Source organism: Komagataeibacter europaeus, assembly GCF_002173515.1.
GTDB classification, from domain to species: domain Bacteria; phylum Pseudomonadota; class Alphaproteobacteria; order Acetobacterales; family Acetobacteraceae; genus Komagataeibacter; species Komagataeibacter europaeus.
Window position 1 is genome coordinate 1 of record NZ_CP021467.1, and the last position, 57671, is coordinate 57671.

Here is a 57671-nt window from a genome sequence, read left to right on the forward strand (position 1 = left end):
ATGACGGGCGGACTGGAAGGCTATGACGCGGTTGCGGAAGCCAATGCGCAGAAAAGTGTGCTCGCCATTCACTGGTCGCGCATCTGCGAACGGCTGAAGGCCGAGGTCGGGGAAGTCGAGTACCGCACGTGGCTGCGCCAGATTACGGTCGGCCCGGTGGAGGAGGACGAGATCACCCTCTACCTGCCCACGCGGTTCCTGCGTGACTGGGTGCGCGGGCAATATGGTGACCGGCTTGGCACGCTGTGGAATGCGGAGGTCCCGGCCATCCGCCGTGTCGAACTGCAGGTCGCCCGTCCCGGCAGCGCATCCGCGACACCCCCCGCTGATGGCGCGGCAGCCCCCGCCGCAGTGGCGCGCGAAGAAGCCGCCCCCCGTGCGGCAGCACCTGCCCCGGTGGCTGAGGAACCGCGGCAGGCCGAAGTGCGCAGCGACCTTGCCGCCCCCCTGGATCCGCGTTTCACCTTCGATACCTTTGTCGTGGGCAAGCCCAACGAATTCGCCTATGCCTGCGCCCGCCGGGTTGCGGAGCGGCCCTCCAGTCCCGGTTTCAACCCGCTGTTCCTGTATGGTGGCGTTGGTCTGGGCAAGACGCATCTCATGCACGCGATCGGGGCCGAACTGCTGCGCGAGGGGCGGGTGTCCGTCGCCTACATGTCGGCGGAAAAGTTCATGTACCGCTTCATCGCGGCCATCCGTTCCCAGTCCACCATGGAATTCAAGGAACAGCTTCGGTCCGTCGACGTGCTGATGATCGATGACCTGCAGTTCCTGATTGGCAAGGACAATACGCAGGAAGAATTCTTCCACACCTTCAACGCCCTGGTTGATGCGGGGCGGCAGATCGTGGTTTCGGCCGACAAGTCGCCTTCCGACCTGTCGGGGCTGGAGGACAGGCTGCGCACCCGCCTTGGCTGCGGCATGGTGGCGGATATCCATGCCACCACGTTCGAACTGCGTATTTCCATCCTTGAGGCCAAGGCCAGCGCGTCCGGCGTGGTGGTCCCCGCCAAGGTGCTGGAGTTCCTCGCCCACAAGATCACGTCGAACGTGCGTGAACTTGAGGGCGCGCTGAACCGCCTGATCGCGCATGCCAACCTGTTTGGCCGTCCCGTGACGCTGGAGGCGACGCAGGACGTGCTGCATGACATCCTCAAGGCGCATGACCGTCGCGTCACCATCGAGGAAATCCAGCGCAAGGTGGCCGAACACTGGAATATCCGCCTGACCGACATGTCCTCGGCCCGGCGCGCGCGCGCCGTGGCGCGTCCGCGGCAGGTGGCGATGTACCTGGCCAAGCAGCTGACCAGCCGCTCCCTGCCTGAAATCGGACGCAAGTTCGGCAACCGTGACCATACGACGGTCATGCATGCGGTGACCCGGGTGACGGAACTGATGGAACAGGATCCCGCCTTTGCCGAGGATGTGGAACTGCTGCGGCGCATGCTGGAAAGCTGAACGAAATTAGGATTCAACGACCTCTTTACCAGAGTCGCAAGGGACTGCTAGACTGGTCGCCCCCCGTCTGCACGTATGCCTGACGTGACGGGACGGGATGTGGAGGATATTGTACCGATGAAGTTGAAGGCCGACCGCGTAACGCTGCTCAAGGCACTGGCCCATATCCAGAGCGTTGCCGAGAAGCGCAATACCATCCCCATCCTGGCCAACGTGCTGATCAATGTCGTGGATGGCGCCATGACCCTGACCGCCACCGACATGGAAATCGCGGTGGTGGAAGGCGTGGCGGCTGAAACCCATCGTGATGGCGCGGTTACGGCGCCGGCTGCGGTCCTGTATGAAATCGTGCGCAAGCTGCCCGATGGCGCGCAGGTCGAACTGGACCATGCCGGTGGCGATGCGCCGCTGGGCCTGCGGGCGGGCCGGTTCGCCACCAGCCTGAACGTGCTGGACGTGGATGATTTCCCGTCCATGCTGGCGGGGAACCTGCCGCATGAATTCAGCATTCCGGCACAGGTGCTGCGGGGCCTGATCGACCGCACGCGGTTCGCGATTTCCACCGAGGAGACGCGCTACTACCTCAACGGTATCTTCCTGCATGTGGCCGAAGGCGACGCGGGGCAGGTGCTGCGTGCGGTAGCGACGGACGGGCACCGTCTGGCCCGGGTGGAAACCGAACTGCCGGCCGGCAGCGCCGGCATGCCCGGCGTGATCGTGCCGCGCAAGACGGTGGCCGAACTGCGCAAGCTGCTTGATGAAGGCCCGGAGCAGGTTGACGTCGCCCTGTCCGATACCCGCATCCAGTTTTCCATCGGCAACATCACGCTGACATCCAAGCTGATTGACGGCACGTTCCCCGAATATGAACGCGTGATCCCGCACGGTAATGACAGGATCCTGCGCGTGGGCAAGAAGATCTTTTCCGACGCCGTATCCCGCGTGGCTGCGATCAGCCAGGAACGTTCCCGCCCGGTCAAGCTGAGCATGGCGCACAACCTGCTGACCCTGTCGGCTGCCAGTCAGGACCAGGGCACCGCGACGGAAGAACTCGACGAAAACCACGTCTCCTATGACGCCACCCCTATCGAGATCGGCTTTCAGGCCCGGTACCTGAACGACATTACCGATCAGGTGGAAAAGGAAGTGGAATTCGCCTTTTCCGACAGCTCCGCCCCCACCATCGTGCGGGATGTGGACAGTCCGTCCGCGCTGTATGTCCTGATGCCGATGCGCGTGTGACGGCGCGCGGCCGCCGGGTCGCATGGCCTGCGTGACACGGCTGGTCCTTACGGATTTCCGTAATTACCACCATCTTTCATGGAAACCGGCAAGCCCGGTCACGGTCATTGCCGGGCCGAATGGCAGTGGCAAGACCAATCTGCTGGAAGCGGTCTCGCTGCTGGTGCCCGGGCGTGGCCTGCGGGGCGCGCGCATGGATGAACTGCCCCGTCACGGTGCTTCCCTGTGGGGTGTTGCCGCTGATGTGGCGGCGCAGTGGGGTGATGACGCCCTGTCCATCCAGATCGCCACCGGGGCTGATCCCGTCCGGCCCGAACGGCGCGCGTTTCGCGTGGATGGACAGGCCCAGCGCAACCGCGACGCCGTAGGTGAATATTTTTCCGCCGTATGGCTGACACCGCAGATGGACCGCCTGTTTCAGGAAGGGGCAGGCGGTCGCCGCCGCTTTCTGGACCGGCTGGTGCTGGCGCTTGAACCCGGCCATGCGCGCGAACTGGCGGCCCATGACCGCACCATGATGCAGCGCAGCCGCCTGCTGGCGCAGCGTGGGGCGGACGGGGGCTGGCTGAACGCCCTTGAACGCACCATGGCCCGTCATGCCGTGGCCGCGGTTGCCGCCCGGGTGGATATGGTGGCGCGCCTGAATGCGGATGAACAGGCGGTGGCCGATGGCTTTCCCGCTGCGTGGCTGGAACTGGATTGCCCGATTGCCGGCCGGCTGCGCGAAATGCCGGCGCTGGCGGTGGAAGACTGGCTGGCGGAACAGATCGCGGGGACACGTGCAATCGACTCTCAGCGCGGGGGAAGCCGCCTTGGCGCGCACCGGACCGACCTGCGCATGGCCGACCGGCTGAGCCTGCGCCCGGCCAGCCAGTCCAGCACGGGCCAGCAGAAGGCGCTGCTGCTGGGTATCGTCCTGTCACATGCCCGTATTCTGGCCGCCTGCCGGGGACAGATGCCGATGTTGTTGCTGGATGAGCCGCTGGTGCATCTGGATGATGTGCGGCGTGCGGCCCTGTTTCAGGCCATCGGGCGGATGGACACCGGGGTGTTCCTGACCGGAACGGATAATGAACAGTTCGCCCCGTTGCGCCAGATTGCCGAATTCGTGACGCCCGGCGAGGGCAATCTTGCACCACGTGCATGATTTCGGTGGGGAATGCTGGTTCCGCCGGGTGGTTCAGGCTATAATGCATTCTGTTATTTTGTTGTTATCCGCTGTGGAGCATCTGCCGGCATGTCCGATCAATCCAGTCCCGATCAGAAACACGATGCCGAGGCCGTGGGGGGCGTGACACCCGCTGCGGACTATGATGCGGCATCCATCTCGGTTCTTCGGGGGCTGGACGCGGTACGCAAGCGCCCCGGCATGTATATCGGCGATACCGATGACGGGTCGGGCCTGCACCACATGGCGTTCGAAATCATCGATAACGCCGTGGATGAGGCACAGGCAGGCTTTGCCACCACCTGTATCGTGACCCTCAATGGGGACGGCAGCGTCAGCGTGCGTGACGACGGGCGCGGCATTCCGACCGACATGCACCATGAAGAAGGGGTAAGTGCGGCCGAAGTCGTGCTGACCAAGCTGCATGCGGGTGGCAAGTTCAACCAGAATTCCTACAAGGTATCGGGCGGCCTGCACGGCGTGGGTGCCGCCGTGGTCAACGCGCTGTCGGAATGGATGGAAGTCCGTATCTGGCGTGATGGCAAGGAACACGTGATCCGCTTCCGCGCGGGTGAGCGGGATGAGGCGCTGCGCGTGGTGGGGGAAAGCAGCGACCCGACCGGCACGCAGGTCACGTTCAAGCCCAGCGCCGAGACATTCGCCAAAGTGGAATTTGAATTCCCGATTCTCGAACGCCGCCTGCGTGAACTGGCCTTCCTCAATTCCGGGTTGAGGATCGTCCTGCGTGACGAACGCCATACCCCGGCGCGAGAGGAGAAGTTCCATTACGAAGGTGGCCTATGCGCCTTTGTCGAATGGCTGGACCAGGGCAAGAACGCAATTGTCGAACCGCCGATTACCGGCAGCCTGCAGAATGAAGAAAACGGCATCAAGGTCGAATTCGCCCTGACATGGAACGACAGCTTCCATGAAACCATGCTGTGCTTCACCAACAACATTCCCCAGCGCGACGGCGGTTCGCACCTGGCCGGTTTCCGTCAGGCGCTGACCCGCGTGGTCGGTCGCTATGCCGAAGCCAACGCCAGCAAGAAGGACAGCCACGCCCTGAATGGCGAGGACATGCGCGAAGGCCTGACGGCCGTGCTGTCGGTCAAGGTGCCGGATCCCAAATTCTCGTCACAGACCAAGGACAAGCTGGTCTCCTCCGAAGTGCAGCCGGTGGTGCATGCGGCGGCTGCCGACATGATTTCCCACTGGTTCGAAACCCATCCCAAGGAAGCCCGCCACATCGTGGCGAAGGTGATGGATGCGGCCGCCGCGCGTGAGGCGGCGCGGCGCGCGCGTGAACTGACGCGGCGCAAGGGAGTGCTGGACATCTCCTCCCTGCCGGGCAAGCTGGCCGACTGTCAGGAACGCGATCCGGCAAAGTCCGAACTGTTTATCGTTGAGGGTGACTCGGCAGGCGGTACCGCCAAGCAGGGCCGTGACCGGCGGTTCCAAGCCATCCTGCCGCTGAAGGGCAAGATCCTGAATGTCGAACGCGCGCGGTTCGACCGTATGCTGGGGTCGGCCGAAATCGGGACGCTGATTACCGCACTGGGCACCGGCATTGGCCGGGGCGATGTGGAACATGGCGGCTTTTCCATCGAAAAGCTGCGTTACCACCGCATCGTCATCATGACGGATGCCGACGTGGATGGATCGCATATCCGCACGCTGCTGCTGACCTTCTTCTTCCGGCAGATGCCCGAACTGATTGAAAACGGGTACCTGTATATCGCCCAGCCGCCGCTGTACCGCGCCAAGCGTGGCAATGACGAACGGTACCTGAAGGATGATGCGGCACTGGAATCCTACCTGCTGGACAAGGCGCTGGCCAATGCCACGCTGCGTTATGCCGACGGGCGCGAGGTCGAGGGTGAGGCCATGCGGTCTGACGTGATGTTCATCCGTGACGTGACCCGCGCACTGTCGCGCCTGTCGGCGCGGGTGCCGGTCTGGATTCTGGAACAGGCGGCAATCGCGGGTGCGCTGCGGGCCGACCCGCAGGCGGTGCCGGAACGGATCGTGGACCTGCAGGCGCGGCTGGATGCGGTGTCTGCGCCCACGGAACGCGGGTGGAAGGTTGCCGCCAGTGACAGCGGCCTGGAAATGGCCCGCAGCGTGCGTGGGGTAGGCGAGGTCTACCGCCTTGAGACCCTGGCGCTGCGTAGCGCGGAAGTGCGCTGGCTGGCTGATCGCCATGACCGTCTGGTGGCTGATTTCACGGGCCCGGTGCAACTGGTGATTGACGGGCAGCCCCAGCCCTTTAACGGGCCGGCGTCGCTGTATGAACGGATTCTGGCGCAGGGTCGCAAGGGACTATCCATCAACCGGTTCAAGGGGCTGGGGGAAATGAATGACGAACAGCTGTGGGAAACCACGCTGGACCCGGCCATGCGCACCCTGCTGCAGGTCAAGGTGGGTGATGTGGAAAACGCGGCGCAGGTCTTTTCCACCCTTATGGGGGATGTGGTCGAACCCCGCCGCGACTTCATTGTTGGCAACGCGCTGAAGGTTGCCAACCTCGACGTCTGACCGGTTACGCTGGCACCAGTTCAGCGGCCAGATGGGGGATCTCGGAAATGGAATCGGCGCCGACGGTAGCACCCGCTTCCATTTCGGGGCGACCATAGCCCCAGCGGGCGAAAATGGCGGGGACATGCGCGCCGATGGCCGTGGCCATGTCGTTATGATGGTCGCCGGTCATGATGGCGCGCGTCGGGCTGCCATGCGCCATTTCAATCGTGCCCAGCAGATGGCGCGGGTCGGGCTTGCGCACGCTGAAGCTGTCGCCCCCGCCCACGGCCACGAACCATTTTTCCAGATCAAGGACCTGCAATATGTGGCGCGCGGCGGCGACGGGCTTGTTGGTGCAGACGGCCATCTGCCACCCTGTGGCCCGCAGGTCTTCCAGCATGCCGATGGTGCCGGGAAAGGGACGGGACAGGTCGGTTGAATGGGGCGTGTAATCGGCCATGTAGCGCCTGGTTGCTTCGGCTGCATCAATGCCCGTGGCGGCGGATCCGGCATGGACCAGCAGGCGGCTGACCAGCATCGCCACGCCATCCCCAATCATGGGGCGGACCTGTTCCGTTGCTATGGGCGGCAGGCCGTAATGCGCCAGAAGCCGGTTGGCGCAGGCCGCAAGATCGGGAAGGCTGTCGATCAGCGTGCCGTCCATGTCAAAAACGGCAAGACGGGGCGGGAGAGAGGTCATCATGAACGCCTTTGAGTCTGTGAATGAAGTAGCAATCGGAAATTCTAAGTGATGGTATCGCGCACGCATAAGGGTTTGACAGGGTGCGCAGGGGCGGAGTACCCGCACACTGCCATGAATACCCAGACCGATACCGCAGTATCCGCCCCCGCACGTGCCCTGTCGACCGCTGTCATACTGGCCGCGGGTCGTGGCACGCGCATGAAATCGCAGCGGCCCAAGGTCATGCACCCGCTGGCGGGGCAGCCCATGCTGCGTTACCTTCTGGATAACGCGGCCCGGGTCTTTGACCGTATTGTCGTGGTCGTGGGGCCGGACATGGATGATGTGGCGGCCCTCGCCGCCGCGCATCAGGTCGTGGTGCAGCAGGACCGTCTGGGTACCGGCCATGCCGCACGTCAGGCCGAGGCTCTGTTTGGCGATGGTGATGTTGCGGTCCTGTATGGCGATAACCCTTTGATCACGCCCGATACGATGCGCGCCCTGCTGGAACAGCGTCGCCGCGATGACACCGGCCTTGCCCTGCTGGCGATGGAACCGGCCGATCCGGCGCGTTATGGGCGCGTGGTGGCGCATGACGGGCAGGTTGAACGGATCGTGGAATGGGCGGACGCCACCCCGGCGGAGCGGGCAGTCCGGCTGTGCAATGCCGGCGTGCTGTGTGCCGATGCCGCTGATTTCCGCCACTGGCTGGATGAAATCAATAACGACAACGCGCAGGGTGAGTATTATCTGGGCGATGTGGTGGCCCGCGCCGTGGCCGATGGGCGCAGCGTGCGCGCGGTCGTGGCGCCGGAAGATGAACTGCGCGGCATCAATTCCCGCGCCGAACTGGCTCAGGCGGAAGCCTGCGTGCAGGCCCGGCTGCGTCAGGCGGCGATGGATGGCGGTACGACGCTTGTCGCCCCCGATACCGTCTTCCTGTGTGCCGATACCGTGCTGGAACCCGATACGGTGGTGCATCCCAACGTGGTGTTCGGCCCCGGCGTGCATGTGAAAAGTGGCGCGGAAATCCATGCCTTTTCGCACGTTGAAGGGGCAATCGTCGGCCCGGATGCGCAGATCGGTCCCTATGCCCGCCTGCGTCCCGGCAGCGATGTGGGGGCAAAGGCGCGCGTGGGCAATTTCGTGGAAATCAAGGCCACGACACTGGGGGCAGGGGCCAAGGCCAGTCACCTGACCTATCTGGGCAACGCCACGGTGGGCAGCGGGGCCAATATCGGCGCGGGCACCATAACCTGCAACTATGACGGTGTGTTCAAGCACCGGACCGAAATCGGCGCGGGCAGTTTCATTGGCTCGGATTCGGTGCTGGTCGCCCCCGTGCGGGTGGGCAGCGGTGTCATTACCGCGGCAGGCAGCGTGATTACCCATGACGTGCCCGATGATGCCATGGCCATTGGCCGGGCACGGCAGACCAACAGGGCAGGACATGCCGCATCGTTTCGCGAACGGCTGAAGAACAGGAAGGAACGGGGCTGATGTGTGGCATTGTAGGGGTTGTTGGCAGCAATCAGGCCACGCCGGTTATTCTGGACGCCCTGCGCAGGCTGGAATATCGCGGCTATGATTCCGCGGGTATCGCCACGCTGGAAGAAGGCCATGTCGAACGCCGGCGCGCGGCGGGCAAGCTGGACCACCTGGCCACGCTTCTGGCGCGCATGCCGCTGCCGGGTGTTACCGGCATTGGCCATACGCGCTGGGCCACGCATGGCGCGCCCACCGAAAACAATGCCCACCCCCACGGGACGGAACGCGTATCGGTCGTCCATAACGGCATTATCGAGAATTTCGAGGAATTGCGCCACGAACTGGAGGCGGCAGGGCAGGTCTTCTCGACCGATACGGACAGTGAGACGATCGCGCAACTGGTCGATTACCACCTGCAGCGCGGCCTTTCCCCGCGGGAGGCGGCACATGAATGCCTCAAGCGGCTGGAAGGCGCCTACGCGCTGGCCATGATCTTCGCGGGTCACGATGGCATGGTCATTGGCGCGCGGCATGGCGCGCCGCTGGTGGTGGGCTTTGGTGATAACGAGATGTTCCTCGGTTCCGACAGTCTGGCGCTGGCGCCGCTGACGCGCCGCATCGCCTATCTGGATGACGGGGACTGGACCGTGATTACGCCTGCGGGCGCCGCGTTCTTTGACATGGCGGGCAACCCTGTCGAACGCCCGGTCAGGCTGACCGCGCTGATCGCGGCATCGGTCGGCAAGGACGGCTACCGGCATTATATGGAAAAGGAACTGCACGAACATCCCGTCGTGATCGGGCAGACCCTGCAGCGCCTGATCGATCCGGCCACCCGGCGCGTCGTCATGCCGGACCTGCCGTTTGATCTGGCCGCCGTGCAGCGTGTGGTGCTGACGGCCTGCGGGTCGGCTTTCTATGCTGGCATGATCGGGCGGTACTGGATCGAACAGTATGCGCGCCTGCCGGTCGATATCGATGTGGCGAGCGAGATGCGTTACCGTAACCCGCCGTTGACCAGGGGCGGGCTTGGGCTGCTGATTTCCCAGTCGGGCGAGACGGCGGACACGCTGGCTGCCCTGCGCGGCATGCGTGAGGCGGGGCAGCATATCGTCTCGGTGCTGAATGTTGAACAGAGCACGATGGCACGTGAAAGCGACGCCGTGCTGGGCACCGTGGCGGGGCCGGAAATATCGGTCGCCAGCACGAAGGCCTTTACCGCGCAGCTTTCCGTCCTTGCGTGCCTGACCATTGCCTTGGGCCGTGCGCGTGGACTGATCGGTCCGGCGCAGGAAGAAAGCATGGTGACCAACCTGCTTGACCTGCCCAGCAAGGCGACCGAGGTATTTGAACGCCATGACGAAATCCGCCGCATGGCCACCATCGTGGCGGATGCGCGCGACGTGCTCTACCTCGGTCGTGGGGCGATGTTCCCCGTGGCGCTCGAGGGGGCGCTGAAGCTCAAGGAAATCACCTATATCCACGCCGAAGCCTATGCCGCGGGCGAGATGAAGCATGGTCCGATTTCACTGATCGACAACACGGTGCCGGTGGTGGCCACCGTGCCGTCTGGCCCCCTGTTTGAAAAAACGCTGTCCAACCTGCAGGAAGCCAGAGCCCGTGGCGGTCGCCTGCTGGTGTTCACGGACATGGCGGGGGCGCCGCGCCTGCGTGAAATCGCGGAATGCGTGGTGGCGATTCCGACAGTGGATGAATTCGTGGCCCCGATCCTGCAGACCATCCCGGTGCAGATCCTGGCCTATGAAGTCGCGCTGCTGAAGGGGACGGATGTGGACCAGCCGCGCAACCTCGCCAAATCCGTGACTGTTGAATAGACACGTCAGGCATAACCGGCACAATCACCACCAGATACAGATAACCGTACAGGGGATACGACGCACATGGCAGCACAAACGGCAATCCCCCATGGGGCGGGACCGTCCGTCCTTGTGCGTGGCGCTGGTGTGTCGGGCCTGACGGCGGCGGTCACCCTGGCCGAACGGGGTGCGCGGGTCAGCGTGCATGAATGTGGCGGTCGCGTGGGCTGGGGGGCGTCATGGAAGGCGGGCGGCATGCTGGCGCCCTGGTGCGAGGCTGAATCCGCGACCCCGGATGTCACCGCGCAGTCCCTTGCCTCCCTCGACTGGTGGGACCAGCATGTTCCCGGCGTGGACCGCAATGGCACCCTTGTGCTGGCGCCGCCGCGTGACGTGCGTGAAATCATGCGCTTCGCGCGCAGGACTTCGCATTTTTCCACGATTGGCGAAGGCGAGATCGCGCAACTGGAACCCGACCTTGCCGACCGTTTTTCCCGTGCGCTGTTCTTCGCGGGCGAAGGGCACGTCAACCCGCGCGACGCCCTGCAGGCGCTGGCGGCACGATTGGTTGAACTGGGGGGCAGCCTGCATTTCAACGTGCCGGCTGACGCCAGCACGGCAGGCTATGACTGGGTGGTGGACTGCACCGGCATCGCGGCCCGCGACCAGATGGTGGACATGCGCGGGGTGCGCGGGGAAATGCTGCTGCTGCGCTGTCCCGATGTCACGCTGCATCGTCCGGTGCGCATGCTGCATCCGCGCATTCCCATCTACATCGTGCCGCGTGCGGGCCATGTGTACATGGTGGGGGCGACCATGATCGAAAGCGAGAACGCCGGTCCCATGACCCTGCGTTCAATGGTGGAAATGCTGGGTGCGGTCTATGCCCTGCATCCCGCGTTCGGGGAAGCCGAGATACTGGAAACCGGCACTGGCCTGCGTCCGTCCTATCCAGACAACATGCCGGCCGTCAGGCAGTCGGGGCGGCATATTCATATCAACGGCATGTATCGCCATGGTTTCCTGCTTTCACCCGTTCGCGCGGCCGAGGCGGCCGACATCGTGTTTGGCAGGGGCTGAACCTGCCACAAGGGGAATACGGACATGCAGATTCAGGTGAACGGCGAACACCATGACGTGACGGCAGCAAGCCTGGCGGCGTTGCTTGATGAACTGGGTTATGATGCCACCGCCCGCGTTGCGACGGCGGTGGATGGCTGCTTTGTCGCGGCCAGCCGGCGCGCGACCCACCCCCTGCATGACGGGGCACAGGTGGAAATTCTGGCCCCCATGCAGGGAGGATAACCGCAATGACCCTTTTTTACGGCACTGAACTGGCGTCACGCCTGATGTTGGGCACGGCGCAGTACCCATCCCCCGAAATACTGGCGGATGCCGTGCGCCGGGCCGGGGCGGGGGTGGTCACCGTCTCGCTCCGGCGCGAGGCCGCCGGCACACGCGCGGGACAGGCGTTCTGGGCGCTGATCCGGGAACTCGACGTACCCGTCCTGCCCAACACGGCGGGCTGTCATACCGTGCGTGAAGCGGTGACCACGGCGCAGATGGCGCGTGAGGTATTCGGAACGGACTGGATCAAGCTGGAGGTGATCGGGGAATCCGATACCCTGCAGCCCGACATGTTCGCGCTGGTCGAGGCCGCCCGCATCCTGACGGAAGACGGGTTCAGGGTCTTTCCCTACATGACCGAGGATCTGGTCGGTGCGGAACGCCTGCTGCGCGCGGGGTGCGAGGTACTGATGCCGTGGGGCGCGCCCATCGGGTCGGGCAAGGGACTGAACAACCTGTTCGGCCTGCGGGCATTGCGGGCGCATTTCCCCGATGTGCCCATGGTGGTTGATGCCGGGATTGGCGTGCCATCCCATGCGGCGCAGGCAATGGAACTGGGTTATGACGCGGTGCTGATCAATACGGCGGTGGCCAAGGCAGGCAATCCCGCGGAAATGGCGCGCGCCTTCGCCATGGCGGTGGAAGCAGGCCGCATGGCCTATATCGCCGACCCGATGGAGGAACGTGACATGGCCGTGCCCTCTACCCCCGTGATCGGGCAGGCCGTGCTATGACCACGGCGCTTCCGTCACGTATCTACCCGGTCGTGGACGCGGCGCACTGGGTCGGCAGTCTGGGGCAGGCGGGCGCGCGGCTGATCCAGTTGCGACTCAAGGACATGGCGGACGATGACCTGCGCCGTGCGGTCCGTGAAGGCATCCGGCTGGCCCGTGCGCACGATGTCTGCCTTGTGCTGAACGATTACTGGCGGATGGCGATCGAGGAAGGAGTGGATTTCATCCATCTGGGGCAGGAGGATCTGGATACGGCAGACCTGCCTGCCATCCGCGCGGCGGGGCTGAAACTGGGGGTCAGCACGCATAGTGATGCTGAACTGGACCGTGCGCTGTCGGTCGCCCCCGATTACGTGGCGCTGGGACCTGTCTGGCCCACGAAACTGAAGAAAATGCCCTGGGGGCCGCAGGGTACGGAAAAACTGTCGGTGTGGAAGCGGCGCATTGGCGATATCCCGCTTGTCGCCATCGGGGGGATTACGCTTGCCCGCGCGCCGCAGTGTATCGCGGCGGGGGCGGACTGTGTCTCGGCCGTGTCCGATTTCATCCGCATGCCGGACCCGCAGGCACAGGTCAGGGCATGGCTGGCCGCCACTGACCATGTGGTCAGGGTGTGAAATACTGGAACATAATGTGATGCATCATGTGTTGTTGATGCAACGTTGGTGTGGCATTATTGATACGCAACATGTGAATGTATGAAGGAACGTCTTTTACAGCCAGATGTTGGTCTTATAAGCCAGATTCTGTTGATCTGAAACGCGGTGGACATAATCTGTTCATGGTCAGCCATTAGGATCGGCCTGTAAGCACAATATGGCCGGAAGTCGGGGATTTTGAATGGAGATAGCGGGTCTGGCAGCAATTCTGATGGCGATTGCCGTGCTGCTTGTCGTGGTCAGCGCGGTCCAGCCGCTTGCCCGCCGTCTGGAACTGTCCGAAACCGTCCTGCTGGCCATTGTGGGCATCGTGATCGGGGGGGCGGCCGACCTTGTTCTGCGCAATTCCCATCTGGAAATATTCAATGGCGCGGCACAGACGCTGCTGGATTTCCCGCTTAACAGCGAAGCGTTCCTGCTGATTTTCCTGCCCATACTGGTATTCCAGGGGGCACTGGGCATTGATGTGCGCAGGCTGGCGCATGAAACCGCGACCGTGCTCCTGCTGGCAGTGGTGGCGGTGGCGGTCTCGACCGCGGCCATCGGCTTTGCGCTGTATCCCTTTGCCGGCATGCCGCTGGCGGTGTGCCTGCTGCTTGGTTCCATCGTGGCGACGACCGACCCTTCGGCCGTGGCTGGGATATTCAAGGAAATTGGCGCCGCAAGCCGCCTGACCCGGCTGGTGGAAGGCGAGGCGCTGCTGAATGACGCGGCCGCCATTTCCATTTTCACCATCCTGCTTGGCTCCATTACCTCGCATCACAAGATCATGCTGGGTGGCGCGGTGCTGGAGTTCCTTGTCTCCTTCATCGGCGCGCTGATCATCGGCATCGTGTTTGGCCGCCTGACGCTTATGGTCATTCCGGCGCTGGGGGCGGCACCCGCGGCCGAGGTCACGCTGACGGTGGCGCTGCCATACCTGTCCTATATCGTGTGCGATGAATTCCTGGGCTTTTCCGGCGTGGTGGCCACGGCGGCATCCGGCCTGACGATTTCGATCTACGGCCCCTCCACCTTCCGGCCCCAGACCTGGCGATTCCTGAACGAGCTATGGCAGCAGCTTGTCTTCTGGGCCGGGTCATTGGTGTTCGTGCTGGCGTCCATGCTGGTGCCGCGCCTGTTGGTGGGCATGACCAAATGGGACTGCGTGCTGATCCTGCTGGCCGCCGGCGCCGGGTTGCTGGCGCGTGGGGCGGTGGTGTTCGGCATGCTGCCCGTCCTTGCCGCGACCAAGCTGTCGCCGCCCGTGCCGACCCCGTTCAAGGTCACGATGGTATGGGGCGGGCTGCGTGGCGCCATTACGCTGGCGCTGGCGCTGGCCGTGACGGAAAACGAACATGTTTCGAGCAGCATCGCCCACTTCATCGGCATTATCGCTACGGGGTTCGTGCTGATCACCCTGTTCGTGAACGGGATGTCGCTGCGGTACCTGGTGCTGTTCCTCAAGCTGGACCAGCTTCCGCTGATTGACCAGGCGCTACGTCACCAGATCCTTGCCATCGGACTGGGTGAAGTCCGTGACCAGACGCGCGAAGTCGCGGGAGAACTGGGCTTTTCCACCAATGTCACCAATACGGTGGTGGAAGTGATCGACCGCCGCGTCCATTCGGAAGAACAGGCCAATACCTTTGACACTGCCCTGGGTGACCGGCAGCGCGTCACACTGGCGCTGATTGTCGTCGCCAACCGGGAGCGTTCCATCCTGCTGGACCTGTTCCGCATACAGGGGCTGTCGCGCCGCGTGATGGAAACGCTGCTGCGCTCGGCCGAGGCCATGGTGGATGGCGCACGGCTGGAAGGACGCTTTGGCTATGTCCGCGCCCTGCGCCGCCGGTTGCGCCCATCGCTGCGTTTCCGTGTGGCGCAGGTGATCCATCATCGCTTCAATTTCGACACGCCCCTCATGTACTGCATGATGGAGCGGTTCGAGATGCTGATGATCGGCTATTTCGTTTCCCTGTCACTGACCCGTTTCATGCGCCAGCGCATGGAGCCGACGCTGGGCACGCGTATCAGTGAAATCGTGGGTGAAGTGCTGGGGCGGCAGTGCAAGCTGCTGGATGAGGCACTACAGACCCTGCGCCTGCATTACCACGGCTATTCCGAGGCGCTGGAAAACCGCATGCTGCGTCAGATTGCGCTGCGTCTGGAAGAAGAAAAATACGACACGCTGATGTCCGAATCGCTGTTGAGCGAGGAACTGCACCGTGAATTGCACCGCGATGTGGAACACCGGCGCGAACAGCTGGATTTCAGGCTGAAATTCAATATCCGTGCCGGGATCGAAAGCCGCATCCATAATTTTCCCCTGTTCGAGGGGATGGCCGATGGCGTGCTGCATGATATCGCGATGAAGATGTCCATCCACTTTTCATCCCCCGGTGAGCGGCTGTACCGCAAGGGTCAGAAGGTGCGCACGGTCTATTTCATCAGCGCGGGACTGGCTGAAACCCATTACCCCAAGCATGACGTGCGCTTTGGCGCCGGTGCGGTTCTGGGTGGGGAGGAAGCGTTGAAGGACGAGCGTGTCACCGCGACCAGCCGTTCCCTGCAGTTCGGACATTTCATGACGATGAGCGCGCGTGACTTCCGCAAGCTGGTGGAAGACTATCCCCGCATTGGCGAAAATCTGGAACGTCTGGCACAGGCCCGTAACAAGGGCGAACTGCCCGACGCCCAGCTTCTGCCGCAGGATGGGGAAGATACACCCAACAGTCCACCATCCTACGACGCCATCGACCTTGCCACCGCACCCGTCACCCGGGCCATTCCCGTCCGGCAGGATGGTCAGGTCAGTGACGCCTGACCTGACGGCGCGGCAGTGATCCGCCCGGGCACATGACATGGCGGCTGTCGTGCCGCCCGGGCATTCAGGTTGCCATGTAATAGGTTCACGCCATCAGGGGCCTGTCGTGCTGGTGTGCGCGCCGCCATGCAGGTTGGATGACCGTCGGGTAAGGGGAGACGCCAGCGACGCCCTGATGCCGGGATACGACATTCCACGTCACGGCGTGTAATCCATGCGTGCGTCGCAGGGGACAGGCGTTCCGGATGCTGCCTTTTTCAGGAAGGTAGGATTTCCTGATGCTTGCTGAAAAAAGCTTCGCCAAAAATTTCTTGGTACAATCCGTCTGGTCAATTCATGCCATGAACGTCGCGGCCGCGTCAGAAGGCGCGGAGCAGGCGGTCGAGGTATTCCAGTTCTTCCGGCGGGCGGGTACGGTCGGCGTCGCGGCGGCGCAGTTCCTGTTCAATCTCGCGCGCGCGTTCACGGCTGGCGTTGTCTGGCACATGGGTATCATTGTCCATGCCCGCGTGGGTGCCCCCAGTCTTGCGGCCCAGCGGGTCACGATCACCCTTGCCTTCGGCCTGCTGGTCGGTGTCGTCATCGTCATCCTGTCCGCCGGGTTGGTTGCCACCGCTGCCATGGCTGCCCTTGCCATTGTCCTGTGACAGCATGGGCAGGAATACGGTCATGCCGCCATGCGCGTTCTGGCTGCGCATGGACTGGCGCATCTGCTGGTCGCCCTGCTGCAGGTCGGCCAGAACCTTTTTCTCGGCCGCCGCCGCATCAGGGTCCTTGCCCGCGCCAAGGGCCGCGCGCACGGCCTTCATGTCCGTCTGCGCCTTGTCCAGCGCCGGCATGTCCTTGCCGCTGGCCTGTTTGAATTCGCGCTGCAGTTCATGCAGGGCGCGCGACAGGGCATGCTGCACGGCCCGGTCGGCATGCTGCTGTGCGGTGTGGGCTTCGGGCGTCATGCTTTCTGGCGGTGGCGCGGCGTCGGCCTGTGGCTGAGGCGCGCTGCCCGACGGCGTAATGCCAAGCTGGCGCAGCAGGTCGGCGGTGGACATGGATGACAGGTCGCCGCCATCTTCATCCATATCGGTCTGGCGGCTGGCGGCGTCACGTTCCTGCTGGCGCTGGGTCTGGTCCATGCGCGACTGGGCGTGGTCCAGCAACCGGGACTGGCGGCTGACCAGGTCGCGCAGCGCACGGCGCAGTTCCCTGGCCTGCTGGCGGGCCTGCATCTGCTGGGCCAGCTGCATCATGTCCTGCGGGGTGGCGTTGCGGATGCCGTTGGCCATGTCCTCCATCTGCTGCAGCTTCTGCATGGCATCGGCATCGCGGCCATTGGCGGCGTCATCCTGCAACTGCTGCATCATCTGCGCCATGTTCTGTTCACCGCGCGATGTCATTTCAGGAATGGCGGGAATGGCGGAATGATCGCGCATGGCCTGTTGCGCCAGCGCCTGCATCTTGCGCGAAATCGCGTCCTTCAGCGCCTGCATGCGGTGCTGCAGTTCGGCCTGCTGTTCCGGCCCCTGACCCCTGGGGCCCATCTCACGCATGTGTTCCAGCTGTTCGCGCACGGCGTCCTGCGCTGCCTGCACGCCAAAATCAGCCTGTTCGTTATCTATGTCCCGGCGGTTGTGTTCGATATCCAGCGCAAGGAACCACAGCCGCCCGGTGGCCTGCGTAATGGCGTAATCATCGGTTACGTCATCCGCATCCCCAAGCACGGCGGCAACACTGGTCAGCGCCAGCAACAGGCCGACATGATGGGTCAGCATGGTATCGGCCTGACCCAGCGCCAGCAGTTCGCGCGCCGCCTGTGCGCGGTTTTCACGGTGCAGGGCCACGCGCTTGCGGATATCCAGCACCGCCTTGGCCAACGGGTTGTTGAAAGGCCGCGCGCCCATGCGCAGCCGGATCGGGGCGGAGGTCGCTGTCATGCCGCTGGTGCTGGTGGCGACCAGGCGGGCGGTCACGTCTTCCCCCGCCCACGGGTTTTGTGACAGGTCGGGCGTGGCCACGTCATCCGCCACGCGGGGGTGGCCGTTCAGCGGGATCGGGACGGTCAGGACGTCGCGTGGACTGTCCGGCATGACCAGTTCCGCATGCATTGATGCGATGCCGTATGGCTGGGCCACATGATAGGGCAGGCGGGTGCGCCATTCGCCTTCATGGCTGCCCGGGTCCTTGCCCCATGCGACTTCTGGCGCGGGGTTGGGCGTGACGTGCAGCGTCCATTGTCCCAGCGTGCGTCCGCGACCGCGCAGGCGCAGCGTGCCGCTGGCAAGAAGGGTGGCCTGCGCATTCCAGCTGGCATTGCCCAGGGCGTGAAAATCATGCGGGCCGATGGGGGGCTGCGGTCCGCTGGCACGCATGCGCAGGGCGGGATGGCCATTCAGCCCGTTCAGTGTGATGGCCAGTCGCGCGCCTGCGGGAACGGTCGCACTGGTATGCGTCGCGTCCAGGAAGACCGGCGCGCCGGGCGCATAGCCGGGCATGGTGATCCATGCATTGATCTGCGGGGCGGGGGTATCGGCATCATCCATGCCGGGCAGGAACGCCGCCGTCACCCGGCTTGCGGCATGGTCGCCCGTCCACATCATGCCACCGGCCAGAAGCACGGCAAGGACCGGCGTGGCGGCCCACCCTGTGGCGCCCTTCAGGCGGGGGCGTGGCCACCCGCCCCGCAGGCGGCCCAGCGCCGCCGTGGTGCGATGCAGGTGGACCTGCCACAGATAGGTGATTTCAGGCGTGAGGGCATTGGCGGGCCGGTCATGCAACGTGCGCAGCGGCTGACCGGTCAGGCCGGATGCCTGTTCCACCCGGCGGTCGGTTTCGGATGCGGTGGGGGCATGGATGCCGCGCCACTGCCGCCATGTGGCATAGGCTGTCCCGCCTGCAATACCTGCCAGGAGGAGGGCATGCAGGCTGTCGGGCATATGCTGGGGCAGGCGCACAAGCCCCAGCAGCGCAACGCCCATGGCGGCATCAGCCGTGGGCAGCATGAGCGGCCATAGCTGTTCCACCCACAGCGCACGACGCGCCTGCTGGCGTGCGCGGGCCAGGCGTTGCGGCAGGCTGCCGCCGGGCTGGGTAATGTCCTGCCCGGCTGTCATAGGCCTCCGCCAGCGGGGAGAAGGGTCTTCTCAACCCAGTCGGGAACACGATCGTCAGCCCACAGGTCCTCGACCTGCTGGCGTTCGCGGATGACGGACCAGCGGGCGCCATCCACCATGACCTGCGCTGCAAGTGGGCGGGCGTTGTAGGTGGAACTCATGACCATGCCATACGCCCCGCAATCCAGCAGCGCCAGTCGCGACCCTGCCTCCATGTGCGGCAGGGTGCGGTCATGGCCGAAGGTATCGCCGCTTTCACAGACCGGCCCCACAACATGCACCTGTTCGGTGGCGGCAGCAGCGGTTTTGGCGGAAAGCGGGATGATGCCATGCCATGCGTCATACAGGCTGGGACGCATGAGGTCATTCATCGCGGCATCCAGCACAAGGAACGGCGGCATGCCGTCATATCCCTGCTTGCGCAGGATCACGGTGGACAGCAGCACGCCCGCGGGACCGGCCAGCCAGCGCCCCGGTTCAACGGCCAGCCGCGTGCCCAGGTCGCCCAGTTCGGCATGGATGGCGGCAGCAAGGGCTTCGGGCGCGCCTTCGGTTTCATCACGGTAGGAAATGCCCAGGCCCCCGCCGCAATCCAGTGCCTCGACCGTCAGCCCACGCGCGCGGATGGCCCGTACAAGGTCGGCAAGTCTGGCATAGGCGGTACGGTAGGGCTGCATGCGTACGATCTGGCTGCCGATATGCATTGCCAGCCCGACGGGCCGGATACCCGGTAAAGTGGCGGCGCGGGCATAAAGTTCAACCGCGCGGTCATAGGGAATGCCGAATTTATTGGTGGCGAGTCCGGTGGTGATCTTGGCGTGGGTGCCGGCATCGACATCGGGGTTGATGCGCAGGGCGATGCGGGCCTCCTGCCCTTCGGCTTCCGCCACGGCGGAGAGGAGTTCAAGTTCCTCCGCACTTTCGACATTGATCTGCGCAATGCCCGCCTGCAGGGCGAGGCGCATTTCCTCAAGGCTCTTGCCAACACCGGAAAAGACGATTTTTTCCGCCGGGATGCCCGCCATCATGGCGCGGCGCAGTTCGCCGCCACTGACCACGTCCGCCCCGGCCCCTTCGGCCGCCAGCACGCGCAGCACGGCCAGGTGGTCATTGGCCTTGACGGCGAAGTGAATGGAAACCGGCCGGTCTGTTGCGGCAAGGGCCGTGGCAAGCCTGCGGTAGCGCGCGCGCAGGGTGCCGGCGCTCATGACCCATGTGGGCGTGCCAAGCGCGTCGGCAATGGCGTTGAGGGGTACGTCTTCCAGCACAAGTCCGTCCATGGCATGCATGGACAGCGCCGGACGGACGGCCAGAAGGTCGGCAACGGATGGATCCTGTCCGGGACAGGTAGGGGAAGCATCAGCCATGATGTGCGCACGATACCGCCTTGCCCCGTCGCTTCCAAGGTGCTTGACGCAGGAAAGAACAGGAAGGACAGACCGCTATGAACAACGACCCCCTGGTGCAGGCCGCCATTGACGTGCGCCTGCGGGCTTACGCGCCGTATTCGCGCTTTCCGGTCGGTGCGGCGGTAGAGACGGCGGATGGCCGGATATTTGCCGGATGCAACGTCGAAAACGCGGCCTATCCCGAAGGTACCTGCGCCGAAGCTGGCGCCATCGCCGCCATGGTGGCGCGGGGCGGGCGCCAGATCCATCGCGTCGTGGTCTGCGGGGGGACGGATGCCCCCTGCACGCCATGTGGGGGATGCAGGCAGAAAATCAGGGAATTTGCAGCCCCCGAAACACCTGTCTCCATGATTTCGGCTAGGGGGGCGGTCCTGCTGGTCCGCACGCTGGCGGACCTGCTGCCCGACAGTTTCGGGCCGGACAGCCTGACCTGATCCGTCAGCGATCGGGGCTGGGATAGGTCGTGTAATAGGCCCGGGAGTTGGAAGGCTGGCGTGGGGAGCCAATACGCCCGCATGCCCCCAGCGAGGAGGCGATGACCAGGCCCGCCAGCGTCAGCAGCATGATGGCGCGTCCGCGCGGGGAGGGGTAAATGTTCATTTGCCGCTTTCTCCTGTCCCAAGGGCATCCAGCCAGCGCTGGGCCTGCGCGCGTACGTTCTGCGCCGCCGTGCCGCCGTGGCTTGTGCGCGAGGCGATGGAGGAATCGACATCCAGCACCGTGAAGATGTCGGCGGTGATGCCCGGTTCCTCCGCCTGCATGTCCTCCAGCGTCAGGTCGGCCAGCCCCACGCCCTTTGCCTCCGCCTTGCCGACCAGGCGGCCGGTGACATGGTGGGCGGTGCGGAAGGGCACCTTCAGCACCCGCACCAGCCAGTCTGCAAGGTCGGTGGCGGTGGAAAAACCGGACCCGGCATAGGCGCGCATCTGATCCGCATTGACGCTGAGGTCGCGGATCATGCCATCCATGGCCGCCAGGCTGAGGGCGGCGGCATCGGTCGCGGCGAATACGGGTTCCTTGTCTTCCTGCATGTCCTTGGCATAGGCCAGCGGCAGGCCCTTCATCACCGTCAGCAGTCCCACCAGCGCGCCGGTAATGCGGCCGCCCTTGGCGCGGACCAGTTCGGCTGCATCCGGGTTGCGCTTCTGCGGCATGATGGAGGAGCCGGTGGTGAACGCATCGGACAGGCGGATGAAGGAAAAGGGGGCGGAACACCAGATCACGATCTCTTCCGCCAGCCGCGACAGGTGGACGGCCATGATGGACAGCGCGGAAAGGTATTCCAGTGCGAAATCACGGTCTGATACGGCATCGAGCGAATTGGCGGTGGGGCGGTCGAAGCCCAGCGCCCTTGCCGTCATCTCCCGGTCGATGGGAAAGGACGTGCCCGCAAGTGCGGCCGAGCCCAGCGGCGATTCATTGAGCCTGCGCCGCGCATCGGCCAGCCTGCCCCGGTCACGGGCCAGCATTTCCACATAGGCCATCAGGTGGTGGCCAAATGTCACGGGCTGCGCGGTCTGCAGGTGGGTGAAGCCGGGCATGGGGGTCGCGGCATGTTCCGCCGCCCGCCGCGCCAGCGCACGCATGAGGGAGGCCGCCTGCTGGTCCAGCCCGTCGATCGCATCACGCACCCACAGGCGGAAATCGGTCGCCACCTGGTCATTGCGCGACCGTGCGGTGTGCAGGCGCTTGCCCGCCTCGCCAATCCGGTCGGACAGGCGGGCTTCGATATTCATGTGAATATCTTCAAGTGCGGTGCTGAATTCAAAGGTGCCAGCCGTGATTTCCCGCCCGATCTGGTCCAGCCCTTCGGTAATGGCGCGGGCATCATCTTCGGAAATGATGCCGGTTTTCGCCAGCATGGCGGCATGGGCCTTCGACCCCGCGATGTCCTGCCGCCACAGGGCCCTGTCAAAACCGATCGAGGCATTGATGTCCTGCATGATCGCCGCCGGTCCCCCGGCAAAGCGCCCGCCCCACTGTGCGTTCGCCTTCTGCGCGTCCTGATCCGTCAGCGTTTTTGCGTTCCCCGGCATCCTGTGTTCCAGCTACCCCAAGTGTGAAAAGGATTGTGTCTGATACGTCGTGGCGTAATGCCATCACATGCCGCGCACCCTACCCATCTGCCGCTGCAGATACAATCGTTCCCGTGCCCCCTGTGGCCGCCATATGGCGGGTTGTGGCGGGGGGTCTTTCACTCATGCAGCGGGATCTGTAATATCGGGTGCGAACCCCGCCCATGGCACAGGATGTCCCGCACAATGCAGCATACAGCCCTTGCGCAGGAGCCATTACGGTTGCTGACGCAGGATGATCCGGCTCCCGTCATCCAGTACGGCAGGTCCGCGCTTGATGGCGTCATGCCGCCGCCCGGCCTGCCATTCCTGCTGGTCAGCGACCATGCCGGACGCAGCGTGCCCGCCACGCTGGGGGACATGGGCGTCAGTGCGGCCGATCACGCGCGGCATATCGCCTGTGACCTGGGCATGGCAGAAACCGGGCGGATGCTGGCGCGGACTCTGGACTGCGTGCTGATTGAACAGGCCTATTCCCGCCTGGTGATCGACTGCAACCGCGCGCCGGGGCATCCGACTTCCATTGTGCGCGAAAGCGACGGGACGCGCGTTCCGGCCAATATCGACATCACGGCTGCGGAAGAAGGCAGGCGGGTGGAGGAAATCTTCCTGCCCTACCATGACCGGATCAGCCGGGAGATCTCGACACGGCTGGAGGCCGGGCTGCCCGTCGTGCTGGTATCCCTGCACAGCTTTACCGATTTCATGAATGGCGCGGCGCGGCCATGGCATACGGGCGTGCTGCATAACCGCAACCCCGCTTTCGGCCTGCGGGTACGTGACCTGCTGGCGGCGGAAGACGGGCTGGTGGTCGGCAGCAACGAACCCTATGCCCTGACGGATGTCAGCGACTATACCGTGCCCGTCCATGCCGAAGGGCGCGGCGTGCCCTATCTGGAAATCGAGATACGCCAGGACCTGATCGCAACGGAACAGGGGCAGGCGGAATGGGCCGACCGCCTTGCGCGCGTGCTGCCACAGGCATGGGAAGATTTCAGGCACTAGCGGCCCCGCACGCTCCTGGCAAACACACTGCATCTGATGGATTGAAGACAATGGAACGCAGGCCACGCATTGACGGCCATACCCTGCTGGCCGGGGTGATCGGCTGGCCGGTGGCGCATTCGCGCTCGCCGCTCATGCATAATTTCTGGCTGGAACAGCGCGGGATCAACGGGGCGTACGTGCCGCTGCCTGTGGCACCGGGTTCGTTTGATGTCGCGGTCCGCGGCCTGCAGGCGGCCGGATTCCGTGGCGTGAACGTGACCATCCCGCACAAGGAATCGGCCTATCGGATCGTGGAGGAACATGGCCGTCTGGACCGTTCGGCACGGCGTTCGGGGTCGGTCAACACGCTGGTCTTCGCGCCCGATGGCCGGATTGAGGGCTATTCCACCGATGGCGACGGATTCGTGGCCAATGTGCAGGCGCATGGAATCCCCGTCACAGGTGGTCGCGCCCTGCTGCTGGGCGCAGGTGGGGCCGCGCGCGCCATCGCTGCAAGCCTGCTGGACCGGGGGGTGGATGTGGTGGTGGCCAACCGCACCCGTGCGCGGGCCGATGCGCTGGCCGCGTCACTGGCGGGCATCACGGTCATCGACTGGGCGCAGGCGGGCGACGTGCTGCCGTCGTGCCAGTTTTTGGTCAACACCACGTCCATCGGCATGGATGGGGGGGCGGACGCTGCCTTTCCGCTGGATCTGGCCCGGGCGGATGCGGGGCTGGTCGTATGCGACATTGTCTATGTTCCGCGCCAGACCGCCTTGCTCCGGCAGGCGGCCAGCCATGGGCTGCGCACGGTCGATGGACTGGGCATGCTGATCCACCAGGCTGGTCTGGGATTTGAAAAATGGTTTGGCGCGACGCCGGATATCGGCCCCGGGATCGAGGCCGTTCTGGATGCAGACCTGCATCGCGCGCATGCTGGCTGAACGGGGTCTTTCATGCGCATACTGGGGCTGACCGGCGGGATCGGTATGGGCAAGTCCACGACGGCGGCCCTGCTGAAACGTGCGGGCATACGGCTGTTCGATGCCGACGCCACCGTCGCAGCCCTGCAGGCCCCGCATGGGGCGGCGCTGCCCGGCATCGGGCGGCTGGTGCCCGGTTCGGTGCGCGATGGCGTGCTGGATCGTGCGGTGCTGCGGCAGGCGGCGCTGTCCGATCCGGCCGTCATGCAGGGGCTGGAGGCCATCATCCACCCGCTGGTGCGCCGTGCGCGCGAGCGTTTCGTGCAGCGTGCCCGGCGTGACGGCTGCCGGTGGGTGGTGCTGGATATCCCGCTTCTGTTCGAAACCGGGGCGCAGCGGATATGTGACCGGGTGGCGGTGGTCAGCGCGCCCGCTTCCCTGCAGCGCCAGCGCGTGCTGCGACGCGGCCGGATGACACCGGCCCAGATTGATGCCGTCATCGCCCGGCAGATGCCCGATGCCGTGCGGCGGCGGCGGGCTGATGTGGTTATCGAAACCGGCCTGTCACGTCATGAAACGGTGCGGCAGGTCAGGCGTTTGCTGCATGCAATGCGTGAGGGAAGTCCAGCCGCATGGGCTGCGGCCGGAGGGAAACCTGCATGAAACGCACCATCCTGTTCGATACGGAAACCACCGGGCTGGATCCGCTGAAGGGCGATCGCGTCATTGAAATCGCAGCCCTTGAACTGGTTGGCGACCTGCCTACCGGGCGCAGCTTCCGTGTCCTGATCGACCCTGAACGTGATGTGCCCGAAGAAGCGTCGCGCGTGCATGGCTTTACCCGCGCCGATCTGGAAGGGAAGCCGAAATTCGCGCAGGTCGCGCCCGAATTTCTTGAATTCATCGGCAATGATCCCCTGATCGCGCATAATGCCCGCTTCGATTTCGGCTTCCTGAATGCCGAACTGGCGCGTGCGCGGCTGCCCGAACTGGATATGGGGCGCATGGTCGATACGCTGGATATGGCGCGTGAGCGTTTTCCCGGCATGCCCAACAGCCTTGATGCGCTGTGTCGCCGCTTTTCCATCGACCTGTCGGAACGCACGACCCATAACGCGCTGCTGGATTGCCGGCTGCTGGCCGCGGTCTATCTGGAACTGACCGGGGGCAGGCAGCGCGGGCTGAGCCTGTCGGTGGATGAAGGCGGCGGCGGTATTGCAACCTATACCTATGTACGGCCAGACGGGCATGTCAGTGTGCGTGTCAGGCCCGATGCGGCAGAACTGGAGGCCCATCAGGCCTTTGTCAGCCGCCTGTCCGACCCGTTGTGGCTGCGCTGAATGGGCGGTATGTAACAAAGGGAGTGGCCCCGGTGGTGCATTTGGGCTAGTCTGTATTCATTAGCCGTACCTGATTGTATTGAAACAGGAAGAGAGCATTGTCCACGGACGAGATTGTCGATCCCACGATTGCCCCTTCCGACCAGTTCCGGCGCTTCCTTTTTCATATCGGCATTCCCGTGGCCGGTGTGGTTTCGGTCATTGCCGTCATTGCCGGGGTGGGGTGGCATTCCTACCGGACCGTCCGGACCGGTGCGCTGACCCTGACGCATGACCTGCTGGTCAGCCAGCAGGATTATGTCGCCAAGGAAGTCAGTTCCTTCCTCATGCCCGCCTCCGCCGGGGCGATCGTGGCGCGTGACATGCTCGAGCATGGCGCGCCGGAGGTCGAGCAGAAGATCTTCAACGGCTACAGCAGCACCATGATGCGGAACGTTCCGCAGATCCAGTCCTTCTACATCGCCGACAGCGATGGCAATTTCAGTACGCTGGAACATGGGGAAAAACCGGGTCAGACCGCGCTGACGACCCTGCATGACGTGGGTACGCCCAAGGCGATCTTCACGCATGAACTGCGTGATGACAACGGCAAGCTGCTCAAGCAGTGGCAGACCCCGGCCGGCACGTATGACCCGCGCGGGCATGGCTGGTTTGCCGATACGGTCAAGGCCGGGCAGGAAGTCTGGACCCGTCCGTATATGGTGGAGGTGACCAAGCAGGTCACCATAACGGCTGCGGTTCCGTACAAGGGCAGCGATGACAAGACATATGTCTATGCCATCAACATGTCCCTCAATCATCTCAACAATTTCCTCAATTCGCTGAAAATCGGTGAAAGTGGCACCGCGATCCTGCTTGATCAGGACGAACATGTTGTTGCTGGCCACGGCATGCAGGAAACGCAGGCAAAGGCGCATGGCGATCCGTCCAGGATGACGCTGGACCCGGAAAAATTCCCGGTCATGACCAAGGCGTTCGATGAATACCGCGTTCATGGCTATGGCGCGCGTACCGTCAAGGTGAAGGGACGGCGGTATGTGACCATCACCGCCAACCTGCCGGTGGGCAAGGATAGCTGGGTGCTGCTGATGGTCGCGCCCGAGGACGATTTTTCCCGCTTCGCCATGGCGGACGGGCGGCAGAACCTGCTGTTTTTCATTCTGGTCGTGACGATGGCGCTGGGCTTTGGCCTGCTGCTGTTCCTGCAGGCGCGACGCGGGGACCGCCTGCGTAACCAGATCTCCCAGGCGCGGGCTGTCGCCAATTACGAAAGCCATGCCCTGCAGTCGGTCGCGACCTATCCCGAACTGTTCAACCCGGAAGACAATGCCCTCGTCCTGACCGAGACGCTGGCTGACCAGTCCCATGCCCGCCGGGCGGCCATATGGCGGATCCTGCATGACGGGCATACGCTCATGTGCATCGATTCCTACGACCGGCAGCAGGACGTGCATTCCGGCGGGTTCGAGATGTCGACCACGGACCTCAAGAGCTTTTTTGACGCGGTTTCCCACGGTGACGCGCTGGTCGTCACCGATGCCTCCACCGATGACCGCACGACGGCGTTCTACCGTGTCTACATGCGCGCCTTTGGCAGCAAGTCCCTGTTCTGCAATCCGATTCTGGGTAGTAGCGGCCCGGTTGGCGTCATCACGCTGGAAGACGCGCCACGGGCGGAAATGGTCTATCATTTCGTGGACATGATTACCGGTGTGGCGGCGGCCCGTTTCTCCGCCCAGCATTACACGGCGGTGGCCGCGGCGCGTGAGGAACTGGAATCGGAACCCCCCCAGGGCAGCGAGGGGCCAGAAGATACCAGTCAGGGCTTCCTGCTCGCCCCCGGCGCGCTGTCCATCAACGGACAGCCAGGCACCACGGACCTCAGCCAGATGGAAGGGTTCTACCCTGCCGTCACCATCATGGTCATCAGCCTGTCCGACATGATCATGACGGCCCAGAATGACCCGGCGGCCAATATCAAGCTGATCGATGAAATGGCGATCGCGCTGCAGGATATCGCCCATCAGTGCGGGCTGTATTCCATCCGCATGCTGGGCCACCGCGTCGTATGTGTTGCCGGGTGTTCGCGCACGCCGGACAAGACGGCGGTGTTCCACATGGCGAATGCGGCGCTCATGATGCGTGAAAACGTGCTGGCCATGCTGTCGAAGGCGGATCTGGATCCGGTTTTCCGCATTGGCATTGATGTCGGGCCGGTATTTGGCGGCATGCTGGGCAAGAACCCGCAGGCGTTCAACCTGTGGGGCGATGCCATGGGCATGGCCGAGATGATGGCGCAGGGCGCGCCGGATGTCGGTACGATCCAGGTTTCGGAAAATGTCTATCAACGCCTGCGTCAGTACTTCCTGTTCCGTGAACGCGGCCGGTTCTTCATTCCCGGCATGGGGCTGACGCGCACCTATGTGCTGGCCGGGCGGCGATGACCGATACGCCAACACCCGCCCCTGAGCATGTGGCGCCGCAGGTTGATCCCATGGCCGGTCCCCAGCCGGACAATGGTGGTCGCCTGGTGCACCTTTTGCGGCGTTTTGCGCCGTGGCTTGCCGCCATTGGCCGACTGACGCGGCATCAGGTCCGCTTTGCCCTGCTGGTGATTGGCGCGGGGTGGGGGGCGATACGCGAAAGCATGCGCCCCAATTCATGGCGCAGGCCGGTCATCTATGAATTCCGCGCCACCCTGCGGCAGGTGGTCAGTGGCGGTTTCCTGAGCATCGTGATCACCGCGACGCTAACGGGCCTGATGGTGGTGTCACAGGCTGCGTACTGGCTGGGTTACGCTGGTATGGCGCAGATGACGGGATCGATCCTTGTTTCCGTCCTGGTGCGTGAAATTTCGCCCATCCTGGTCGGTATCATCATCATGGGGCGCAGCGGCATGCTGTCGCTGACCGAAATCGGCATGATGGTACTGGGTGGGGAAGTGCGTGCACTGCAGGCGCGCGGCATTGACCCGTTCCTGGCGCTGGTCATGCCGCGTACGTTCGCCTTTACGCTGGGCGGCTTTACGCTGGGCATGATCTTTGCCGTCGTGTCGCTGCTGATGGGGTTTGTGGTTGCGCATTCCACGGGGGCCATCACGTCCTCGGTCTGGACATTCTTCTTCAATGTCCTTGGTGCGATGACCACATGGGACTACCTGATCATCCCGCTGAAATTCGTGCTGGTCGGTTTCTTTGTCGGGGTGGGGTCATGTGTTTCGGGCCTGACCGTCAGCAGCAATGACACGATGGCCACCATCATGCCGCGTGGTTTCGCGCGCGGGATCATGCTGGTACTGGTGGTCAATATCCTCTTCATGCTGGATTTCTGACATGACAGCCAACGCACCCCTGCTGGAACTGCGTAACGTCGTGCCGTCGTTCGAGGAAACCGGCCTCATGCCCGCGCCCTACAACCTGCGCATCATGCCCGGTGAATGCGCGGTGGTTGATTGCCGTGACTTTGAACGGGCGGCGATGTTTGCCGATCTGTGTTCCGGCATGGTTTCCCTGACGCAGGGCACCATCAAGTTCATGGGGCTGGACTGGGCCGCGCTGCGTGACCGGCAGCTCAATGCGCTGCGGGGACGCATCGGGCGCATTTCGCGCAACAGCAGTTGGCTCAACCTGTTTGGCACGCATCTCAACATCATGCTGCCGCACCTGTACCATACCACGGACCCGTTTGATAACGTGGTCCTGCATGCCACTGAACTGGGGCACCGGTTTGGTTTTCCCGGCCTGCCAACATCCGCCCCCGACCGGCTGTCGGGCGCGGATCTGGCGCGGGCGGCCTGTGTGCGCGCGTTTATGGGGCGGCCGGACCTGCTGGTGCTGGAGGATATATCCGACACGCTGCCAGAGGAGAATATCCTGCCGTTTTTTGAAATGATGACCGCGGCGCGGGATCGTGGCTGTGGCGTGTTATGGTTCGTCCGTTCCGCGGCGGCCTGGCATGAGTATCGCAAGGCGGTGAATATCCACATGCGCCTTCTTGATGAAGGTCTTTTTCCCATGCGGGTGGTGTAATGGTCCAGAAACAACAGTCAGACGGAATCCGGCAGCTTGTGCGTGTCCGTTACGCCGATGAATGGGTGGGGATCCTTGTCCTTGTGGCCCTGGTCATCCTGCTTGGCGCGGTGATCGAGGCAGGCGTGCTGCGTGACTGGCTGACGCCTGCGGGCAGGCTGCGGATCGTGCTGCCGGAAAACGGGGTCAGCGGCCTGTCCGTTGGTGACGATCTGGAGGTCATGGGCATCCATGCGGGCACCGTGCGGCGCGTGCGGATCAATCCGTCGGGAGGCATGTACGCCATTGCCGAAATTGATCCCGACATCGAACCCTATATCCGTCGTGACAGCACGGCCATCATCCGCAAGCGTTTCGTGGTGGCCGGTGCCAGCTACATCGACATTTCACGCGGGACGGCGGACAAGCTGGACTGGAGCTACGCGGTGCTGAGCGCTACCAACGCCCCCAACCCGGCCGATACCATTACCCAGACCTTCAGTGACATCCGTGACCGTGTCATTCCGGTTCTGGACAATGCCCAGCACATGATGGCGACGCTGGACGCCACCATTACGGACATGCATGCGGGCAAGGGCTCCATCGGGCGTCTCATGACCAATGATGACCTGATCCGTCAGGCTGAACAGATGATCACCAGCCTTAACGCCACCGTGGCACAGCTGACACCGATCGAAAAACAGCTTGCGGGCGTCATGGACAAGGCCAGTGCGAGCATGACCAACGTGCAGAAGGCCACGGGTGACCTGAGCGACGCGACACCGGCCATCACCCACAACCTGCAGGACGCGAGCCAGCAGCTGCCGGTGCTTCTGGTGCAGGCGCAGACAACCGCTGGCAGCCTGCAGAAGCTGGTCGATCAGATGCGCGGCCTGTGGATACTGGGCGGTAATGGCAACAAGGCGGCGAAGCATGCCCATGCCCGCCTCCCGGCGCAGAAGGTGCAGCCATGAGCATGAAAAAGGAATACGCGGCCCTTGGCCTTGCCCTTGCGCTGGCGGGATGTGGCGGTGGGGGGCAGGCGGTTACCCAGCCGGGTGACACCACCCTGTCGCAGGACATGGATACCGCGAAGGATGCCGTGGGGCTTGAACGCCTTTCGGTGGCGGAACAGCAGTACCGCGCCGCAGGCCAGCGTGCCATTGCGCGGGACGATGTCACGGCCATAGGCGATGCGGGCTACAACCTTGCGACGGTGCAGCTGGACGAAGGCAAGCCGCAGGATGCGCTGTCCACGGTAACCGCGACGCGTTCAGCCCTGGCGATGCGCGGCCAGACGGGGGATGACGCCGGGCTGGATCTGGTGCAGGCAGGCGCGTTGCACCGGCTGGGCCAGGATACTGCGGCCGCCGCTGCCGCGTCACGCGCTGCAGGCGCGCAGGACACCGATATTGTCGAGAAAGCCCAGCTGATCCGGGGGCTGATTGCCGATGACAGCGGGGATCAGGCCACGCTGGCATCCGTTGATGCCTATTTTGCCAACCTGACCGGAAAGCTGCCGGATGGCTGGACGGCGGATGCGAAGGAAATTGCCGCCCGTAACCTGCTGGTCACGGGTGGCAGCGCGCAGACCGCCATGCAGGATGCGATGCAGGCGGCGACCATTCGCCAGACGCAGGTGGATTACCGTGACATGGCCCGTGCCCTTGGGGTTGCCGCCCGTGCGGCCGACAAGGCAGGAAATACACAGGCGGCGGCCCAGCTTTACGCCCGCGCCAGCCAGAGCGCGCAGCAGGCAGGAGACAAGACTGCCGCCGATCTCTGGGCAAAGCAGGCGGGTACGGCCACGGCCGCGGATCCTTTTGCCCTGCCTGTGGCCGCGACAACGACAAAGAAAAAGTAGGGATCAGTCCCGTTCCCGGCAGGCGCATCCGCTGCGTGTATCGGGGGCATGAGGAAATTCCTTGGCGAAGCTTTTTAAAGCTTCAAGGAATGCCGCCTTTTTTTCGAAAAAGACGGCACCCGAAAGCGTTTGTTATTTTAGAGACTGTTTGAAAAGTTAGCCCGGAAAACATTCAGCAATCATAAAGAAGTTTTTGGTGAAGCTTTTTTCAAAAAGCTGCGAAGAACGCCACCTTTTTGAAAAAAGGTGGCACCCAAAAACTTTTATTATTTTTTATCAATCACTTGTTTTCAAACAGTCTTTTAGTAGCAGATTGCACGGTGGGCCTATCCGGCCCACCGTGTCCTGTCATTGTGCGGGCTGCAGCCGTGTATGCTGGGCCAGAAGCCGGGTGCTGGCGCCATTCAGGCCAATCAGTTGCACGTCCATGCCCTGTGCCTCCATCTTGCCAATCAGTTCTTCCAGCATGCCGACCGCCGTCATGTCCCATATATGGGCATGTGTCAGGTCGATCATGATGTGACGGGCCGTATCATGCAGGTCGAACGCATCGGCAAAGCTGTCGGATGAGGCAAAGAAGACCTGCCCGTTCACGATATAGGTTCGCGTCTGACCATCAGCCGACAGCGTATTGCTGACCGACAGCATGCCGGAGACCTGAAACGCGAAGAACAGTCCGTTCAGCAGTACGCCCACGGCAACACCTGCGGCAAGGTCATGCGTGCCCACGACAACCGCCACCGTCGCCAGCATGATGACGCTGGTGGTGCGCGGATGATGGACAAGGTCACGCAGCGACGACCATGAAAACGTGCTGGCCGAAACCATGATCATGATCGCCACAAGGGCCGCCACCGGCACCTGCGCCACCCATGGGCGCAGCGCCACCATAAGCAGCAGCAGGAAAGCACCCGCCACGAACGTGGACAGCCGCCCCCGTCCGCCATAGCGCAGGTTGCCCACCGTCTGCCCGATCATGCCGCAGCCCGCGATCCCGCCAAACAGGCCGACCGCGATATTGGCGATACCCAGCCCCATGCATTCCTGCCGCTTGCTGCTGTGGGTTTCCGTCAGGTCATCCACCACGCGGGCCGTCATCATGGATTCCAGCACGCCCACACTGGCCATGGCCAGTGCATAGGGCGCGATGATGTTGAATGTATCAAGCGAGAACGGCACGTCGGGCCAGACCAGATGCGGCAGGCTGTCAGGCAGGCGGCCAAGGTCGGCAACCGTATGCAACGGCATGGGGCACAGGATCGACACCACGGTCAGCACCACAATGCAGATCAGCGGCGAGGGGATGGCGGAAAAAAGCCGGGGCAGGGTATAGATGATCACCAGCCCCAGCGCGATCATGGCATAGGTATGCCATGTCACATGCAGCATGTGCGGGACCTGCGCCGAAAAGATCAGGATGGCCAGCGCATTGACGAACCCGGTCCGCACCGGGCGCGAGACATAGCGCATCAGCACATGCAGGCGCAGGATCCCGAACACCACCTGCAACAGTCCGCACAGCAGGGTTGCGGCCAGAAGGTACTGCACCCCATGGCCGCGCACCAGGGCAGCGGCAACCAGCGCGACCGATCCGGCCGCCCCGGATATCATGCCCGGCCTGCCACCGGTAAAGGCAATCACCACGCTTATGACAAAGGACGCATAAAGTCCGACGGCGGGATCGACCCCCGCGACAAAGGAAAATGCAATGACTTCAGGAATCAGCGCAAACGTGCCGACCATACCGGCCAGAGTGTCGCGCCGGATGTTGCCGAACCATTCCTGACGGTAACGGGCGAGTGCAGACATGAAAAAGACGGGGCCTTTCGGGGCAGAAGGGTAATCAGGTATCGGAAATGGTCGTGTCCGCGCGCCGCCACCAGCAGCGCGGGGCGGGACGGGGTCGGGGCAGGACCGCCAGCGGGTCGCCACTGTAACGGACCGTGTTGGTGGGTGTTTCCTCGATTTCGATGCTGGCGCAGGTCAGCGCCCCGCCATCGGCGGCAAGGAAGGCGTTCAGCTTGGCCATGAGCAGGCAGGCGAGCAGTTCGGTCGTGGGGTCGCCGGGTGTAACCAGTATGCGCCGCGCACGCTGTGGCTCGTTCCGGGCAAACCACGCAAGCAGCGGGTCGTCTTCCGCCAGTTGCAGGGCGTGATCGACATGGTTGTCGATAAAACCATGCCAGACGCCCTTCGCCCGCTGAAAGGGCATGACCATGTTGGTGCGGCCATTCAGCACCGTGGGGTTCGTGGCGCGCAGGTGGGCGCGGATATATTCATTGTGGCCATGGGGCAGGGCACAGCGTTCGCTTTCGCCCGCCAGCAGCCGGTGCGCCATGGAAAAGCGCCGGGTGAAAACCAGTTCAAACATGCTGGCGTGCCGCCATGTACTGCGCCCATCCTGCCTTGCGCAACTGGCAGGCGGGGCAGGTGCCGCAGCCATGCCCCCATGCATGCAGGGTGCCGCGCGTTCCCATGTAACAGCTATGGCTTTCGCGATTGATCAGGCGGACAAGTGTCTCCCCGCCCAACTGGTGGGCCAGTTCCCATGTCTGCGCCTTATCGATCCACATAAGCGGCGTGTGCAGCACGTAGTGGGCGTCCATGCCGAGGTTGAGCGTCACCTGCAGGGACTTGATCGTGTCGTCGCGACAATCGGGATAGCCGGAATAATCCGTCTCGCACACGCCGGTCACGATATGGCGGATATTGCGGCGCGCGGCCAGGGCCGCGGCAAATGTCAGGAAAATCAGGTTGCGACCGGGCACGAATGTATTGGGCAGGCCGTTTTCATTCATCGTGATTTCGGCTTCGCGCGTCAGCGCCGTGTCCGATACCGTGCCAAGGGCGGCAAGATCAAGCGTATGATCCGCGCCCAGACGCTGGGCCCACAGGGCGTTTTCCGTAGCCATCCCGTCACGCAGGGTTGCGCGGCATTCCAGTTCAACCGCATGGCGCTGCCCATAATCGAACCCCAGTGTCTCCACCCGGCCAAAACGCGCCAGCGCCCACGCAAGGCAGGTGGCTGAATCCTGACCGCCGGAAAACAGGACCAGGGCGGCTTCGTTTTCAGGATAGGATGGGGGAGGGGGAACGCTCATGTCAGGGTATCCCGATCAGCTTGTGGGTCTGCAATGACAGCCGCCATTGCGGGTGTTGCATGCAATACGTGACCGCATCGGTAGTGTTGCGGACGCGATTAGCATTATCCATCGGCTGGAGCCAGAACTGCTGGAAATCAAGCCCGGCCACCTGATCGGGCAGCAGGTCTGGCTGCGGATAGACCAGCTTGAGTTCATGCCCGCGGGTCTGGACCAGCGCGGCACCCGCCTTCGGGCTGACGCATATCCAGTCGATCCCGTCCGGTGCGGCCACGGTGCCGTTGGTTTCCACCGCGATTTCAAAACCCCGCGCATGCAGTGCCGCAATCAGCGCATCATCCAGCTGCAGCAGGGGTTCGCCGCCGGTCAGGACGACAAAGGCGCCAGTCTTGTCTGCTGCGGGCCACTGCGCGGCAATGGTATCAGCCAGTTGGTCCGCATCTGCAAAACGGCCGCCACCGGGGCCGTCGGTGCCGATGAAATCCGTATCACAGAACCGGCAGGTGGCCCGGTCCCGGTCGCGTTCCAGCCCCGACCACAGGTTACACCCTGCAAACCGGCAGAATACCGCCGTACGGCCTGCCTGCGCGCCCTCACCCTGCAGGGTGGGGAAGATTTCCTTTACGGTATAGGACATGTTCCAGATTTCGTAATGCACGCGGCCGGAAAAGGGCACCACGCGTGGGAACTGCCCCAGCCGGCCCCGCGCCCGGCTGCGTCGGGTTCAGCCCTGTTTGTGTGATGTATGCATGCCCAGCCGGTCAAGCAACTGCCGGTCGCGCACGGCCGCCGGGTTGGGCGTGGTCAGCAGGCGTTCGCCATAGAAAATGGAATTGGCACCGGCAAGGAAACACAGGGTCTGGGCTTCGTCGCTCATGTCCTCGCGTCCTGCGGCCAGGCGCACGCGGCTGGCGGGCATGGTGATGCGGGCGGCGGCAATGGTGCGGACGAATTCGATCGGGTCAACCGCCGCGGCCCTGTCGGCCAGCGGGGTGCCTTCCACGCGCACCAGCATGTTGATCGGCACGCTTTCGGGGTGACGGGGCATGCTGGCCAGTGTCGCGATCATGCCCGCGCGGTCCGTGGCGTCCTCCCCCATGCCGACAATGCCGCCACAGCAGACATTGATCCCGGCGTCACGCACGTTTTCCAGCGTATCCAGCCGGTCCTGGAAGGTACGGGTAGAAATGATGTCGCCATAATATTCAGGCGAGGTATCAATGTTGTGGTTGTAGTAATCCAGCCCGGCATCCCTGAGCCTGTGCGCCTGGCGGTTATCGAGCATGCCCAGCGTGACACAGCTTTCCAGCCCCAGCGCCTTTACGCCTTCGACCATGGCGCACACGGTTTCCAGGTCATGTTCCTTGGGGCTGCGCCACGCCGCCCCCATGCAGAAGCGCGCAGCACCCGCGGCCTTGGCGGCACGGGCTTCCTTCAGCACTTCTTCAACCGCCATAAGGCGGCTGGCCTTCACGCCGCCGTCTTCATGCACCGCGCTCTGCGGGCAGTAGGCGCAGTCTTCGGGACAACCGCCGGTCTTGATCGACAGCAGGGTGGAAATCTGCATTTCAGTGGGATCGAAACGGGCGCGATGCACCGTCTGTGCGCGGTAGATCAGGTCCGGGAAGGGCAGCGCCATAAGGGCCGCGACTTCGTCACGCGTCCAGTCTGTCCTTATGGGGGGCAGGCTGGTGGCCCCGGCGTGCATGGACAGGGTGTCCGGGCTGCTCCCATCGGGCATCGGTCTGGATCCTCTGGTGTCAGGTGGAAAACGTTTCCGGCTGTGCCATACAAAACCGGCGATGACCACACTTTTATTGTTATGGGGCCATCGCCGGAAGCAGGGATCAGCCCAGCACGCGGGCCAGTGTCGTGCCCAGTTCGGCGGGGCTGGGGGCGACATGGATGCCCGCGTCACGCAGGGCCTCGATCTTGGCGCTGGCGGTCTCGTGCCCGCCGGTAATCACGGCGCCCGCGTGGCCCATGCGGCGGCCCGGCGGCGCAGTGGCGCCTGCGATGAAGCCCACCACCGGCTTGCGCGTGCCGCTGGCGCGGATCAGTTCGGCGCCATCGATTTCGGACGTGCCGCCGATTTCACCGATCATGACGATGGAATGGGTGTCCGGGTCCGCGATCATGCGTTCCAGCACATCGGTAAAGTCCATGCCCTTGACCGGATCGCCGCCAATGCCGACGCAGGTGCTCTGCCCCTGTCCGATGGCCGATGTCTGGGCCACCGCTTCATAGGTCAGGGTGCCCGAGCGCGAGACGATGCCCACATGGCCACGACGGTGGATCGGGCCGGGCATGATGCCGATCTTGCATTCATCAGGCGTGATGATGCCGGGGCAGTTGGGGCCGATCAGCAGGCTGTCGGAACGTTCGAGGGCGGCGCGCACGCGCACCATGTCCTGCACCGGGATGCCTTCGGTAATGCACACGATCAGCGGAATGCCGGCGGCGATCGCCTCAAGGATCGCGTCGGCAGCGCCCGCGGGAGGCACATAGATGACCGAGGCCTCGGCCCCCGTGGCCTCACGCGCCTGCATCACGGTGTCGAATACCGGCAGGCCCAGGTGCAGGCTGCCGCCCTTGCCCGGTGTGACGCCGCCGACCATGCGGGTGCCGTAGGCAATGGCCTGTTCGGTGTGGAAGGTGCCCTGCGCGCCGGTAAAGCCCTGCGTGATCACCTTGGTGGACTGGTTGACGAGAATGGACATTCACTCAGGCTCCCGCATTACGGACGGCGGATACGATCTTGCGGGCGGCGTCGCCCAGATCATCGGCGGGGATGATCGTCAGGCCGGATTCAGCCAGCAGCGCCTTGCCGCGTTCGACATTCGTGCCTGCCAGGCGCACCACCAGCGGCACGGTCAGCCCGGTTTCGTGCGAGGCGGCGATGATGGCCTCCGCGATCACGTCGCAGCGCATGATGCCACCGAAGATGTTGACCAGGATGCCACGCACCTTGGGGTCACCGATCAGGATGCGGAAGGCGGCCGCCACCCGTTCCTTGGATGCGCCACCACCGACATCAAGGAAGTTGGCGGGTTCCTCGCCTTCCATCTTGATGATGTCCATCGTCGCCATCGCCAGGCCCGCGCCGTTGACCATGCAGCCGATGTTGCCGTCCAGACCGACATAGGCCAGCCCGTATTCGGCGGCTTCGCGTTCACGCGGGTCTTCCTCGTGCACGTCGCGCAGCTTCGCCAGTTCGGGGTGGCGGAACAGGGCGTTTTCATCGAACGACATCTTGGCGTCCAGCGCCAGCAGGTCGCCCGCCCCGGTCACGACCAGCGGGTTGATTTCCACGATCGCGGCGTCAAGGCCGGTAAAGGCGTTGTAGGCGGAACGCACGACGTTCTGGAACGCTCTGATCTCACGCCCGGTCAGGCCAAGGCGCACGGCAAGATCGCGTGACTGGTAATCACACAGGCCCTTCGCCGGATCGACATATTCCTTGAGGATGCGTTCAGGCGTACGGGCCGCCACCTCCTCGATTTCCATACCGCCATCGGGGGATGCCACAATGACGATCTGGCCCGTGCCGCGATCGACCAGCATGGAAAAATACAGTTCACGCGCAATGTCGCAGCCGGATTCGACATACAGCGTGCGCACAAGGCGCCCCATGGGGCCGGTCTGCTTCGTGACCAGCACTTCACCCAGCATGGCGTCCGCCGCATCGCTGACTTCGGCCGTGCTGCGGGCCAGGCGCACGCCCCCCCTGCCTTCGGGTTTCCCCGCGAAATGCCCGGCGCCGCGCCCACCCGCGTGGATCTGCGCCTTGACCACCGTGACCGGCGCGTTCAGGGCGCGGGCGGCATCAATGGCTTCCGCGGCGGTGGTGGCGGCACGTCCTTCAGGCACGGGCATGCCGTAGGAGCGCAGAAGCGCCTTTGCCTGATATTCGTGAATATTCATTTGGCGACCCAATCTGTCGTTCTTATTGGCGGTGTCGGGCTACGCCCCTAGCACGATATGGCCCCGGAATGACAGGGGTGGGATGGATGCGGGATTGGCGTAAACATGAAACATGTGTCATGTCGTCTCCAGCAGTGGCACGCGCGGCGCGCCGTCATGGAGAAAATGCAGAAGACAGGTAGCGATGAAACACTGGCGCATTGAACAGATGGACTGGGACCGTTTCGATCCGCGACGTGTGGACCCTGACATTGTCCCATTGGTCAAGGCTGCATCGGTCGTTGAACGCAACGGCCTGGATTATGCCTGCTACCTGAAGAATGTTTTCGCCGATGACCCTGATTTCAGCAAGGCGGCGGACAACTGGGCGCAGGAGGAGGTGCAGCACGGCGACGCCCTGGGCCGGTGGGCCATGCTGGTGGACCCGTCATGGGACTATATGGCGGCGTTCGAGCGGTACCGGCAGTCCTACCGGCTGGACCTGGACGTGGATGCCTCCATCCGCGGGTCGCGCACGGGGGAACTGATCGCGCGCTGCATGGTGGAAACGGGTACCTCCTCATTCTATACCGCGCTGGCCGACGCCACGGACGAGCCCGTGCTCAAGGCGATATGCCGGCAGATCGCGGCGGATGAATACCGTCATTTCAAGCTGTTCTATGACCATATGCACCGCTACCTGCGGCGCGAGCACCTGGGGGTATGGCAACGCACGCGCATCGCCCTGGGCCGGGTGACGGAAAGCGAGGATGACGAACTGGCCTCCGCCTTCCATTCCACCAATGAACCGAGCACCGTGCCCTATGATCACAAGCGCTGCATCGCGGCCTACATGTCGCGCGCGCTGCGCTTTTACCAGCCCCGGCATGCCGTGCGGGTGACGGGCATGATCCTCAAGACAATCGGGTGGACACCACACGGGCGGCTGCATGCGCTGATCGCGCGGGGGGTGTACCGCCTCCTCATGATGCGGCAGCGCAAATTCGCGCGCGTCATGGCCGCGGCCTGACCGGCATCAACCCACAGACAGGAATGAAGACAGACAGAATGAAGGCTCGGGACATGAAGACGCGGTATCTTGCCCTTGTGGCGGCAGGCTGCCTTGTGCTGGCGGGGACAGCGCGGGCGGATGCGCCGGCCGCCCCCGACACGGCAGGGACGGATACCCCGCCCGAAGCCCAGATCAGCGACGCCGCCCATGCCGAACGGCTGATCGCGTCACAGGTCGGGCTGGTGAATTTCACATCCCCCGGTTTCCACCGGGGCACGGTGCGGCATATCGTCATGTTCCGCTTCCTGCCCGTCATTACCGACGACCAGCGCGCGGAGGTCGTCCGCCGCTTCATGGCGCTGCGCCAGATATCCCGGCGCAATGATGGCAGCCCTGTCATTGCCTCCATCGAGACGGGCGCGCAGATGAGTGGGGAAGGGCTGGACGAGGGACTGCAGCAGGCCTTCGTCGTCACGTTCAATTCCGAAGGGGACCGCAATTATTATGTCGGCCGTCCCGTCGTGACCGATCCGGCCTATTTCGATCCCGCGCATGAAGCCTTCAGGAAATTCGCGGCACCCTTCATCATCAGCACCCTGGTGTTCGATTATGCCGTGCCTTCCGCGCAACCCCAGCACAAGGCCCCGGTCCAGACCGGCCGCCTGCGTGTTCCCCAGCAGCAGGGCTGACGGGCCGGGTACACCCCACCAATGGAGTAAGATTACATGACAACCGTGACCCTGGGTCATCTGGACAACACCCTGCAGCAGGCATCGGCGGCGGCAGTGGCGCGCGTGCTGGAAGCCTATGAACTTGAAATCGAATATGTCGTGGCCGCCCGCGCCGAAATGGTGGAACACATGCGCCGTGGCGATGTGGACCTGTTCGTGTCCGCGTGGCTGCCCGATGTCGATGCGGCCTTCCTTGCCCCCGACCTCGGCATGGAGGCATTTGGCCAGCTGTACCGCCCGGCCTTTGGCTGGTGCGTCCCCGAGGCGGCGGCAACCGGCATCACGTCTGTGGCCCAGCTGGCGGGTGAGGGCTGTCCCATCGGCCGTGAGATCGTGACCCCGGAATCCATCCTTGACCGCGTGCGCCAGGTTGTCGCGGCCTACAACCTGACGGAAGCGGGCTATACCATCGCCAGCCGTCCCGATGCGGAAGCGTATGACCACGCGGCCCATATCCTTGCCGGTGGCCTGCCCGAAATCATCCCGACATGGCAGCCGTCCTTCCTGCATTACGGGCAGCGCCTGGTGCAGCTGGATGACCCGAAGGGCGCGTTCGGGGCAGAACAGGACGCGCGTATCCTGCTGCGTTCTGCCGTGCGCGCGGACATGGACCAGGACCTGCTGGACGAACTCGATGAACTGACGCTGGGCAACAAGGTGGTCAGCGCGCTGGACCACGCCATGCGCTTTGATGGCATGAGTGCCGATGAAGCGGCCGAGGCATGGCAGCGCGGCAAGCTGCTGCCGCGCTGAGGCCCCGGTCATGAGCCAGCATGAAACCGATGCCCCGCCCACCCATGACGTGCGTGATGCGGGGCTTCAGGCCCAGTACGAGCAGTATCCCTATCCCGCCCGCGACCCGCGGGAGGAAAAAAGCCGCCTGCTGATCGGCAGCCCCAGCCACCTGCGCGAAATCGATTACTGGGTGTTCGGGGCGACCCGCCCGCAATCGCAGCCGTTACGGGTGCTGGTGGCCGGGTGCGGCACGGGTGATGGCGCGATCATGCTGGCCACCCATATGGCGCGCGCGGGACGGGCGGGGGAGGTGCTGTGCCTTGACCGTTCCCCCGTGGCGCTGGAAACGGCGCGGGCGCGGGCACAGGCGCGGGGTCTGGAAAACATGCGCTTCGTGCGCGGTGACCTGACCGGCCTTGCTGCGGTCGCACCCGGGCCGTTCGACTACATCGATTGCTGTGGCGTGCTGCACCATCTGCCTGACCCCGATGCGGGGCTGGCGGCGCTGGCGGGCGTGCTGGCCCCCGGCGGGGGGATGGGCCTTATGGTCTATGCCCCGTATGGCCGCACCGGTGTCTACATGCTGCAGGATGCGCTGGAGCGTCTGGCCCCGGTGACGGATGCGCCAAAACAGCGGCTGGACGTGGCGCGCCGGGTCATGCGGCACCTGCCCGCCACGGCGTGGCTGCGGCAGAACGGCAATTTTGGCGATCACCTGACCGGGGGTGACGCGGGGCTGTATGACCTGCTGCTCAACCCACGTGACCGGGCATATGACATCACCGCCTTTCATGGCCTGCTGGACCGCGCGGGGCTGAATGCCGCATGCCTGATGGAACCGGCCCGGTATGACCCCGGCCTGCTGCTGCCCGACCCGCGGCTGCGGGAACGGATCGCGGCTCTGCCTGAACGCGCGCGTCAGGCCGTGGCGGAAGACGTGGCGGGCAACATGGCCACCCATGTCGCCTATGTGCGCCGGATCAGCGAACCCGTGGTCCGTGCTGATGCCATGGCGGCGGATGCCGTGCCCATCATGCGTGAAATCCCCGGCATCGAGCTTGCCCGCATGATCGGTGGCGATGACCGTCTGCCCTTCGCCTTTGGCACGCTGCAGGTCGCGATTGCCGTGCCGCCGCAGACGCGCGGCATCCTGCCCCTGATCGACGGGGAACGCACGGTGGGCGAAATCGGCGCGATCATGGAAACGCGTGGCCTGTCCGCCAGCCGGTTTGCAAAGGTATGGGAGCAGGTCTTCACCACGCTGGAATCGCTGAACCGGGTGCTACTGCGCGCGCCGCGCTGACCATGGCGGGGCAGGCGTGGGGGGGCGGCCTGCCGGTCGTCATATTCGGCGCGAAACTGAAACCTGACGGCACACCCACGCGCACGCTGCGCCTGCGGGTGGCGGCGGCCCATGCCTTTGGCGTGCGCCGGGGCGCGGTGGTGTATGTGCCCACCGGCGGTCCCTCGCAGCCGTCTGGGCAGCGGGAGGCGGACGTCATGGCCGGCATGCTGCGCACCAGCGGCGTCCCGTCCGATGTCATCATGGTGGAGGACACGGCCCCGGATACGCTGGCCTCCGTCATCCGGTGCACGGGGCTGCTGCGGCGACGGGGATATGCGGGGCCGGTTGCGGTGGCCAGCAGCGCCTACCATCTGCCACGCTGCCTTGTGCTCATGCGCATGATGGGGTGGCGGGTGCTGCGCGTGCCCCCGCCCGCGGCCCCTGCCGCGCAACGGTGGGGCAGGCGCTGGTTTTGGCGCCTGCGTGAAGGGGCGGCGCTGCCGTGGGATGCGCTGCTGCTGGCATGGCACCGCCTGCATGCAGGGCGGGATGGTGATTGACACTGCCTGCCGCAACCCGCATCACGCGGTTGAACCGAAAAAACAACATGAGTGTGGATGGAAGTCATGCCTGTGCAAGCCTTTGTTTTCCCCGGTCAGGGAAGTCAGTCTGTTGGAATGGGACGCGATCTGGCCGAGGCATTCGCCCCTGCGCGGGAAGTGTTCCAGGAAGTGGATGACGCGCTGGACCAGCACCTTTCGCAGCTCATGTTCGAAGGCCCGATGGAAGACCTGACCCGCACCGATAATGCCCAGCCCGCGCTGATGGCGGTCTCGCTTGCCGTGCTGCGCGTGCTGGAACGTGAGGGCGGGCTGGAACTGAAGCGCGACGTGGCGCTGGTGGCCGGGCATTCGCTGGGTGAATATTCGGCCCTTGCAGCGGCTGGCGCATTGGGCGTGGCCCAGACGGCCCGCCTGCTGCGCCTGCGCGGCAACGCCATGCAGAAGGCCGTGCCACCGGGAATGGGGGGCATGGCGGCCCTGATCGGCGTGGGCATGGACATGGAACGCGCCGCCAGCCTGTGCGCGGAAGCCGCGACCTTCACCGATGAAGCCGGCAGGGCGCACACGCAGGTGCTTGAGGTCGCCAACGACAATGGCGGCGGCCAGGTGGTCGTCGCGGGCGAGACGGCGGCGATTGACCGCGTAATCGCTCTGGCCAAGGCGCAGGGCGTCAAGCGCGCGCTCAGGCTGCCGGTTTCCGCCCCGTTCCACTGTTCGATGATGGCCCCGGCCGCTGAGGAAATGCGTGCGGCCCTTGCTGACACGGACATAAAGGCCCCGGTCGTGCCCGTGGTGGCGAATGTGACGGCGGCCAAGGTCACCGACCCGGCCACGATCCGCGACCTGCTGGTGCGTCAGGTGACCGGCACCGTGCGCTGGCGTGAAAGCGTGGACGCCATGGTGGCCATGGGCATCGACAGTTTTGTCGAAATCGGCTCGGGCAAGGTACTGGCCGGGCTGGTGAAGCGGATCAATGGCGACGTGGCCACCCGTTCGGTCGGAACCCCGGCCGATATCGAGGCCTATCTGGCCGCGCGCTGAAAACAGGCGTCTGCCCCACGGTCCGGGCCGTGGGATCATGTTGAGTTGATGGATACCGAAGGGAACGGACAGGTCATGTTCAGGCTGGACGGAAAGGTTGCTCTGGTTACCGGGGCATCGGGTGGAATCGGACGTGAGATCGCGCGTGCGCTGCATGCGCAGGGTGCGGTCGTGGTGCTGTCGGGCACCCGGCAGGGGGTGCTGGAGGACGTTGCGGCGTCCATCGGCGCGGAAGGGGGCGCGGACCGGCTGCATGTCTGTCCCGCCGACCTGTCGGATGCGGCGGCAGCCGACGCGCTGGTCGCCAGCGCCGAGGAAAAGGCCGGTGCGCCACTGGCCATCCTGGTCAACAACGCCGGGCTGACGCGCGACACGCTTGCGATTCGGATGAAGGACGAGGACTGGAACCGCGTGCTGGATGTTGACCTGGCCGCCCCCTTCCGCCTGTGTCGCGCGGCCCTGAAGGGCATGCTGCGCCGCAGGGCGGGGCGGATTGTCAACATTGCCTCCGTCGTGGGGGTGACGGGCAATGCGGGGCAGGCCAATTACGCCGCCGCCAAGGCCGGGATGATCGGCATGGGCAAGTCGCTGGCGCAGGAAGCGGGCAGCCGTGGCGTGACCGTCAACACCGTGGCCCCGGGCTTTGTCCAGACCGCCATGACCGATGTCCTGCCGGACGCGCAGAAGGAAAAACTGGTCGGATCCATCCCCCTGGGCCGCATGGGCCAGGCCAGCGACATCGCCCCGGCCGTGGTTTACCTTGCTTCCGACGAGGCCGGGTGGGTCACCGGGGCCACGATCCATGTCAATGGCGGCATGGCGATGGTCTGACAGATGTGATATTTTGCTGGACAGCAGGCCGGAAGTGACAAAAAAGATAGTCCTGACGGCCGCGCTGTCCCCTTAATTGCGGGGCGAGCAGACAGGAAATGCATTCGCCGCCTTGGCGATTGCATCAAAACCGTGCTAATCGCCCGCAGCTTCGTCCGAAGCGGGCTGGTGTGCAACACTGGTTTGCAGGGACGTTACAGGACGAACACGTTTCGAACCGCCCGTTTCTTTCAGGGGCAGACAGGAAGCAGAGACAGATGAGCGAAATCGCCGATAAGGTTAAGAAGATTGTAGTCGAGCACCTTGGTGTGGACGAAAGCAAGGTCACCCCCGACGCCTCCTTCATCGATGATCTGGGCGCCGACAGCCTGGACACGGTTGAACTGGTCATGGCGTTCGAGGAAGCTTTCAGCGTCGAGATCCCCGAAGACGCAGCCGAGAAGATCACGACCGTGAAGGACGCGATCGACTACATCGAAAAGCAGAAAGCTGCCTGATCGGTCTGTTTCCGATCATATTTACACGAATTCAGTCAGGTATCGTTACTTTCAGGAGCAGGACGGGTTGATGCAGTCTACCGGATTGACGTCTGGACAGCGGCGCGTTGTCGTAACCGGTATGGGCATTGTCAGCCCACTGGGACTGGGTGTGGAGCGTAACTGGTCACGTCTTGTGGCCGGGGAAAACGGCTTTGGCCGCATTTCTTCGTTCGACGCGTCCGACCTGCCGGCACAGGTTGCGGGCGAAGTGCCCGCAGGGCCGACGGAAAGTGGCGGCCTGACCCTTTCGGACTGGATACCCGTCAAGGACCAGAAAAAGATGGATCGCTTCATCCATCTTGGTCTTGTGGCGGCGACCGAAGCGGTCGAGGATTCGGGCTGGAAGCCGGAATCGGAAGAAGACCGCTGCCGTACCGGTGTCATGATCGGTGCGGGTATCGGTGGCCTCCAGACCATTTACGAGGCATCGGTGACGGTGAAGGAAGGACGGGCCCGCCGCCTGTCGCCCTTCTTCATCCCGTCCGCCCTGATCAATCTGGTCTCGGGGCATGTCTCGATCAAATACGGATTCAAGGGACCGAACCATTCGGTTGTCACGGCCTGCGCCACGGGCGTGCACGCCATTGGCGACGCCGCCCGCATGATCATGCTGGGTGACGCGGACGTCATGGTTGCCGGTGGGGCCGAAGCCGCCGTGTGCCCGCTGGGCATCGCGGGGTTCTGTTCCGCCAAGGCCCTGTCCACCCATTTCAACGATACCCCGGAAAAGGCATCCCGTCCGTGGGACCGTGACCGCGACGGTTTCGTGATGGGGGAAGGCGCCGGTATCGTGGTGCTGGAAGAATACGAACACGCCAAGGCGCGTGGGGCCAAGATCTATGCCGAGGTCATCGGTTACGGCATGTCTGGCGACGCACACCACATCACCGCACCCGCCGCCGGGCATGAAGGCGCTTTCCGCGCCATGCAGAACGCCGTGCGCAGCGCGGGTCTGACCCCTGCTGACATCCAGTATGTCAATGCCCATGGCACGTCCACCATGGCGGATGATCTGGAACTGGATGCGGTGGAACGCCTGTTCGGTGATGATGCGCGCAATCTGGCCATGTCATCCACCAAGTCCGCCACCGGCCACCTGCTGGGGGCTGCGGGCGCGGTGGAAGCGATCTATTCCATCCTGGCCATTCGCGACAACGTGGCGCCGCCCACGCTTAATCTGGACAACCCGTCGCGTGAAAGCGTGATCGACCGGATCGCGCATACGGCGCAGGAGCGCAGGATCGATACGATCCTGTCCAACAGTTTCGGGTTTGGCGGGACCAATGCCAGCGTGATCCTGCGCGGCGTATGAGACCGGGGCGCCTGCGGGCGCCCTTTTCATTTCACGGACAGGGATAAGGAGAGCGCGTGCGCAGGGTTCTGGCTGCACTTGGACTGGTTTTTCTGGTGCTGGTCCTGTCTGCTCTGGGTACCGCCTTCATGGGGATGCGGCATTATGAAGCCCCCGGCCCCCTGACCGAACAACGCACGGTCGTAATCCCGCATGGCGGTACGGAACAGGTGCTGCTGACATTGCAGCAGGCAGGCGTCGTGGATAGCGGCCTGCTGACGCGCAAGGTGTTCGAGACCGCGACCGCCCTGACCCGCGTGGATGGGGCGTTTCATGCCGCTGAACTGGTTTTTCCCGCCCATGCCTCCATACAGCAGGTGCTGTTCGTGCTGCGGCATGGCAAACCGGTGGTGCATAAGCTGACCGTGCCCGAAGGCCTGTCCGCCATCCAGATTGCCAACCTGCTTGAACATGCACCCTATATGGATGGCAGTTTTCCGTTCCCTGCCGAGGGATCGGTCATGCCGCTGACCTATGATTACGAATGGGGCATGCCGCGTGCGCAGATGCTGGCCCGCATGCAGCGCGCCATGGATCGCGCGCTGGATCAGGCATGGGAAGGGCGGGAAGTTGATGCCGCCATCATGAATCGCCATGACCTGCTGGTTCTGGCATCCATGATCGAGCGGGAAACGGGAAACCCGGCTGAACGGCCGGTCGTGGCGCGCGTATTCCTGAACCGCCTGCATCAGGGCATGCGGCTGCAGTCCGATCCGACCGTGGTCTATGGCCTTAATCAGGGCGCGGGACCTTTGGGCCATGCCCTGTCCCATGCCGATCTCATGCAGCCTACGACCTATAATACGTATGTGATTGCAGGGCTTCCGCCAGAACCGATCTGTTCACCGGGGGCGGCGGCGCTGGACGCCGCGGCCCACCCGGCACAGGGAAACCAGCTCTATTTCGTGGCGAACGGGCGTGGTGGTCATGATTTTGCGGCTACGCTGGGGGATCATAACCGCAACGTATCCGCGTTCCGTGCAGGGAAGCATGCACAGGCGGCTCCCCCCAGATAGGGGAACCGGCCGTGCATGGGGACGTGATTACTGCGGCGGCAGGCTTTGGCTGCTGACCGACCCGGAAGGCGCCGTGTCGATCGGCTGCTGCGGCGTGGTGGTGTCCGTATTCGTGGTGCCGGTCTTGCCGGTCCTGTCCGGGCGGCCCTGGGCCGCGGTCAGGACTTCGCTCAGGGCGGAACGGAGCGGGTCCGCGCCTGAATTGTTGACCCGCATGGAAATCACGATGTCTTCCGGTCCCACGATCTGGTTGTAATAGGCCCGGTTGGCGGCACTGTTGACCCGCATCTTGGACCCGCCCAGTGCGGCACCCGCGAACAGGCCCTTGGATTTCTGAACACCCCGGATGGACGTGTTATGTTCACCCGCCGTGCCGGTTTCCAGCCCCGACCCGGAGGAGGCGAAGGACGTGCCGACATCAGCGCTCAGCTTCATCTGGCTGTCCAGCAGGGACTGTACGCCATCATCGGTCATGACAAACAGCATGACCTCGACATCCTGCATGCCAAGCTGGAGTCCGAAATTGGCCGAGGACATCCGGTAGAACGCAGGGTCGGACCAGGACCCATGGGCATCGCGGGTCAGGAAGACACAGCCGCCGCCGCCGCCGCCAAAGGCGATCGACATGCGAAAGACGGACGGGCAGACAATGACGCCACGGGATTCAGCAAGGTAACGGGTCACCTTGCTGCCAGCGGTCGCGGTGGAAAACATGTCACGAACGGTCAGGGTGGCGCGGTCCACCAGACTCTGTTCTTCTTCCATGCTGGCAGCCATGGCCGCGTGCAGCGGCATCATCAGGGCCAGGGCGGCAAATGATGTCCTGATGAGATGAAACGTGTGCAAACCCATGCTCCCTTTCCGATTCGTAACGGCAGATCCACCAAAACGGCTCGTGCCTTGGAGTGGTCCGTTTTCATGGCTGAATCATGGTCCATAAGGCAAGGCCATGTGGCATGATACAGCCATATATTGCGGTTATTTAAGGGAGACGCCAACCGCATCCGACAGCGTATCGGCAATGCCGGGGGCCGCGGCAAGAATGCAGACGCCACCTGTCAGGCCACCATCGCGCAGGAAGGGGGACACGCGGGCGCCAGCTTCATCCAGCAGGACAAGGGCTGCCGCCACATCCCACAGGTTGATGCAGATTTCCAGATAACCGTCCTGACGGCCACAGGCGACTTCCGCCAGGGCAATGGCGCCGGACCCACCGGAACGTGGCATGGCGCCAAGGTTCAGGATCGCGTCGATCTTCTGCTGGAATACGCCGGCGGGCACGCGGTTGCTCCATCCCATCTCGATCAGCGAGGATGCGGTATCGGTCACGGGGGAGGCATGGATGCGCTGGCCATTAAGGAAAGCACCATGCCCACGCACCGCCGTATAGGTTTCACCCAGTGCAGGCGCCTCGATAATACCGGCGACAGGTGTGTCGCCATCCATCAGACCAAGCGAGATGCACCAGCGGTTGCGGCCGCGGGCATAGTTGGACGTACCGTCAATCGGGTCCACCACCCAGCGCAGGCTGCCGGTGCGGGTGCGGCCTTCTTCTTCCCCCTGGAAACCGTCCTCGGGGAACAGCGTGCCGATTCGTTCGGAAATGAAGGCTTCCACCGCACCATCGGTTTCCGTTAGCCAGTCCTGCGCGCTTTTCAGCGTCCCCTTGGGGCCACCGGGGGCAGGGCGCATTTTCATGGCCAGGGCGGCTGCATCGCGCACAACCGAACGGGCGGCTTCAAAACGGGTCAGGATGGCCTGTGTCATCGGGTAACCTTCTTTTCAGGGTCAGAAAATCTCATTCCACACGTAGCGCCGTTTTCACCGCGTGTTCCACCTGTGGCATTTCCACCCTGCCTAACCGTTCGGCGGCCTGCATGGCAAACTGAAGTGTCAGCTGTCGCCGCCGCGCCGGGGGCAGGGGTACGTTGGGGGAGGGACGCAGGATCGCACAGTCAATACAAGCTGCGGCCCCTTCCACCCCATGACCCGTCGCGGCCATGATGAGGCCCGTGGTATCGGGCAGGACAGCCTGTGGAAAATCCTGGTTGACAGCAAAATACATCTGGTCGCACCACGGCAGGTACTCCTGCCATTTCTGGTCGGCGCGGAAATCGGGCAGGCCGGACTTGATCTCGATACAGATGAAATGCCCCTTGGGCGTCAGGGCCATGATATCCGCGCGCCTGCGGCCTGGCAGAATGAATTCATGCAGCACCGCCCACCCATGCAGCCTGCACATCTGGCTTGCGCCAGTGCGGACGGCGGACTGGATCTGCGGCGCAGTCGGGCGGGACATGGCGGTGGATAAGGACGATCAGGTCGCCGACGGCACGGATAGCAGGCGGGTTACCAGTTCAAGGTCCGCAGGCTTGTCCACGTCCACGGCGGCACGTCCGTCCGGCAGGGGGATCATGGCCACCCGGGCATGGGACAGGTGCCCGATGCGACGGCACACGTCCGCGCGCGTCAGGCGCCGCAGGATGAAACGCAGCAGGATCCCGGGCCCGAGAATGCGTGCCATCCTGAACGGGTGTTTGCGCTCGGCTTCCAGCTTCTGCCACAGCCGGATCACGCCACAGGCGGCGGGCGTGCGGAACAGGAACATGTTGCAGCCTGAAAACGCCCCATCCGCCAGCCGGATCATGGTGCGCTTCGTGCCCGGCACATCACGCAGGATATCCGCCTCCATCGCGATACCGGCCGCGACGTCACACCCGCTGTCCTGCGCACCCTGCACGAAAGCGCGGACCCAGCCGGGTTCCAGCAGGGCATGGTCGGCAGTGGTGACCAGCAGGGGCGTGCCCAGCGTATCCAGCGCCCGCATGACGCTGGCGCTCGGTCCGGCCGCCGGGGGGATAAAGGTGACATTATCGGGCACGATGCCCGCAAGGACGTCAGGTCGTTCGATGCAGATGGCGATCCTGCCAATGCCTTCGACCGCCTGCAGCGCGGTGACGACCCGGCTGATCATCGGGGTGCCACAGACCGGCAGGATGGCCTTGTGCGAAATGTCCGCCGCCTGCGCCATCGGGTCGGGGCGACCCGGCCTGCTGCCCGCCAGGATCAGGACGTTCAGCCCCATCTGTGCGTTCACGCCGCGGTACGGGTGGTGTTTGCGCCATCGGGGCGGTCACGCGGGGGGGAGCCGGTTTCCTCCATCACCCACGGATACTGCTTGGCCTCGTTCACGTCGTAACCGAGGTTGAACACGGTCGGGCTGCGCGGGCAGCCGCGGGCATCGACGTAATAGCTGCGGAACAGGCGGTCCGCCACGAAGCTGGTAATGCCGTAATTGCCATTTTCGTTATGGAAATGATGCAGCACGTGGCGCTGCTTCATCCGCTGGATCCAGCCCATGCGCGGCTTGTAGTTCAGGTGCTGGATGCAGTGAAAGAATTCATAGATGCACGTTATGGTCAGGCCCGCGCCGAAAGCCGCCGCGGCCCCGGCTATGTTGCCAATGGCGTAGCCGATGGGAATGGTGACGATGGCAATGGTCGGGATGGTGTTGAGCGGGGAGCCGAACAGCACATCCAGCAGGTGAGGGTCCTGATGGTGGTCGAAATGGATGCGTTTCCACAGCGTGGCGCTCCATTTCATGCGATAGAGGAAACGTCCGTGCAGGATGAAACGATGAATGCAGTACCATACCAGCGGATAGACCAGAATGACGGATACGATGCTGATCGCCACCGGCGCCAGGGACGTGAAATTATAGATCATCAACGCGTAGCTGAGCAGCGCCAGTGCGAAATACAGCAGGATGGTGGGATAGGTCAGATAGGCAATCCAGAGCTGCGATAGGTTCATCTTGCCAAGGTCAAAACTGCGACCTGTTCTGATGGAACTGTTTTTGAGGGTATTCGTAATCATCGCTCTTCGATCCTCAATAGCACGGTGATGACGCCGAGGATGAAAATAAGGATCCCGACGAATATCGCCATAAGCGAGGGCAATGTTCCCGCATTTCCCAGTGCGCGCAATAGCCCCTGGAATACGATAAATAGCAGGCCCGCGCCCAGACACCAGATTGGCAGCCAGCTGCGCGTTCCGGCCCGCGGTGGGATATAGACCACCGGCACGGCCAGTAACAGCATTACCGTGAATGTCACGGGTAACATGATACGTCCCAGTATTTCCGTCAGGAAAAAGGACGGAGACTGGCTGGAAGGCAGCACGCCGCGCTGTTCATCCAGCATCGTATTGATGGACTGTGTAAAGCTGACCGTCAACTGAATGATATATCCCGGCGTCAGTGACGCGGGCCAGTTCAGTCTTACGCTCTGGTCAGGGGGGGTATCGAGCAGGTCCACGCGTGAGGGGCTGACGACGCTGAGGACATGTGTCGGCGTGCCATACCAGTGGCCATGGATGTAATGGACATCCGCCAGGGTCGTGATTTTCTGCAGCAGGCTGCGCGGGTCGCGGTGATAGACGGTCACCTTGTCCATCATCGTGCCGCCGCCGCTCAGGTACGTGATGTTGATCAGGTCATTATCCGCCCGGATCCAGTAGTTATGCCTGTTTTTCGCCGCATGTGGCGTGGTGGCGTTCCACCATTGGGCCAGTGCCTGCTCGGTGCGGGGGGTAATCTGGTCATCCACGATTCCGCACAGCAGGCCCAGCGCGACGGTGGTGGGCAGCAGCAGCTTGACCAGCCCGGGCGTGGACAGCCCGGCCGCACGCATGATCGAGATCTCGTTCGATGTCGTCAGCTGCAGCAGGGTCAGCAGCGTGCCGATCAGCACCGCGATGGGCATGGCGTTACCCAGCAGCAGCGGCAGGTGCAGCACGGCATAGTACAGCACCCCGCTCAGGCCCAGCTTGCGGTGCATGATTTCCGTGGCCTGCTCCAGCAGTGCCAGAATCTCCATGAGCGCAACCACGATGGCGGTGGTCGTGAACACCTTGGACAGCAGTTCGCGCGACAGATACCCCAGCAGGACCGTGCCGCAGGCCAGGCGTAACCGCAGTTTCATGTCCCGGTTTCCACAACACGGCGGGGCAGGCCGTCGGCGGACAGTTCGCGCGGGGCAATGGCCGGTCCACGGATCAGGAGGATACGGATCCCGCCCGCCTGGTGGACCAGCATGCTGACACAGATCACGGCGAAGGCGACGGTCGGCAGCCAGATGACCAGCAGCGGAGACATGTGCATGTTTGCGACAAAGCTCATCCCCATCTGCAGCGTGTGGTCAAACCCGACCAGGGTGATCGCGGCGATGGCCAGGCCGGGATTGCCCTTCTGCCGCTTGCGCACGCCCGCCAGCGCGCAGGCCAGGATGGGGATGAACGGAATGGCCGCCGTGCGGGCCAGGCGGAAATGCAGTTCGGCAATCATGTAGGAATGGCTGATGGACGGGTTGCCATGTCGTATACCGTAATACAGTTCCGGGACCGTCAGTTCGCGTTCGGTCTCTCCACGGCCGTTATAGGCTTCATCATCCAGCTTGCCATTGCTTGAGATCATGCGGGTGGTACGGGTGAACTCCGTAACGGAAGGCTGCTTGTCGCCGCTATCTGTCACGATGGTACCATCTATCAGGTCAAGGCGTATCCTTGAGCCATCGGCGGGGTTGTAGAGATAGCCCTTCTGCGCGGAAATGTAGCGTATATGCGCCTTGTCCGACTGGTCGCGTATGAAGACGTGCCACAGGCGGGACCCGGCATGATCGACCGTTTCCGCCGTAAGCACGATGTTGTCCGATATCGCGAACATCTTTGATTGCAGATGTGGCGTCCATCCCGCGTGGCTGGCGAAATAGAAGGCCGAGCGGTAATCATAACGTGCATAGGGCTGGATGAACCCGTAAAGCGAAAAGGCCAGCAGCCCGAATACCGCGCCCGTCAGGACAAAGGGCTGGCAGATGCGGAAGATCGAGACCCCGCTTGCGGTCAGTGCGTCGATTTCGTGATTGGCGCTCATGCGCCGGATGACGGTGAAGACGCTTACGCACATGGCTGCCGGTAGCGCCAGCCCCAGGTAGTGGGGAACAAGGTCGCTGAGCAGCGCGACAAAGGTTTTCATCGAACTGCCATTGGCCGCCAGCATGTCGAACAGCACCAGTAGCCGTTCCAGCAGCAGGGCGGCCATGACCACGCCCAGCGCAATGGAAAACGGCGGCACGACCTGACGCAGCAGGTAGCGGTCCATTGTGCTGGGAGCGAGTTTTCCCAGTATCCGGTGCGGCAAGGACATGCGACTCATGCAGGCGTGCTTACACCGGAAAAACACCCTGATGGAGAGGGAAGTTCAAAAATAGTTTCCTGGCTGGCGCCTGTCGTCGCATCCGCCAAGAAAAAGTGACGCGTGACACCCAGCCTGTAGCCCGTGGCATGCGGGGTGACTGTAATATGGTTCCAGCCAGCGGCGCGCAGCGGATCACATGATCGTGCGGAAGCCGACGCAATGCCCACGACCGGCACGGGTGCCAGGGGACCGGGAAGGGAAGACAGGGTCGAGGTATGGATATGTCCGTGCAGGACCATCTCGGCCCCTTCCTGTGCGATGCAGGTGGCGAAATCCTGTATATCCGTCAGGGCTTTGCGGCGTATGGCCAGACCGGTGACAGGGGGATGATGGATCATGACAATGCGACACAGTCCCTGACGCGCGGTTTCGCGCAGGATATCACGCAGGCGCGCGGCCTGTCGTGCGCCAACCGTCCCGGTCGCCAGGAACCACGGTGTCGGTACGGCTGAACTGACGCCAATCAGCGCCACATTGCCCACCCTGCGGACGAAGGGAAAGGGCAGCGCGCCCATCCATGGCTGCCATAACCCCACGGTCTGATGCCATCTGTCATGAACAAGGGTGTCATGATTCCCCGGTATGACTGTACAGGGCGCGGGCATCTGTTCCAGCCAGCGCAGCGCCTGCCGGCATTCCCCCGGCAGGCCCATGTTGGTCAGATCCCCGGTAACGGCAATCATGTCGACCCCACTGGCCGCGACATCCGTCATGACATGGGCCAGGATTTCAGGACGATGCAGGAAGCGGCGGCGGCCTTTCCACGAAAAATAGCTGAACATGCGCTTGTTCAGCCGTTCGCCAAGGCGCGGGGGCACCATTTCGGTAGGCAGGTGCGGGTCTGACAGATGCGCGATGGTGATCGTGTTCAAGCTGACCTCTTTCCTTGCCTCATGCCTGCCGGTAACGGTCGGGACATGTGTTCTGGCGGCCCACGCGGGAGGGCACTCCCTCTTTTCGTGCCTTGCAATAGAAGGCAGATGGTTGCTTATGGCCTGTAAGTCAAATTTCAGACAGGGATGGAATAATCAGTGACCGGACGTTTTGCGCTTGTTTACAACCCGCGCAGCCGGCGGAACATGGGCGACAGGAGTGCATATGCCCAGACAGCCCGTGCCCTGCTGGGAAAAAACTTCGTTGATCCGGCTGACCGTTCCCGTCTGGATGCCAATATCGCGGAATTCGCATCCCGTGGTACGGACTGTATCGTCATAGATGGGGGGGATGGCACCGTCAGCGACGTGCTGACCGCCATCCACCGGCATTATGCCCCCGACAGGCTGCCTGCGCTCGCCATCCTGCCATCTGGCAACACCAACCTGATCGCGGGGGATGTTGGCTTCGGGCTGCGCGGCATTCGGGCGCTGGAGCACCTGCAGCAGCTTGATGCATCCGGGCAGTTGCGGCGCAACGTGCGCAGGCGATGTGGCCTGGTGGTGGAATGGCCCGAACCCGATGGGCCGCCACCGGTCGTGGGCATGTTTCATGGGGCCGCCGCGTTTACACGCGGTATCGAACTGGCCCACCAGCCTGCGATCCTGAATAATTATTCGCATGAAATGGCTGTTGTCGTCTCCTTCCTGTCTTCGGTGGCGCATCTGTTCTCGCGGCGTTCCCGGCAGGACTGGATGCGTGGGGAACAGATGGATATGAAGGCGGGCAAGACCATCGAGCGGCAGGGCAACTGTTTCCTGTTCCTGTCCACGACGCTTCAGCACCTGCCCCATGGCATATGGCCGTTCTGGACTGCGTGCGGGGTGCGTAATGATGTCATCAACTTCCTGCATGTGGCGGGACAGCCTTCCCGCCTTGCCGCCGCGGCATGGGCGCTGCTGCGGGGGCGGCATCCGGCATGGCTGCAGCATAACCCGGATTATTGCAGCGGGTGCGAAGACCGCATCGAAATGACGATGAAATCCGATTTCGTACTGGATGGGGAAGTCATGTCCCCCGGTGCCACAGGCCGGATCGTGCTGTCGGCCACCGCCCCGATCGATTTCATCCATGCGTAAGGAATGATGATCATGTCCCAGTCCAGTCCCACAGACCGCACTGCCGCAGCCGGACGGGTCGCCCATCTGTTGGCGCATGATCTGGTCCAGCCCGTCGCCCCCTTTGTCACGCAGTTTGTCACGCGTCTGCTTGGCGACGCCCGGCCGCTGGGCGTGATTTTCTACGGTTCTGCCCTGCGGACGCCCGATCCGGACGGGATTCTGGATTTTTACGTGATTGTCGAGCATCTGGAAGACTGGACATCTGGCTACCTGTCACGCGAAGCCAACCGTATCCTGCCTCCCAATGTGGAGTATCATGAACTTCCCATCGGGGGGCGGACCATCCGGGCCAAGGTGGCCATCCTGTCCATAGCGCAGTTCCGCCGCATGACGGGACGCGCCACGCTGGATACCACGGTCTGGGCACGCTTCTGCCAGCCTGTGCGGCTTGTATGGGTCAGGGAGCCGGACGCGGCCGATGCCATCCTGGCCTGCATTATCCGCGCGGTGGGGCAGGCGGGGCGCTGGGCTGCTGCCCTGGGTCCGGCACAGGGCACGGCCGATGACTACTGGCTGGCCCTGTTCGCCCATACTTACGGTGCGGAACTGCGTGTGGAGAACGGCCGCAGGCCGCGTAGCCTGCTACAGGGACAGGAAGCACGGTACAGGCGCCTGCTGCCGGATGTATGGCGCGCCGATGGCCTGCCGTTCCGGTCCGAGGGCGATCAACTAACCGCCCAGCTGACACCTGAACTGCGCCGGAAGATGCACGAAGGCTGGTGGCTGCGTGGTCGGCTGGGGCGCGTGCTGAATGTCAGCCGCCTGTTCAAGGGCGCCTTCACGTTTGAAGGGGGCGCGCGCTATATCGCATGGAAGATCAGGCGGCATTCCGGCATTGTACTGCCGCTGGGGCCGTTTTCGGAACGGCATCCGCTGGTCTGCCTGCCGTATCTGCTGTGGAAATTACGGCAGGCAGGTTTTTTCAGGCGGCGCGGTTGATACCCATCTCGCCCGCTACAACGGCGAAGATTTCCACGGCCCGGTCTATCTGCTCCGGCGTATGGGTCGCCATGACGGAGGTGCGCAGCAGGGGATGCTGGTCGGGCGTTGCAGGCGGCAGGCTGAGGTTGACGTAAACCCCAAGGTCCAGCAGCCGGTTCCAGAACGCCACGGCAACCGCCACATCATCCAGAATGACGGACACGACAGGACTGGCCTGCGGGCCGGTGCGCAGGCCGGCCGCCTGCAGCCCGGCATGAAGCCTGCGTGCATTGTCCATCAACCGCACGCGCAGTTCCGGCCGGTTTTCCAGTTCGGTCAGCGCGGCCATGGTCGCGGCAATGACTTCCGGCGGCAGGGATGCGGTGAACATGTAAGGACGCGAACACAGCCGGATCAGGTCCAGCCCGGCATGGTTGGAAACACAGTAGCCACCAACCGTGCCAAGGCTTTTGGAAAAGGTGCCGACGACAAAATCGACATCATCTTCCACGCCGTCGGCTTCCGCCACGCCACGGCCATGTTCGCCCATTACACCAACGGAATGTGCTTCATCCGCCAGCAGCCATGCACCGGTTTCCCGCTTGACGGCCGCGAATTCCGCCATGGGAACGACGTCACCCATCATGGAATAGATGCCTTCGACCACGACCAGTTTTGCTCCGGGCGTGCCGTCAAGGCGGCGCA

54 protein-coding genes (1 of these 54 running past the window's edge) are annotated in these 57671 nt (G+C 63.7%); 33 read left to right on the plus strand and 21 right to left on the minus strand.

Translation table 11 applies throughout. The features are described 5' to 3' along the window. The 4 genes from dnaA to gyrB all read left to right on the plus strand — a co-directional run bounded on the left by dnaA (position 1) and on the right by gyrB (position 6406). A complete protein-coding gene (dnaA, locus tag S101446_RS00005; protein WP_019085733.1) occupies positions 1-1458 on the plus strand; it encodes a chromosomal replication initiator protein DnaA in 1458 nt (485 codons plus the stop codon). A 117-nt stretch (positions 1459-1575) separates the two neighbouring features. Then, positions 1576-2700: a DNA polymerase III subunit beta gene (dnaN, locus tag S101446_RS00010; RefSeq protein WP_010509789.1), complete on the plus strand. Its 1125-nt coding sequence runs from the start codon at positions 1576-1578 to the stop codon at positions 2698-2700. A 22-nt stretch (positions 2701-2722) separates the two neighbouring features. Beyond that, complete coding sequence (recF, locus tag S101446_RS00015; protein ID WP_087607192.1) at positions 2723-3847, plus strand: DNA replication/repair protein RecF; 1125 nt, start codon at positions 2723-2725, stop codon at positions 3845-3847. Positions 3848-3937: 90 nt separating this feature from the next. Further along, on the plus strand, positions 3938-6406 hold the full coding sequence (gene gyrB, locus S101446_RS00020) for a DNA topoisomerase (ATP-hydrolyzing) subunit B (protein ID WP_208620527.1): 2469 nt from the start codon (positions 3938-3940) through the stop codon (positions 6404-6406). A 4-nt stretch (positions 6407-6410) separates the two neighbouring features. On the opposite strand, the gene gph is transcribed toward gyrB, so the two are convergent. After that, on the minus strand, positions 6411-7091 hold the full coding sequence (gph, locus tag S101446_RS00025) for a phosphoglycolate phosphatase (RefSeq protein ID WP_087607194.1): 681 nt from the start codon (positions 7089-7091) through the stop codon (positions 6411-6413). A 111-nt stretch (positions 7092-7202) separates the two neighbouring features. On the opposite strand from gph, the gene glmU reads away from it, so the two are divergent. The 7 genes from glmU (at position 7203) to S101446_RS00060 (ending at position 15921) form a co-directional block, all read left to right on the plus strand. Further along, complete coding sequence (gene glmU / locus S101446_RS00030; protein ID WP_087607195.1) at positions 7203-8570, plus strand: bifunctional UDP-N-acetylglucosamine diphosphorylase/glucosamine-1-phosphate N-acetyltransferase GlmU; 1368 nt, start codon at positions 7203-7205, stop codon at positions 8568-8570. Beyond that, complete coding sequence (gene glmS / locus S101446_RS00035) at positions 8570-10393, plus strand: glutamine--fructose-6-phosphate transaminase (isomerizing) (RefSeq protein WP_010509784.1); 1824 nt, start codon at positions 8570-8572, stop codon at positions 10391-10393. Before glmU ends, glmS begins: the two co-directional genes overlap by 1 nt. Before the next feature lie 66 nt (positions 10394-10459). Continuing rightward, positions 10460-11455, plus strand: coding sequence for a glycine oxidase ThiO (gene thiO / locus S101446_RS00040; RefSeq protein ID WP_019085738.1), 996 nt, complete (start codon positions 10460-10462; stop codon positions 11453-11455). A gap of 24 nt (positions 11456-11479) precedes the next feature. Further along, on the plus strand, positions 11480-11680 hold the full coding sequence (gene thiS / locus S101446_RS00045) for a sulfur carrier protein ThiS (protein WP_010509782.1): 201 nt from the start codon (positions 11480-11482) through the stop codon (positions 11678-11680). Between the two features lie 5 nt (positions 11681-11685). Then, on the plus strand, positions 11686-12456 hold the full coding sequence (locus tag S101446_RS00050) for a thiazole synthase (protein WP_010509781.1): 771 nt from the start codon (positions 11686-11688) through the stop codon (positions 12454-12456). Beyond that, on the plus strand, positions 12453-13073 hold the full coding sequence (locus tag S101446_RS00055) for a thiamine phosphate synthase (RefSeq protein ID WP_019085739.1): 621 nt from the start codon (positions 12453-12455) through the stop codon (positions 13071-13073). The genes S101446_RS00050 and S101446_RS00055 overlap by 4 nt, the downstream gene beginning before the upstream one ends. A 223-nt stretch (positions 13074-13296) precedes the next feature. Further along, positions 13297-15921 carry a cation:proton antiporter gene (locus tag S101446_RS00060; protein ID WP_010509779.1) on the plus strand — a complete coding sequence of 875 codons (2625 nt, stop codon included), beginning with the start codon at positions 13297-13299 and terminating at the stop codon, positions 15919-15921. A 359-nt stretch (positions 15922-16280) separates the two neighbouring features. On the opposite strand, the gene S101446_RS00065 is transcribed toward S101446_RS00060, so the two are convergent. After that, a complete protein-coding gene (locus S101446_RS00065) occupies positions 16281-19025 on the minus strand; it encodes a DUF4175 domain-containing protein (RefSeq protein ID WP_087607196.1) in 2745 nt (914 codons plus the stop codon). Then, a complete protein-coding gene (gene lysA, locus S101446_RS00070; RefSeq protein ID WP_087607197.1) occupies positions 19022-20392 on the minus strand; it encodes a diaminopimelate decarboxylase in 1371 nt (456 codons plus the stop codon). Before lysA ends, S101446_RS00065 begins: the two co-directional genes overlap by 4 nt. 77 nt (positions 20393-20469) lie before the next feature. Between lysA and S101446_RS00075 the strand changes: the two genes are divergently transcribed. Then, a complete protein-coding gene (locus tag S101446_RS00075; RefSeq protein ID WP_087607198.1) occupies positions 20470-20868 on the plus strand; it encodes a cytidine deaminase in 399 nt (132 codons plus the stop codon). A gap of 4 nt (positions 20869-20872) precedes the next feature. Here the strand turns inward: S101446_RS00075 and S101446_RS17920 are convergent, their stop codons facing one another. Together S101446_RS17920 and argH are read right to left on the minus strand one after the other, a co-directional pair. Beyond that, positions 20873-21034, minus strand: coding sequence for a hypothetical protein (locus S101446_RS17920; protein WP_167376406.1), 162 nt, complete (start codon positions 21032-21034; stop codon positions 20873-20875). Beyond that, on the minus strand, positions 21031-22470 hold the full coding sequence (gene argH / locus S101446_RS00080; protein ID WP_087607199.1) for an argininosuccinate lyase: 1440 nt from the start codon (positions 22468-22470) through the stop codon (positions 21031-21033). Before argH ends, S101446_RS17920 begins: the two co-directional genes overlap by 4 nt. A 225-nt stretch (positions 22471-22695) precedes the next feature. Here argH and S101446_RS00085 point away from each other — a divergent pair, with 225 nt between their 5' ends. From S101446_RS00085 to S101446_RS00125, 9 genes are all read left to right on the plus strand, one after another. After that, complete coding sequence (locus tag S101446_RS00085; RefSeq protein ID WP_087607200.1) at positions 22696-23514, plus strand: N-formylglutamate amidohydrolase; 819 nt, start codon at positions 22696-22698, stop codon at positions 23512-23514. Positions 23515-23564: 50 nt separating this feature from the next. After that, on the plus strand, positions 23565-24440 hold the full coding sequence (locus S101446_RS00090) for a shikimate dehydrogenase (RefSeq protein ID WP_087607201.1): 876 nt from the start codon (positions 23565-23567) through the stop codon (positions 24438-24440). Between the two features lie 12 nt (positions 24441-24452). After that, positions 24453-25082, plus strand: coding sequence for a dephospho-CoA kinase (coaE, locus tag S101446_RS00095; protein WP_019085746.1), 630 nt, complete (start codon positions 24453-24455; stop codon positions 25080-25082). Further along, positions 25079-25759 carry a DNA polymerase III subunit epsilon gene (gene dnaQ, locus S101446_RS00100; RefSeq protein ID WP_010509752.1) on the plus strand — a complete coding sequence of 227 codons (681 nt, stop codon included), beginning with the start codon at positions 25079-25081 and terminating at the stop codon, positions 25757-25759. The genes coaE and dnaQ overlap by 4 nt, the downstream gene beginning before the upstream one ends. A gap of 98 nt (positions 25760-25857) precedes the next feature. Further along, positions 25858-28203 carry an adenylate/guanylate cyclase domain-containing protein gene (locus tag S101446_RS00105; RefSeq protein ID WP_010509750.1) on the plus strand — a complete coding sequence of 782 codons (2346 nt, stop codon included), beginning with the start codon at positions 25858-25860 and terminating at the stop codon, positions 28201-28203. Then, on the plus strand, positions 28200-29090 hold the full coding sequence (locus S101446_RS00110; RefSeq protein ID WP_010509748.1) for an MlaE family ABC transporter permease: 891 nt from the start codon (positions 28200-28202) through the stop codon (positions 29088-29090). The genes S101446_RS00105 and S101446_RS00110 overlap by 4 nt, the downstream gene beginning before the upstream one ends. Before the next feature lies 1 nt (position 29091). Continuing rightward, complete coding sequence (locus S101446_RS00115; RefSeq protein ID WP_019087407.1) at positions 29092-29787, plus strand: P-loop NTPase family protein; 696 nt, start codon at positions 29092-29094, stop codon at positions 29785-29787. After that, positions 29787-30740: an MlaD family protein gene (locus S101446_RS00120; RefSeq protein ID WP_053322689.1), complete on the plus strand. Its 954-nt coding sequence runs from the start codon at positions 29787-29789 to the stop codon at positions 30738-30740. Before S101446_RS00115 ends, S101446_RS00120 begins: the two co-directional genes overlap by 1 nt. After that, the gene (locus S101446_RS00125; protein WP_010509742.1) at positions 30737-31630 is read left to right on the plus strand and encodes a hypothetical protein; all 894 of its coding nucleotides are present in this window, start codon (positions 30737-30739) and stop codon (positions 31628-31630) included. The genes S101446_RS00120 and S101446_RS00125 overlap by 4 nt, the downstream gene beginning before the upstream one ends. Before the next feature lie 348 nt (positions 31631-31978). Here the strand turns inward: S101446_RS00125 and S101446_RS00130 are convergent, their stop codons facing one another. The 7 genes from S101446_RS00130 to sucC form a co-directional block, all read right to left on the minus strand. Then, entirely contained in the window at positions 31979-33439 is a 1461-nt protein-coding gene (locus S101446_RS00130) for a SulP family inorganic anion transporter (protein WP_087607202.1), read from the minus strand. 34 nt (positions 33440-33473) lie between these two features. Further along, positions 33474-34001 carry a 6-pyruvoyl trahydropterin synthase family protein gene (locus tag S101446_RS00135; protein WP_087607203.1) on the minus strand — a complete coding sequence of 176 codons (528 nt, stop codon included), beginning with the start codon at positions 33999-34001 and terminating at the stop codon, positions 33474-33476. Then, entirely contained in the window at positions 33994-34731 is a 738-nt protein-coding gene (gene queC / locus S101446_RS00140; protein ID WP_087607204.1) for a 7-cyano-7-deazaguanine synthase QueC, read from the minus strand. Before queC ends, S101446_RS00135 begins: the two co-directional genes overlap by 8 nt. A 1-nt stretch (position 34732) precedes the next feature. Further along, the gene (gene queE / locus S101446_RS00145) at positions 34733-35368 is read right to left on the minus strand and encodes a 7-carboxy-7-deazaguanine synthase (RefSeq protein ID WP_087608780.1); all 636 of its coding nucleotides are present in this window, start codon (positions 35366-35368) and stop codon (positions 34733-34735) included. A gap of 87 nt (positions 35369-35455) precedes the next feature. Then, positions 35456-36472: a biotin synthase BioB gene (gene bioB, locus S101446_RS00150; RefSeq protein ID WP_010509732.1), complete on the minus strand. Its 1017-nt coding sequence runs from the start codon at positions 36470-36472 to the stop codon at positions 35456-35458. Between the two features lie 106 nt (positions 36473-36578). Further along, the gene (gene sucD / locus S101446_RS00155; RefSeq protein WP_010509731.1) at positions 36579-37451 is read right to left on the minus strand and encodes a succinate--CoA ligase subunit alpha; all 873 of its coding nucleotides are present in this window, start codon (positions 37449-37451) and stop codon (positions 36579-36581) included. Between the two features lie 4 nt (positions 37452-37455). Continuing rightward, positions 37456-38655, minus strand: a complete 1200-nt coding sequence (sucC, locus tag S101446_RS00160; RefSeq protein ID WP_087607205.1) for an ADP-forming succinate--CoA ligase subunit beta — start codon at positions 38653-38655, stop codon at positions 37456-37458. A gap of 184 nt (positions 38656-38839) precedes the next feature. On the opposite strand from sucC, the gene S101446_RS00165 reads away from it, so the two are divergent. The 10 genes from S101446_RS00165 (at position 38840) to mltG (ending at position 47738) form a co-directional block, all read left to right on the plus strand. After that, on the plus strand, positions 38840-39664 hold the full coding sequence (locus S101446_RS00165) for an acyl-ACP desaturase (protein WP_087607206.1): 825 nt from the start codon (positions 38840-38842) through the stop codon (positions 39662-39664). Between the two features lie 53 nt (positions 39665-39717). Continuing rightward, on the plus strand, positions 39718-40335 hold the full coding sequence (locus S101446_RS00170; RefSeq protein ID WP_087607207.1) for a Dabb family protein: 618 nt from the start codon (positions 39718-39720) through the stop codon (positions 40333-40335). A gap of 36 nt (positions 40336-40371) precedes the next feature. Further along, positions 40372-41130 (plus strand): glycine betaine ABC transporter substrate-binding protein, encoded by a 759-nt coding sequence (locus tag S101446_RS00175; RefSeq protein WP_010509723.1) that lies wholly within the window; start codon positions 40372-40374, stop codon positions 41128-41130. A gap of 10 nt (positions 41131-41140) precedes the next feature. Further along, a complete protein-coding gene (locus S101446_RS00180) occupies positions 41141-42415 on the plus strand; it encodes a class I SAM-dependent methyltransferase (protein ID WP_026018679.1) in 1275 nt (424 codons plus the stop codon). A 2-nt stretch (positions 42416-42417) separates the two neighbouring features. Next, positions 42418-42957 (plus strand): YdcF family protein, encoded by a 540-nt coding sequence (locus S101446_RS00185; protein WP_087607208.1) that lies wholly within the window; start codon positions 42418-42420, stop codon positions 42955-42957. 57 nt (positions 42958-43014) lie between these two features. Further along, positions 43015-44001: an ACP S-malonyltransferase gene (gene fabD, locus S101446_RS00190; RefSeq protein ID WP_198284465.1), complete on the plus strand. Its 987-nt coding sequence runs from the start codon at positions 43015-43017 to the stop codon at positions 43999-44001. 75 nt (positions 44002-44076) lie between these two features. Next, complete coding sequence (gene fabG, locus S101446_RS00195; RefSeq protein WP_087608781.1) at positions 44077-44832, plus strand: 3-oxoacyl-[acyl-carrier-protein] reductase; 756 nt, start codon at positions 44077-44079, stop codon at positions 44830-44832. A gap of 257 nt (positions 44833-45089) precedes the next feature. Further along, entirely contained in the window at positions 45090-45329 is a 240-nt protein-coding gene (locus S101446_RS00200) for an acyl carrier protein (RefSeq protein ID WP_003618476.1), read from the plus strand. 70 nt (positions 45330-45399) lie between these two features. Then, positions 45400-46683, plus strand: a complete 1284-nt coding sequence (fabF, locus tag S101446_RS00205) for a beta-ketoacyl-ACP synthase II (protein WP_081472620.1) — start codon at positions 45400-45402, stop codon at positions 46681-46683. A gap of 56 nt (positions 46684-46739) precedes the next feature. Further along, the gene (gene mltG / locus S101446_RS00210) at positions 46740-47738 is read left to right on the plus strand and encodes an endolytic transglycosylase MltG (protein ID WP_087607209.1); all 999 of its coding nucleotides are present in this window, start codon (positions 46740-46742) and stop codon (positions 47736-47738) included. A gap of 27 nt (positions 47739-47765) precedes the next feature. Here the strand turns inward: mltG and S101446_RS00215 are convergent, their stop codons facing one another. From S101446_RS00215 to S101446_RS00250, 8 genes are all read right to left on the minus strand, one after another. Beyond that, on the minus strand, positions 47766-48590 hold the full coding sequence (locus S101446_RS00215) for a lipid-binding SYLF domain-containing protein (RefSeq protein WP_010509701.1): 825 nt from the start codon (positions 48588-48590) through the stop codon (positions 47766-47768). 126 nt (positions 48591-48716) lie between these two features. Continuing rightward, complete coding sequence (locus tag S101446_RS00220; protein ID WP_048849713.1) at positions 48717-49505, minus strand: inositol monophosphatase family protein; 789 nt, start codon at positions 49503-49505, stop codon at positions 48717-48719. 31 nt (positions 49506-49536) lie between these two features. Beyond that, positions 49537-50037 (minus strand): MmcB family DNA repair protein, encoded by a 501-nt coding sequence (locus S101446_RS00225; RefSeq protein ID WP_019086158.1) that lies wholly within the window; start codon positions 50035-50037, stop codon positions 49537-49539. An 18-nt stretch (positions 50038-50055) separates the two neighbouring features. Then, entirely contained in the window at positions 50056-50823 is a 768-nt protein-coding gene (locus S101446_RS00230; RefSeq protein WP_087607210.1) for a nucleotidyltransferase family protein, read from the minus strand. An 8-nt stretch (positions 50824-50831) separates the two neighbouring features. Continuing rightward, positions 50832-51614, minus strand: coding sequence for a sterol desaturase family protein (locus S101446_RS00235; protein ID WP_087607211.1), 783 nt, complete (start codon positions 51612-51614; stop codon positions 50832-50834). Beyond that, on the minus strand, positions 51611-52720 hold the full coding sequence (locus S101446_RS00240; RefSeq protein ID WP_010509692.1) for an LptF/LptG family permease: 1110 nt from the start codon (positions 52718-52720) through the stop codon (positions 51611-51613). The genes S101446_RS00235 and S101446_RS00240 overlap by 4 nt, the downstream gene beginning before the upstream one ends. Then, positions 52717-53949, minus strand: coding sequence for an LptF/LptG family permease (locus S101446_RS00245; protein WP_456303535.1), 1233 nt, complete (start codon positions 53947-53949; stop codon positions 52717-52719). The genes S101446_RS00240 and S101446_RS00245 overlap by 4 nt, the downstream gene beginning before the upstream one ends. Beyond that, the gene (locus S101446_RS00250; protein WP_087607213.1) at positions 53946-54863 is read right to left on the minus strand and encodes a metallophosphoesterase family protein; all 918 of its coding nucleotides are present in this window, start codon (positions 54861-54863) and stop codon (positions 53946-53948) included. The genes S101446_RS00245 and S101446_RS00250 overlap by 4 nt, the downstream gene beginning before the upstream one ends. Before the next feature lie 159 nt (positions 54864-55022). On the opposite strand from S101446_RS00250, the gene S101446_RS00255 reads away from it, so the two are divergent. After that, positions 55023-56003, plus strand: a complete 981-nt coding sequence (locus S101446_RS00255) for a diacylglycerol/lipid kinase family protein (protein ID WP_087607214.1) — start codon at positions 55023-55025, stop codon at positions 56001-56003. 6 nt (positions 56004-56009) lie between these two features. Continuing rightward, positions 56010-56984, plus strand: coding sequence for a hypothetical protein (locus S101446_RS00260; RefSeq protein WP_087608782.1), 975 nt, complete (start codon positions 56010-56012; stop codon positions 56982-56984). Here the strand turns inward: S101446_RS00260 and spt are convergent. Next, positions 56968-57671: the 3' portion of a serine palmitoyltransferase gene (spt, locus tag S101446_RS00265; protein WP_087607215.1), read on the minus strand. The gene runs 499 nt beyond the window's last position; the window shows 704 of its 1203 coding nt (coding positions 500-1203); its start codon lies beyond the right edge, outside the window — the gene reads right to left on this strand; its stop codon occupies positions 56968-56970. The two genes, S101446_RS00260 and spt, sit on opposite strands and share 17 nt — an antisense overlap.

Coding starts and splice junctions, on each gene's coding strand:
- S101446_RS00065 (WP_087607196.1), bottom strand. CDS start 19,025: ATGACAGCCGGGCAGGACATTACCCAGCCCGGCGGCAGCCTGCCGCAA.
- dnaQ (WP_010509752.1), top strand. CDS start 25,079: ATGAAACGCACCATCCTGTTCGATACGGAAACCACCGGGCTGGATCCG.
- S101446_RS00120 (WP_053322689.1), top strand. CDS start 29,787: ATGGTCCAGAAACAACAGTCAGACGGAATCCGGCAGCTTGTGCGTGTC.
- glmU (WP_087607195.1), top strand. CDS start 7,203: ATGAATACCCAGACCGATACCGCAGTATCCGCCCCCGCACGTGCCCTG.
- fabD (WP_198284465.1), top strand. CDS start 43,015: ATGGAAGTCATGCCTGTGCAAGCCTTTGTTTTCCCCGGTCAGGGAAGT.
- S101446_RS00090 (WP_087607201.1), top strand. CDS start 23,565: ATGGAACGCAGGCCACGCATTGACGGCCATACCCTGCTGGCCGGGGTG.
- glmS (WP_010509784.1), top strand. CDS start 8,570: ATGTGTGGCATTGTAGGGGTTGTTGGCAGCAATCAGGCCACGCCGGTT.
- S101446_RS00135 (WP_087607203.1), bottom strand. CDS start 34,001: ATGTTTGAACTGGTTTTCACCCGGCGCTTTTCCATGGCGCACCGGCTG.
- gyrB (WP_208620527.1), top strand. CDS start 3,938: ATGTCCGATCAATCCAGTCCCGATCAGAAACACGATGCCGAGGCCGTG.
- S101446_RS00060 (WP_010509779.1), top strand. CDS start 13,297: ATGGAGATAGCGGGTCTGGCAGCAATTCTGATGGCGATTGCCGTGCTG.
- argH (WP_087607199.1), bottom strand. CDS start 22,470: ATGCCGGGGAACGCAAAAACGCTGACGGATCAGGACGCGCAGAAGGCG.
- fabF (WP_081472620.1), top strand. CDS start 45,400: ATGCAGTCTACCGGATTGACGTCTGGACAGCGGCGCGTTGTCGTAACC.
- S101446_RS00130 (WP_087607202.1), bottom strand. CDS start 33,439: ATGTCTGCACTCGCCCGTTACCGTCAGGAATGGTTCGGCAACATCCGG.
- queC (WP_087607204.1), bottom strand. CDS start 34,731: ATGAGCGTTCCCCCTCCCCCATCCTATCCTGAAAACGAAGCCGCCCTG.
- sucC (WP_087607205.1), bottom strand. CDS start 38,655: ATGAATATTCACGAATATCAGGCAAAGGCGCTTCTGCGCTCCTACGGC.
- recF (WP_087607192.1), top strand. CDS start 2,723: ATGGCCTGCGTGACACGGCTGGTCCTTACGGATTTCCGTAATTACCAC.
- S101446_RS00110 (WP_010509748.1), top strand. CDS start 28,200: ATGACCGATACGCCAACACCCGCCCCTGAGCATGTGGCGCCGCAGGTT.
- S101446_RS00050 (WP_010509781.1), top strand. CDS start 11,686: ATGACCCTTTTTTACGGCACTGAACTGGCGTCACGCCTGATGTTGGGC.
- S101446_RS00170 (WP_087607207.1), top strand. CDS start 39,718: ATGAAGACGCGGTATCTTGCCCTTGTGGCGGCAGGCTGCCTTGTGCTG.
- S101446_RS00085 (WP_087607200.1), top strand. CDS start 22,696: ATGCAGCATACAGCCCTTGCGCAGGAGCCATTACGGTTGCTGACGCAG.
- S101446_RS00055 (WP_019085739.1), top strand. CDS start 12,453: ATGACCACGGCGCTTCCGTCACGTATCTACCCGGTCGTGGACGCGGCG.
- S101446_RS00240 (WP_010509692.1), bottom strand. CDS start 52,720: ATGAAACTGCGGTTACGCCTGGCCTGCGGCACGGTCCTGCTGGGGTAT.
- sucD (WP_010509731.1), bottom strand. CDS start 37,451: ATGTCCATTCTCGTCAACCAGTCCACCAAGGTGATCACGCAGGGCTTT.
- S101446_RS00075 (WP_087607198.1), top strand. CDS start 20,470: ATGAACAACGACCCCCTGGTGCAGGCCGCCATTGACGTGCGCCTGCGG.
- S101446_RS00175 (WP_010509723.1), top strand. CDS start 40,372: ATGACAACCGTGACCCTGGGTCATCTGGACAACACCCTGCAGCAGGCA.
- thiO (WP_019085738.1), top strand. CDS start 10,460: ATGGCAGCACAAACGGCAATCCCCCATGGGGCGGGACCGTCCGTCCTT.
- S101446_RS00180 (WP_026018679.1), top strand. CDS start 41,141: ATGAGCCAGCATGAAACCGATGCCCCGCCCACCCATGACGTGCGTGAT.
- bioB (WP_010509732.1), bottom strand. CDS start 36,472: ATGCCCGATGGGAGCAGCCCGGACACCCTGTCCATGCACGCCGGGGCC.
- S101446_RS00165 (WP_087607206.1), top strand. CDS start 38,840: ATGAAACACTGGCGCATTGAACAGATGGACTGGGACCGTTTCGATCCG.
- S101446_RS00245 (WP_456303535.1), bottom strand. CDS start 53,949: ATGAGTCGCATGTCCTTGCCGCACCGGATACTGGGAAAACTCGCTCCC.
- S101446_RS17920 (WP_167376406.1), bottom strand. CDS start 21,034: ATGAACATTTACCCCTCCCCGCGCGGACGCGCCATCATGCTGCTGACG.
- S101446_RS00220 (WP_048849713.1), bottom strand. CDS start 49,505: ATGACACAGGCCATCCTGACCCGTTTTGAAGCCGCCCGTTCGGTTGTG.
- coaE (WP_019085746.1), top strand. CDS start 24,453: ATGCGCATACTGGGGCTGACCGGCGGGATCGGTATGGGCAAGTCCACG.
- S101446_RS00200 (WP_003618476.1), top strand. CDS start 45,090: ATGAGCGAAATCGCCGATAAGGTTAAGAAGATTGTAGTCGAGCACCTT.
- S101446_RS00225 (WP_019086158.1), bottom strand. CDS start 50,037: ATGTCCCGCCCGACTGCGCCGCAGATCCAGTCCGCCGTCCGCACTGGC.
- S101446_RS00125 (WP_010509742.1), top strand. CDS start 30,737: ATGAGCATGAAAAAGGAATACGCGGCCCTTGGCCTTGCCCTTGCGCTG.
- fabG (WP_087608781.1), top strand. CDS start 44,077: ATGTTCAGGCTGGACGGAAAGGTTGCTCTGGTTACCGGGGCATCGGGT.
- S101446_RS00215 (WP_010509701.1), bottom strand. CDS start 48,590: ATGGGTTTGCACACGTTTCATCTCATCAGGACATCATTTGCCGCCCTG.
- lysA (WP_087607197.1), bottom strand. CDS start 20,392: ATGGCTGATGCTTCCCCTACCTGTCCCGGACAGGATCCATCCGTTGCC.
- S101446_RS00185 (WP_087607208.1), top strand. CDS start 42,418: ATGGCGGGGCAGGCGTGGGGGGGCGGCCTGCCGGTCGTCATATTCGGC.
- thiS (WP_010509782.1), top strand. CDS start 11,480: ATGCAGATTCAGGTGAACGGCGAACACCATGACGTGACGGCAGCAAGC.
- gph (WP_087607194.1), bottom strand. CDS start 7,091: ATGATGACCTCTCTCCCGCCCCGTCTTGCCGTTTTTGACATGGACGGC.
- S101446_RS00260 (WP_087608782.1), top strand. CDS start 56,010: ATGATCATGTCCCAGTCCAGTCCCACAGACCGCACTGCCGCAGCCGGA.
- dnaN (WP_010509789.1), top strand. CDS start 1,576: ATGAAGTTGAAGGCCGACCGCGTAACGCTGCTCAAGGCACTGGCCCAT.
- S101446_RS00230 (WP_087607210.1), bottom strand. CDS start 50,823: ATGGGGCTGAACGTCCTGATCCTGGCGGGCAGCAGGCCGGGTCGCCCC.
- dnaA (WP_019085733.1), top strand. CDS start 1: ATGACGGGCGGACTGGAAGGCTATGACGCGGTTGCGGAAGCCAATGCG.
- S101446_RS00115 (WP_019087407.1), top strand. CDS start 29,092: ATGACAGCCAACGCACCCCTGCTGGAACTGCGTAACGTCGTGCCGTCG.
- S101446_RS00235 (WP_087607211.1), bottom strand. CDS start 51,614: ATGATTACGAATACCCTCAAAAACAGTTCCATCAGAACAGGTCGCAGT.
- queE (WP_087608780.1), bottom strand. CDS start 35,368: ATGTCCTATACCGTAAAGGAAATCTTCCCCACCCTGCAGGGTGAGGGC.